Raw genomic sequence first — 55,519 nt, forward strand, 5'->3', positions numbered from 1 at the left:
ACCCTCCAGGTACGCGAACCGACGCTGCAGGTTCGCGTACCTGGAGGGTCGGCTCGCCATCCGACCGTCCAGGTACGCGAACCGACCCCCTGGGTACGCGAGCCGACCCTGCTGTCACGGGTGATGCCTGCTTACGCACGAAAGTTCGTGGCCGGGTGGGCGAGGCGCTGGGAGCATGGCGGGCATGTTCGAGGAGAAACGGGTTCCCGACCGGCAGGTCCGGGCCATGCAGACCGAGACGGCCGCGCGGGTCTACCTGTCCTGCTCGCCCGCCGTCGCCGACGCCGCGCTCGAGAAGCAGACCCTCGAGCCGGGCGGAGTCGTGGTGGTCACACCGTCGTTCCGGCTCGCGGCCCACGACAGTGACAACGGCCGCAAGCTCGGCCACGAGCGGGTGCTGGCCGTCGACCTCACCCGCGAAGGCTTCGAGCACGCCCTGGCGGGGGACGCCGAGTGGGTGCCGGAGCGAGATCTCGACCACACGCCGCTGAACTTCCAGGCCGTCCGGCTCGAAGCCGAACTCGGCGGCGAGTGGATCACCGACGTCACCGACGTCACTCCGGTCGTCCGGGACATCGCCGGGCTGCTCGCCACCGACCGGCTCCACCTGGCGGTCAAGCTCGTCCCCCACGAGCCGCCGTACCCGCTCGACGCGACGGCCTAAGGCAGCGTCCGCCAGTGCAGCGCGCCCAGGCCGGCCGCCTCGACGTCCGGCCGGGACGCCCACCGGACCGTGCCCGGGCGCACGTGGACTCCCGCCCCCACCAGCCAGTCCGGCTCGTCCGGCTCGACCCACTCCATCTCTTCGAAGTCGGCCGGCGTCGGCCAGACGGCCGAGCACGAATCACACCGCAGGACGACCGCGCCGGACTCCGTCACCAGCGGCCGCACCAGGCCCTGGTCCCAGAACGAAGGACATTCGACCAGCCACATGCGGCCAGTGGAACCGGCCGCGGTGAACGCCCGACGGCCGGCGGACGACGGCGGCCGGAAGAGCCCGGGAACGCTGTACCGGGTCCAGCGCTTAAGGTTCCCTTAGCACATCTTGATCGAGTCAGTGACCGATACCCTAGTGCGCCACGCCTCACACAGGCCGGTTCCATCACATCGCGGTCACCGAGGGGGTTAGCCTGGTAGGCGCATCAGCGGATTCAAGATCGAGATCGAGACGGATAGAGGCGAGCCCCAGCCGTGTCCAGCAGCAGCCCTGCGTCACAGTTCGGCCCCAACGAGTGGCTGGTCGAAGAGATGTACGACCAGTTCCTCGCCGACCCTTCTTCAGTCGATGCCGCCTGGCACGACTTCTTCGCGGACTTCAAGCCGACGCAGAGCGCGCAGGCCAAGGCGGACACCGCCCGGCAGCAGGCCGACGTCAAGCCCGCCACCAACGGCCAGGCCGCCCAGCCGTCGGCCAAGGCCGTGCAGAACGCGGAGTCGGCGGCCAAGCAGGCCGCGCCCGCCAAGCCGGCCCCCGCCAAGGCGCCGGCGAAGGCCGCACCGAAGCCGGCGGCCGCGAAGGCCGAGCCCAAGGCCGAGGCGAAGAAGGAAGAGCCGGAGTCGAAGCAGCTGCGCGGCGCCGCGGCGGCCATCGCCAAGAACATGGACGCCTCGCTGAGCGTCCCCACCGCGACCAGCGTGCGCGCGGTCCCGGCGAAGCTGATGGCGGACAACCGCATCGTCATCAACAACCACCTCAAGCGCACCCGCGGCGGCAAGATCTCCTTCACGCACCTCATCGGCTACGCGATGGTCCGGGCGCTGAAGGACTACCCGAACCTGAACCGGCACTACCAGCAGATCGACGGCAAGCCGTTCGCGATCACGCCGGAGCACGTCAACTTCGGGCTCGCCATCGACATGAAGGGCAAGGACGGGTCGCGCAACCTCGTCGTGGCCTCGGTCAAGTCCGTCGAGGACATGACGTTCCTGCAGTTCTGGCAGGCCTACGAGGACATCGTCAAGAAGGCCCGCAACAACAAGCTGACCGCCGACGACTTCGCCGGCACCACGATCTCGCTGACCAACCCGGGCGGCATCGGCACCAACCACTCGGTGCCGCGGCTGCAGGCCGGCCAGGGCGCCATCATCGGCGTCGGCGCCATGCAGTACCCGGCCGCCTTCGAGGGCACCAGCGAGAAGACCCTCGTCGACCTCGGCATCAGCAAGATCATGACGCTGACCTCGACCTATGACCACCGCATCATCCAGGGCGCGGAGTCGGGCGAGTTCCTCAAGCGCATCCACCAGCTGCTGCTCGGCGAGGACGGCTTCTACGACGACGTCTTCACCAGCCTGCGCCTGCCGTACGAGCCGATCCGCTGGGTCGCCGACATCCCGGACGGCCCGGTCGACAAGACCGCCCGCGTGATCGAGCTGATCGACGCGTTCCGGATGCGCGGCCACCTGATGGCCGACACCGACCCGCTGAACTACCGCCAGCGCAGCCACGCCGACCTGGACGTGCTGTCCCACGGCCTGACGCTCTGGGACCTCGACCGCGAGTTCCCGGTCGGCGGCTTCGCCGGCCAGGAGCGGATGAAGCTGCGCGACATCCTGGGCGTGCTGCGCAACTCCTACTGCCGCACGGTCGGCATCGAGTACACGCACATCCTCGACCCCGAGGAGCGCCGCTGGATCCAGGAGCGCGTCGAGATCCCGCACGAGAAGCCGGACCCCGCGGTCCAGAAGTACGTGCTCTCGAAGCTGAACGCCGCCGAGGCGTTCGAGACGTTCCTGCAGACCAAGTACGTCGGCCAGAAGCGCTTCTCGCTCGAGGGCGGCGAGACGGCGATCCCGCTGCTCGACACGCTGCTGGACAAGGCCGCCGAGCACGAGCTCGACGAGGTCGTCATCGGCATGCCGCACCGCGGCCGGCTGAACGTGCTGGCCAACATCGTCGGCAAGCCGATCAGCCAGATCTTCCAGGAGTTCGAGGGCAACCTCGACCCGGGCCAGGCGCACGGCTCCGGTGACGTGAAGTACCACCTCGGCGCCGAGGGCAAGTACTTCCGGATGTTCGGCGACGGCGAGACGAAGGTGTCGCTGACGGCGAACCCGTCGCACCTGGAGACCGTCGACCCGGTGCTCGAGGGCATCGTCCGCGCGAAGCAGGACCTCCTGGACAAGGGCGGCGAGGGCTACACCGTGCTGCCGGTCCTGATGCACGGCGACGCGGCCTTCGCGGGCCAGGGTGTCGTGGCCGAGACGCTGAACCTGGCGCTGCTGCGCGGCTACCGCACCGGTGGCACCGTGCACGTGATCGTCAACAACCAGGTCGGCTTCACGACCGCGCCGGAGCACTCGCGCTCCAGCCAGTACGCCACCGACGTCGCGAAGATGATCGGCTCGCCGATCTTCCACGTGAACGGCGACGACCCGGAAGCCGCGCACTGGGTGGCCAAGCTGGCCGTCGAGTACCGGCAGGCGTTCCACAAGGACGTCGTCATCGACCTGATCTGCTACCGCCGCCGCGGCCACAACGAGGGCGACGACCCCTCGATGACGCAGCCGGCGATGTACGACATCATCGACACCAAGCGCTCGACGCGGAAGACCTACACCGAGTCGCTGATCGGCCGCGGCGACATCTCCGTCGAGGAGGCCGAGGCCGCGCTGCGCGACTTCTCGAGCCAGCTGGAGCACGTCTTCAACGAGGTCCGCGAGCTGGAGAAGCACCCGGCGAAGGCCAGCCCGTCGGTCGAGGAGGAGCAGCAGGTCCCGGCCAAGGTGAAGACGTCGGTCCCGGACGAGGTCATCGAGCGCATCGGCGACGCGTTCGTCCAGGTCCCGGACGGCTTCACGCCGCACCCGCGCGTCAAGCCGGTGATGGAGCGCCGCCACAAGATGTCGCGCGAAGGCGACATCGACTGGGCGTTCGGCGAGCTGCTGGCGTTCGGGTCGCTGGCGATGGAGGGCCGGCTGGTCCGGCTGTCCGGCCAGGACTCGCGGCGCGGCACGTTCACCCAGCGGCACTCGGTGTTCATCGACCGCAAGACCGGCCAGGAGTACGCGCCGCTGCAGAACCTGGCCGACGGCCAGGGCCGCGTGATGATCTACGACTCGGCGCTGTCGGAGTACGCGGCCGTCGGCTTCGAGTACGGCTACTCGGTGGCGAACTCCGAGGCGCTGGTGATGTGGGAAGCGCAGTTCGGCGACTTCGTCAACGGCGCCCAGACGGTCATCGACGAGTACATCTCCTCGGGCGAGGCCAAGTGGGGCCAGCGTTCGGACGTCGTGCTGCTGCTGCCGCACGGCCACGAGGGCCAGGGCCCGGACCACACGTCCGGCCGCATCGAGCGCTTCCTCTCGCTGTGCGCGGAGGGTTCGATGACGGTGTCGGTCCCGTCCACCCCGGCGAACTACTTCCACCTGCTGCGCCGCCACGCCCTCGACGGCATCCAGCGCCCGCTGGTGGTCTTCACGCCGAAGTCGATGCTGCGCAACAAGGCGGCGACGTCGGCCGTCGCGGACTTCACCGGCGAAAGCCGCTTCATGTCCGTCATCGACGACGTCACACCGGACCCGTCGAAGATCCGCAAGGTGCTGCTGACCTCCGGGAAGCTGTACTGGGAGCTGGTGGCGGAGCGGACGAAGCGCGAGGCCGACGACGTCGCGATCGTCCGGATCGAGCAGTACTACCCGCTGCCGAAGAAGAAGCTGCTGGCGGCCCTGGAGCGCTACACGAACGCGACGCAGGTCGCGTGGGTCCAGGAGGAGCCCGAGAACCAGGGTGCGTGGCCGTTCTTCGGCCTGAACCTGCCCCGGAAGTTCCCGGAGGTCCTCTCGGGCCTGCAGGTCGTCTCCCGCCGCCCGATGGCGGCCCCGTCGGCGGGTTCGTCGAAGGTGCACGAGGTGGAGCAGAAGGCGCTGATCGCGAAGGCGTTCGACTGACCGCTTGACCACGCCGAAGGCCCCCGCGCTCCTGGTGCGGGGGCCTTCGCCGTCCTGGGCAAGGGTCTTCGCCGTTCCGGGCCAGAGGTCTTCGCCGTTCCGGAACTGTCGGCCCCCTCCGGTAGCGTGGGAACCGGGGGCGCAGCCCAAACCCGATTGCCCCGCCCACCGGTTCGCGGCAAGGTGGCGATCATGCTGATCCGCCGGGAGACCCCCGCCGACCGGGCCGCGATCCACGCCGTCCACAGCGCCGCCTTCCGGCGCGACGACAACGAACCCCCGGCCGAAGCACCCCTCGTGGACGAACTCCGCGCCGACGGCGACCTCGTCGACGCCCTCTCCCTCGTCGCCATCCGTGACGGCGAGGTCGTCGGACACGTCTGCTGCAGCCGCGCCCGCGTCGGCGAGGACTCCGCAGCCGCCGTCGGGCTCGGGCCGCTCGGGGTGCTGCCCGCGCACCAGCGCACTGGCGTCGGCTCCGCGCTGATGCACGCCGTCCTCGGCGCTGCCGATGCCCTCGGCCACGGCCTGGTCGTCCTGCTCGGCAATCCGGCCTACTACGAACGGTTCGGCTTCGCCCGAGCCGACACGCTCTCGATCACCGCACCGGACCCGGCGTGGGGCCCGCACTTCCAGGCGCGCACGCTCACCCGTCACGACCCGGCACAGGCGGGCGCGTTCCAGTACGCGCCGGCCTTCTCCCGCATCTGAACAGGAGCCTGGCATGTACGCACCGACCTCCTCCGTCGGCGTCCGGATCAACCGCGAGCAGCCGCCGGCCAAGCTCGTCGAGCTCGCGCGGCAGGCCGAAGACGCCGGTCTCGACGAAGTCTGGCTGGTCGAGGACTGCTTCTGGGCCGCGGGCATCGCCACCGTCGCGACCGCGCTGGCGGTGACCTCGACCATCAAGGTCGGCATCGGCGTCCTGCCGGCCGTCGCGCGCAACCCGGCGATCGCGGCGATGGAGCTGGCGGCCCTCGCGGAGCTGCACCCGGGCCGGCTGATCGGCGGCCTCGGGCACGGCGTCGCGTCGTGGATGCGCCAGCTCGGCGCCTACCCGGCGTCCCCGCTGGCGGCGCTGGACGAGACGCTGGTGGCGGTCCGCCGGCTCCTGGCGGGCGACCGCGTCTCGATGCGCGGCCGGCACGTCGAGCTGGACGAGGTCGAGCTGGTGTTCCCGCCGAAGACGGTGCCCCCGGTGCTGGCCGGGGTCCGCCGGCCGAAGTCCCTGGCCGTGGCGGGGGCCTCGGCGGACGGGACGGTCCTGGCCGAGCCGTCCCCGCCCGAGTTCGTCCGGACGGCGCTGGCCGGCATCGCGGCCACCGGCCCGCACGCCCTGGTGACGTACAACTGGCTGGCCCTCGGCGACCGCGAGCGGGCGCGTACGACCGTCGCGGAGTCGCTGAACCCGGGCTCGCGCGTGCAGGTGGAGGGCCTGCCGTTCGCCGCGGAGCTGCTGGCCCTGATGGATTCGACGTCCACTGTGGACGAACTGGCGGCCGGCCTGCACCCGGAGTGGATCGACCGCCTGGCCGTCTGCGGCGACCTGGACACCTGTGCGGCCGCGGTCCGGTCGCTGCACGACGCCGGCAGCGGCTCGGTGGTGCTGCTGCCCCTTCCGGAGGAGCCGCCGGAGCGGGGCATCGAGGACGCGGCCCGCGTCGCGGCGGCCGTGCGCGGCTGAGGGCCGGGCTGCTCGCTACCGCCGGGGTCGCCACCAGCGAGGCGATCCACGTCGCCGTCGCCGCGGCCGGGCTCGCCGCGCTCTTCGCCGCCGTGCCCGTCGCGTTCACCGTGGTGCGGATCGTCTGGGTCCGGCGGAAGAAGAACCAGCGCCGGATCGAGGTCGCCACCGGGGGCATCTTCATCGGCCTCGGCGTCCACCTCGCCGTGGATCGTTAACCGGTTGCCGCCCGTGGCGGTGTCTGCTTCACTGAAAACCGACCCGACCCCTGGAGTTGATCATGCGCCGAGCTTTCGTGTTCTTCCCGTTGGCCGAATCCGCCCACACCGAGGACATGAAGCTCGTTGCCGACACTCAACCTGGGAATTCTCGCGCACGTCGACGCCGGTAAAACCACCCTCACCGAGCGGCTGCTGCTCGCCGCCGGCGTGATCGACCGGCTGGGCCGCGTCGACGACGGCACCACGCAAACCGACACCCTCGCGCTCGAACGCGCCCGCGGGATCACCATCAAGTCCGCCGTCGTCTCGTTCGCGATCGGCGCCACCACCGTCAACCTCATCGACACCCCCGGCCACCCGGACTTCATCGCCGAGGTCGAACGGGTGCTGAGCGTGCTCGACGGCGCCGTGCTCGTCGTCTCGGCCGTCGAAGGCGTCCAAGCGCAGACCCGCGTGCTCGCCCGGGCCCTGGACCGGCTCGGCATCCCGGCGGTCGTCTTCGTCAACAAGACCGATCGCCGCGGCGCCGATCCCGGCCGCGTGCGGGCCGAGATCGCCCGCAAACTGCCACCCGCACCCGTGGTGCAGGGTTCGGCGCTCACCGGCGACGGCGTCGACGAGCTCCGCGCGGCCGTCGTGGACCTGCTGCCGAAGTCCGAAGAGGACACCGGCGGCCCGTTGTCCGGCACGGTGTTCAAAGTGGACAGCCGGAAAGCGGTGCTGGTCCGCGTGTTCTCCGGCACGCTGCGCGTCCGGCAGAAGCTCCCGGCCGGCAAGGTCACCGCGATCCACGTCTTCGAGCAGGGCAAGGCCGTCCGGCGCGACCGGGTCACCGCCGGCCGGATCGCCCGCGTCACCGGCCTCGACGCCCGGATCGGCGACGCGATCGGCGAGCCACCGGCGTCGGCCGGGCGGCAGTTCGCGCCGCCGACGCTCCGGACCGTCGTGACGACCGGCGGCGACAGGGGTGCGCTGCACGCGGCGCTGGCCCAGCTCGCCGAGCAGGACCCGCTCATCGGGCTGCGGGTCGACGGATCCGAAATCCTCCTTTCCCTGTACGGCGAAGTCCAGAAAGAGGTCATCCAGGCGACGCTCGCCGACGAATACGGTGTGGACGTCGAATTCGGTGAAACAACCACGATCCACGTCCAGCGCGTGACCGGCACCGGCGAAGCCGTCCGGCTGATCGGCCAGGACGCGGACCCGTTCCTCGCCACCGTCGGGCTCCGCGTCGAACCCGCCGACGGCGGCGTCACGTTCGGACTGGCCGTCGAGCCGGGCTCCATGCCGGCGGCGTTCTTCCGCGCCGTCGAAGAGACTGTCCGGGCGACGCTGGCAAGCTGGTCGGTACCGGCGTGCACGGTCACCATGACCCATTCCGGTTACTACGCAAGGCAAAGCCATTCCCACGGAACGTTCGACAAGAGCATGTCCAGCACCGCGGGCGACTTCCGCGACCTGACGCCGATCGTGCTCCGGGAGGCCCTCGACCGGGCCGGGACGGTGGAGTGCGAACCGATCCACCGGTTCACACTCGACGTCCCGGCCGACACGATCAGCGCCGTCACCCAGGCCGTCGCCCGCGTGCGCGGGATCCCGAAACAGACCACAATGGACGGACCGGAGGCCCGCGTCGAAGGCGACCTCCCGGCCGCCGAGGTGCACGGCATCCAGCGGCGCCTACCGGGACTCACCCGCGGCGAGGGCGTACTGGAGACGACGTTCGACCGGTACGAGCCTAGGACCTGAGGTGGTTGCGGGCGAGGAAGTCCTCGGCGATGTCGAGGGGATTGCGCTTCTGCTCGGTGAACTCGACGTTGAGCTGCGTGAGCTGCTCGGTGGTCAGCGCCGCCGACACGCGGTTCAGCGCCGCCACTTCGGCGGGCGACAGCGTCCCGCGGGCCACCAGCGGCACGATGTTCTGCGCCGGGAACATGTTCTTGTCGTCGGCCAGCGGCACGAACCCGTTCGCGGCGATCGTCGACGACGTGCTGAACAGGTCCGCCACCTGCACGTCCCCCGACTTCAGCGCGGCCACCGTCACCGGCCCGCCGGTGTCGGTCGTGCGGATCTCCTTGAACTCGCAGCCGTACAGCGCCTTGATCTTGTCCTTCCAGCGGCTGCTCCACTGCCCCGGCCCGCCGAACACCAGCTCGCGGCAGCGCGGGCCCAGGTCGGAGATCGTCTTCACCCCGCTGGACGCCAGTTGCGGGCCGACGACCAGCAGGTCCTTGTCCTCGGCGGGTGCCTGGTCGAGCACTTCGAACCCGGCGGGGAGCTTCTGCCGCAACTGCGTGAGGACGTCCTGCGGTTTCGTCGCCGTGGTCTCCTTGTCGAAGTACCGCAACAGGTTCCCGCTGTAGTCCGGCACCACCGACAGTGACTTGTCCTGCAGCGCCTTGACGACGACCTCGCGGCTGCCCACCGGCGGCCGCACGGTCACGTTCGAGGCACCGGCATCGCGAAGGGCACCCGCGTAGATCTGAGCCAGCAGCAGGCTTTCCCCGACGTCGGACGCGCCGATGATGATGTCGCCGGTCGCGCCGCCTTCGCCGCCGCCCGCGAGCGGATTGCCGCAGCCGGCCGCCAGTACCAGGACCACCAGCATGATCAGCCGCTTCACGCCGTCACCTTCTTCACGGCCGCCGCGAGCCGGACACCCCGCGGCACCAGAGCGCGGTTCAGCAACGCGAAGAGCAGATCGAGCACGATCGCCAGCGCTGTCGTCAGCAACGCGCCCGCGATGACCTCCGAATAGTCCAAAATGGCCAGTCCGTCGAGCAGGAACCGGCCCAGGCCACCGAGACCGACGTACGCGGCCACCGCGGCGGTCGCCACGAGCTGCAGCACGGCGTTGCGGATGCCGCCGAGCACGAGCGGCAGCGAGATCGGCACCTCGACCTGCCAGAGCCGCTGCCACCCGGTCATCCCGACGCCCTCGGCCGCGTCGACCACGCCGTGGTCGGTCGCCTGCAGCCCGGCGTAGGTGCCGGCCAGGATCGGCGGCACGGCCAGCACGACCAGCCCGATGATCGTCGAGGTGACGCTTTCGGTGAAGAGCAGGAACAGGAACGTGACGAGACCCAGCGTCGGCAGCGCGCGGATCACGTTGCCCGCGCCCACCAGCGCGACGCCGCCGCGCCCGGTGTGGCCGACGAACAGTCCCAAGGGGACGGCGATGACCAGCGCGATCACCAGCGACAACGCGGTGTAGCCCAGGTGTTCCAGCAGCCGCTGCGGGATGCCGTCCGGGCCGGACCAGTGCGCCGGGTCGCCGAACCAGCGGAAGAGATCGGTGATCATGCGGCGCCCACCCGTTCCCACGGCGTCAGGAGGTTCCGGATCCCCACCAGGACCAGGTCGACGACCAGCGCGAGCAGCAGCGTCAGCACGATGCCGACGACGATCGGCGAGAAGTACTCGCGCTGGAAGCCGTCGGTGAACAGCACGCCGAGGCCGCCGGTGCCGATCAGTGCGCCGACGCTGACCAGGCTGATGTTGCTGACCGACGCGACCCGCACGCCGGCCGCCAGCACCGGCACCGACAGCGGCAGTTCGACGGCGAAGAACCGGCGCAGCGGCTTGTAGCCGACGGCGGTCGCGGCGGCGATCACCGGCGGGGGCACCGCGTCGAGGGCGTCGAGCACCGGCCGGACCAGCAGCGCCGTCGTGTAGATCGTCAGCGCGACGACGACGTTGACGCTGTCCAGGATCTTCGACCCGATCAGGCCGGGGATGACGACGAACAGCGCGAGCGACGGGATGGTGTAGAGCAGGTTCGCCAGCACCATCAGCACCTGCCGGGCGGGCTGCCACCGGCTGCCGAGCCAGCCCGCCGCGATGGCCAGGACGATGCCGAGCACCAGCGGGAGCAGCGCCAGGTAGACGTGGTCGCCCAGGTCGCCGAGGATTTCGGCGCGGGTGTTCCCGCTGCTCAGGTACTGCCCGAGCTCGTCGAAGAAGCTCATGACGCCTGCGGGGTCGCCTCGATCACGTCCAGCACCTGCCGCGCGACCACGGCGCCGAGCACCCGGTGCTCCTCGTCGACGACCACGCCGAGACTGGCCGGCGACGAAAGAGCCGCGTCCAGCGCGCCGCGGATCGGCGTGCCGCGCACCCAGAGCGAACCGCCGGCCACGAGGTCGTCCTCGGCCAGCGGACCGTCCACTGTGGAGTTCGGCGGCAGCCAGCCGCGCGGGTGCCGGTCGGCGTTGACCGCGAGCCGCCAGCCGTCGCTCGCGGGCACCGCGGCACCGATCTCGACCAGCTCCAGCTCCTTGACCTCGACGCCTTCGGCGGAGAGGAACGACAGCCCGCGGTAGCCGCGGTCCCGGCCGACGAACGACGCGACGAAGTCGTCCACCGGGTGGCGCAGCACGTCGGCGGGTGTGCCGTACTGGGCGAGCTTGCCGCCGACGCGCATCACCGCGACCTTGTCGCCGAGCCGGACGGCCTCGTCGATGTCGTGGGTGACGAACACGATCGTCTTGCCCAGCTGCGACTGCAGCCGCAGCAGCTCGTTCTGCAGGTCCTCGCGCACGATCGGGTCGACGGCGGAGAACGGCTCGTCCATCAGCAGCACCGGCGAGTCCGCGGCGAGCGCGCGGGCGACGCCGACGCGCTGCTGCTGGCCGCCCGAAAGCTGGGCCGGGTACCGCTTGCCGAGCTCGAGGGGCAGGCCGATGATCTCCAGCAGCTCGGCGGCCCGCTTGCGCGCCTTCGCCTTGTCCCAGCCCGAAAGCAGCGGCACGGTGGCGATGTTGTCCAGCACCGTCCGATGTGGAAAGAGCCCGGCGTGCTGGATGACGTAGCCGATGCCGCGGCGCAGCAGCGCCGGGTCGCCCTCGGCGACGTCCTTGCCGTCGAGCAGCACCTGCCCGCCGGTGGGCTCGACCATCCGGTTGATCATCCGCAGCGACGTCGTCTTGCCGCAGCCGGACGGGCCGACGAACACGGTGATCGTGCCGTCCTCGACCGTCAGGTTCAGCTTGTCGACGGCGACCGTCCCATCCGGATACTGCTTGGTCACGTCGCGGAATTCGATGGTCACTGCCACTCCCCATGTCCCGGTCCGTCCGACCGTAGCCGAGTCCGCGGTGGTTGGCACGCTGTTCCGCAGGCTGGTGACTAGGCTCGTGGTCCGTGAACGCCCTCGACGACGTCCTCGCCGCGCACGGCGTCGGCGTCCGCCCGCTCTACCGCGTCATCGACCTGCTGCGCACCGGCGACCACGACCTCGGCGAGCTGGTCCGGCTGTCCACGGCGCCGCGACGCAGCGTGGAGGCCGTCCTCGCCGCCCTCGGCGACGACCTCGACCGCAGCGGCGACCGGCTGCGGATCGCCCCCGGCGTCGCGGCTTCGTACCTGCAGTACACCGCGCCGCGCTTCACCGACCCGCTGGACGAAGCCGTCGCGGGCCACGAGCTGCTGCCGAAGGTCGCCGAGTGGGTGGCCGAGGTGCCGTCGCCGCTGGCCGCGCTCGACCACGTGCAGGCCACACCGGAAACCGTGCTGCGCCGGGCCCTGTGGCTGGACGCGCAGTACGACCTCGCCTCGGCGCGGCTGCTGTTCCTCGGCGACCACGACCTGACGTCGCTGGCGGTGCGGGCGGTCTGCCCGGCGGCGTCGCTCACCGTCGTCGACCTGGACGAACGCGTGCTCGCCTACCTCGACGACCGCGGCGAGCGCGGCATCGCGACGGCCCACGCGGACCTGCGCGTCGGCCTGCCACCGGCGTTCGCGGGCCGGTTCGACCTGGTGTTCAGCGATCCGCCGTACACGCCCGAGGGCATGGGGCTGTTCGCGGCGCGCGGGGTGCAGGCGCTGCGGGAGCCGAGCGAGGGACGGCTGCTGCTGGCCTACGGCTACAGCCCGCGCCACCCGGCGCTCGGCGCGCAGGTGCAGCGGTCGCTGGCCACGCTCGGGCTGACGTTCCAGGCGATCCTGCCGGGCTTCAACCGCTACTTCGGCGCGCAGGCGATCGGCAGTTCGGCGGACCTGTACGTCTGCCAGCCGACGGCGAAGGCCAAGAAGATGCGTGGCGGCAAGGCGATCTACACGCACGGGCCGCAGTCGGTGGAGGCGGCGGGGACGAAACCGGCGCTGGTGGAGAAACTGAAGGAAATCGCCGGCGCCGGCGGGCTGGCGCTGGAGTCGCGGCCGGTGGACTGGTCGATCTCGGGCCCCGAGGGCGACGCCGTCGCCATGGACCTCTCGGGCGACCCGGGCCCGTGGCTGCTGCGGACGCTGCTGGGCACGAACGCCCGCCGCCTGGCCCTGCTGGTGCCCAACGCGCACCCGGACCTCGCGGACCAGGCGTCCCAGGAGGCCCTGGCGTCACTCGTCCGGGGGAAGTACGCGCTGCGCTACCTGCGGAGCACGCCGGCCAACCGGCACGCGGTGGTGGTGGCGGACGCGGTGGCGCACCAGGACGAGATCCTCACGCGCGCCCACGCCCGTCTGGCCAACGTCTCACTCGACGTCCCGGAAGACCTGGTGGACCTGCGCCTGGTCGACGTCCCCCGCCACCGGCTCCCCGAACTCCTGCACTCCTGAGCCTGCCGCGGCCCTCGTGAGTGAGAAACAGGGTTAGAACACTGTTTCTCACTCACGAGGGGCTGCGGCAGGGCAGTCAGGCGGTGACGCCGTCGGCTTCGGCGGCCTTCGCCACCGCGGCCGCGACCTCCGGGGCCACGCGCGGGTCGAGCGGCGACGGGACGATCCGGTCCGGGCCGAGGTCGTCCATCGCCACCGAGACGATCGCCTCGGCCGCGGCCAGCTTCATGTTCTCCGTGATCGCCCGCGCGCCCGAGTCGAGCGCGCCGCGGAAGACGCCCGGGAACGCCAGCACGTTGTTGATCTGGTTCGGGAAGTCGCTGCGCCCGGTGGCCACGATCGACGCGTACCGCGCGGCCACGTCCGGGTGCACCTCCGGGTCCGGGTTGGACAGTGCGAACACGATGCCGCCGCCCGCCATCCGGCCGAGCAGGGACTCGTCGATCGTCGCGCCGGACAGGCCGAGGAACACGTCGGCGCCCTCCAGCGCTTCCGCCAGGCCGCCCTTCAGGCCGGCCTTGTTCGTCGTCGCCGCCAGCCGCTCCTTGACCGGGTTCAGCCCCTCGCGGCCGGAGTGGATGATGCCGCGCGAGTCGAGGACCGTGACGTCGCCGATGCCCGCCTCCCGGAGGATCTTCGCGCAGGCCACACCGGCCGCACCCGCACCGGAGACGACGACCCGCTGGTCGGCGATCGCCCGGTCGAGGACCAGGTTGGCGCCGCGCAGCGCGGCCAGGGTCACGATCGCCGTGCCGTGCTGGTCGTCGTGCATGACCGGGCAGTCGAGCGCCTCCTTGAGCTTGTCCTCCAGCTCGAAGCACCGCGGCGCGGAGACGTCCTCCAGGTTGACCGCCCCGAACGACGGCCGCAGCCGCACCAGCGTCTCGACGATCTCGTCGACGTCGGTGGTGTCCAGCACCAGCGGGATCGAGTCGAGCCCGCCGAAGGTCTTGAAGAGCACCGACTTGCCCTCCATGACCGGCAGCGACGCGCTCGCGCCGATGTCACCGAGGCCGAGCACCGCCGTCCCGTCGCTGACCACGACGACCAGCCGGTCCGCCCACGTGTAGCGCTTGGCCTTGGCCGCGTCCTCGGCGATCGCGCGGCTCACCTTCGCCACCCCCGGGGTGTAGGCGATCGAAAGGTCACGCGGGCTGGAAATGGGGCGGGTGGCCGCCACCGAGAGCTTGCCGCCCTCGTGCCCGGTGAAGATCTCTTCGTCGGTGACCGGCGCGACAGTGCCGGTGGGGTCGGTCATGGGGTTTCCTGTCGTCGTTTCCGTCATTCGTCCAGTGGGAATGACGGAACTCGCGGTTCGGACGTGGGTCACTGGAATTTCTCCTGGGCATGCGAGCTGGGACCACGGGGAAACCGTGGGGGAATCCCGGCACGGCAGCCCAGCGCGGTAGCGCCGGCCTGTCGGCGAGGCGTCACGTCGGCCATCGGTGCCGTGGGTCTGGCGATGGCCGCGGACGCGGCGGTCCGGCCATTGTGACAGGTCCCCTGCCGCGAGTGACCCCTCGGTGCGGTTGATGTCACACCGGCGCCCTTTTCCCGGCAATTCCCAAGACGTCCGTCCGGTTTTGTAAGGCGCCCGATAAGGTGACGCCATGCAATTCCGCCGGCTGCGCGTCCCGGACGCCTACGAGTTCTCCCCCCGGGCGTTCCCCGACGACCGGGGCCTGTTCGTCGCCCCGTTCCAGGACGACGTGTTCCGCGCGGCGGCCGGCCACCCGCTGCGGCTCGGCCAGGCGAACCACAGCGTGTCGCGGCGCGGCACGATCCGCGGCATCCACTTCGCCGACACCCCGCCCGGCCAGGCCAAGTACATCTACTGCCCGCGCGGCTCGCTGCTCGACGTCGTCGTCGACCTCCGCGTCGGCTCGCCGACCTTCGGCCAGTGGGACACCGTCGTCCTCGACTCGCGCGAGTTCCGCGCCATGTACCTCGCGGAGGGCCTCGGGCACGGCTTCGTCGCCCTGGAGGACGACACCGTGATGTCGTACTTCTGCTCGGAGCCGTACAACCCCACCGGCGAGCACGGCATCACCCCGCTCGACCCGACGCTGGACCTGCCCTGGCCCACGGACATCGAGCAGGTCCTGTCCGACAAGGACCGGAACGCGCCGACCCTCGCCGAGGCCGTCGACCGGGGCCTGCTCCCGGTGTACGCGGACTGCGTCGCCTACTACGACAAGCTGCGCTCGGCGAACTGACCACCCCCCGGCCACCCGGCCGCTTGCACTTTTAGTAAGCGCGCATATAGTCTGCTCGCATGGCACTTTACGAGTACGAGCACAGCGAGACGTCCACCGCCCCCGCCGCCGCGATCTGGCCGCTCTGGGCCGACACTGGCCGCTGGCCGGAGTGGGACGCCGGCGTCCGGTCGGTCGTCATCGAAGGTCCCTTCGCCGTCGGCACCAGCGGCACGATGACGATGGACGGCATGCCGCCGATCCCGTTCACCCTGACCGAGGTCACCGAGGGCCGGAGCTTCACCGACGAGACCGTCCTGCCGGACGCGCACCTGCGGTTCGAGCACGAGCTGACCGACGTCGACGGCGGCACGCGGATCACCTACCGCGTCACCATCGACGGCCCGGACGGCTTCGGCCCGCAGGTGACCGAAGACACCCCGGACGCCATGCGCGCCCTCGCGAGGCTCGCTGAGGCAGGCTCGCGGGTATGACCGCCCCCGAGTCCCGCCTGCCGGGCCCCGAACGCAGCCCCGGCTTCCTGCTGTGGCGCGTGACGCTGGCCTGGCAGCGGGCGATGCGGGCCGCGCTGGCCCCGCACGACCTCACGCACGTCCAGTTCGTGCTGCTGACGACGACGTGGTGGCTCACCCGCGCGGGCGAGCCACCCACCCAGCGGCAGCTCGCCGACCAGGCCGGCACCGACACGATGATGACCAGCCAGGTCGTCCGCAAGCTCGCCGGCCGCGGGTTGCTGGCCCGCGCCGACGACCCGGCCGACGCCCGCGCGAAGCGCCTCGAAGTCACCCCGGCCGGCCTGGAGCTCGTCGGGAAGGCGCTGAAAGACGTCGAAGCCGCGGACGCCGAGTTCTTCGCCGCCACCGACGACGGTTTCGTCGACGCGCTGGCCCGGCTCGACCCCTGACGAATCCGGTGCTCCCCTGGGGGCGATCCCGGATGTCGCGGCGCCCCGGTGCGAGCAGGCTCACCGGTTGACCGGCACCGCCGGCCGACGCCGATCCGGGTACCTGGCGCTGCGAAGCCTTTGTCTCACAAGGGAATCTGACGATCGGCGAGCGCGAGATCCCGCTCGGCAAGATCGGCGCGGCGAACTGGACGTCTCCGCGACGCTGCGGCACCCGTTGCTGCGCAGGGGCTGCACCATCGGCGTGCTGCACACGGTCGTCCACGACGACCCGGCGGTGCCGCCGACGGTGCTCTCGAAAACCCCGCCGACCATGCACTTCGGCGTCGTGGACCCGGATCTCGCGCTGCCGGCCACGCAGGGCTGCGGCGTGCTCGGCCCGCTCGTCGACCGGCGGCTCGGCCTGCCGTCGCCGTCCGGGGCGAACGCGTTCCACCAGACGACGTACGTGCAGTACAAGCAGCTCTAACGCTTCTTCGGCGTCACCCAGATGGTGATCGTCCCGGTGACCACCGGTTTGCCGTTCGCGTCCGAAATGGTCACCGGGACGTCGAGGTCGAAGCCCTCGGCGCCGAACTCGGGCAGCTCGGGCAGCGACGCGACCGCGCGCAGGCCCGTCTCCGCCTTCGCGACGTACTGGACCGTCATGCCCTTCGGCAGCCAGCGGTGGCTGGTGGGGACGGTCGCCTCGGCGAGCATGCCCATCGCGATTTCGGCGAGGTTGCAGGCGGCGATGGCGTGGAACGTGCGGATGTGGTTGTAAACACCCCACCACTTCGGCGCCGTCACCTCGCAGTGCCCCGCGCGCAGCTCCCGCACCGAAGGCAGCACCGTGCGGAAGTACGGCACCCGTACGCACATCGCGGCGCTGAACAGCTGTTTCCCGCCCGGCTTCCCGGCCAGCTTGTGCCACATCGCGAACGTCGGCGTCAGGGCCATGGAAGTCTCCTCGAACTAAGCTACCGTTCAGTAGCTAAGCAGACGGCCAGCCGCCGTGCAAACCGCCGGATATATTCGGCGCCGTGACGAACCGTCTCTTCCTCCTCCGGCACGGGCAGACCGAATGGTCGCTGAACGGGCGGCACACCGGCCGCACGGACATCCCGCTGACGCCGGCGGGCGAAGGCCAGGCGCGCGCCGCCGGCGGCACCCTCCGCAGCCTCGTGGGCGGCCCTTCGCTGGTGCTGTCGAGCCCGCGGGCCCGGGCCCTGCGCACGGCCGCGCTGGCCGGGCTGCGCGTCGACGACGTCACCGAAGACCTCGCCGAGTGGGACTACGGCGACTACGAAGGCGTCACCACGCCGAAGATCCGCGAAACCGTGCCGGGCTGGACGGTGTGGACCCACCCGAGCCCCGGCGGCGAAAGCGCTTCGGACGTCTCCGCCCGCGCGGACCGCGTGCTGGACCGCGCCCGGCGTGACATCGAGGCCGGCGACGTGATCCTGGTGGGCCACGGCCACTTCAGCCGGGTCCTGGTTGCGCGCTGGCTCGGCCTGCCCGCCACCGCCGGCGTCCACTTCGGACTGGACGCGGCCGGCCTCGCGGTGCTCGGCGACGAGCGCGGCGAACCCCAGATCGAACACCTCAACCTGCTGCCCGCGGAGGACTGACGTGCCCGACGACCGCATCCGCCGCATCCGGCCCGACGACGTCGAGGCCGCCGTCCGGCTGGCCCACGACCTCGCGGAGTACGAGCGCGCGCCGGGCGAGTGCCACCTGACGCCGTCGCAGCTGCACGAGGCGCTGTTCGGCGAGGCGCCGAAGCTGTTCGGGCACGTGGCCGAAGTGGACGGCGAGGTCGTCGGCTTCGCGGTCTGGTTCCTCAACTTCTCGACCTGGCGCGGCGTGCACGGGATCTATCTGGAGGACCTCTACGTCCGGTCGTCCCACCGCGGCTCCGGGCTGGGCAAGGCGCTGCTGGCGGCGCTGGCGGCCGAATGCGTCGCGAACGGCTACGCCCGGCTCGAGTGGTCGGTGCTGGACTGGAACCCGGCGACGGAGTTCTACAAGGCCCTCGGCGCGGTCCCGATGGACGAGTGGACCGTCAACCGCCTCACCGACGCCCCCCTGAAGGCCCTGGCCGCCCAGGCCTGACCCTCGTGAGTGTTTAGGCGGGTTAGAACCCGCCTAAACACTCACGAGGCCGGGGCGGCTTAGTCCTCTTCGTGGCCTTCGCGCTCGGCGCGGCGGCCCGCCAGCCCGCCGCGTTCGGCGGCCTCCGTCTCGGTCTCTCCTTCGCGCAGGCCCAGCGCCCAGGCCCGGGACGGCCGCCGGAACAGCAGGGCCAGGGCGACGATGCCGAGCAGCGCGATCGGCACGCCCCACAGCGGCTCGCCGGAGGGGCCCAGCAGGTACCAGCCCAGGCCGATCACGATCAGCGCGATCACCACGCCGGGCGACCGCGCCCACGTCTGCCCCAGGACCAGCCCGGCCGACGCGGCCAGGAACGCCAGCGCGACCACGATGAACGTGCCGGACTCGACGAAGACGTTGTTGCCCGGCTGCGCGGGCGAGGCCAGCCCGTTCACCAGCACGACCACCCCGAACACCAGCAGGGCGAGCGACGGCACCGCGGTGACCGCGCCGGCCAGCCGGACCTCACGGGGAGCGGGCGAGAGCTTCACGGCGGCGGCCTTCCGGAGTCCTTTGCGCGAGCACAGGGTTTGCGACGACACAGTGGACTCCACCAGGGCGGGTCACCGTGCGTGAGCTCATCCGATCGTATGCCACCCGGTCGGCCGTTTTCGCGGGACCGCCCGGGCGTCGAAAATTCAGGTGTCGTCGATGAGCGGGCGGTCGGCCCGGGTGCACTTGTCACGGCGAGCGGACACTCGCGACTGAAGGAGGACCGCCCGGCACAGGGTCTCGAAGAGGCTGTTCCCCGGGGTTGCGCCCGTCACCATGCGGCGCCGGAAGGTTCTCGGGCCGCCGGAAGTCACTTACCCTGCGGTGGTGCGCGCAATCCTCGTGGTGAACCCCCAGGCGACCTCGACCACCGCCGGTGGCCGGGACGTGCTGGCGCACGCGCTGGCCAGCCAGGTGAAGCTCGACGTGGTCGAGACGGACTACCGCGGCCACGCGATGGCCGTCGCGCGCTCGGCCGCGCGGGACGGCATCGACCTGGTCGTGGCCCACGGCGGCGACGGCACGGTCAACGAGGTCGTCAACGGCCTCCTGGCCGACGCGGACGGCGACCCGGCCGACATCGGCCACATTCCCGCACTGGGCGTCGTGCCCGGCGGCTCGGCCAACGTGTTCGCCCGGGCCCTCGGCATCTCGGCGGACTCCTTCGAAGCCACCCACCAGCTGCTCAACGCCCTGGAGAACGACCGCTCGCGGCGCGTCGGGCTCGGCCTGGCCGACGGGCACTGGTTCACCTTCAACGCCGGCCTCGGCTGGGACGCCGACGTCGTCGGCCGGGTCGCCAAGCGCCGCGGCAAGCAGACCACGGCCGCCCTGTACATGCGGGCCGCCGTCCGCTCCTACTTCCGGCCGCCGCTGGGCCGGCCGCCCCTGACGATCCGCATCCCGGGCGAAGAACCCGCCGAAGCGTTGACCGCTTTCGTGTCGAACACCGATCCGTGGAGCTATTTGGGGCAGCGCGCGGTGCACCTCAATCCGGGTTGCTCGTTCGAGACGGGATTGGGTTTGTTCGCGCTGAACGGTCTGGGATTGCCCACCGTGTTCAAGCATGTACGCCAAGCTTTGGCTACGAAGAGCAACCAGCGCGGCCGGCGTCTCGTGCGTCACGATGACCTGCCGATGATCCGCATCGACGCAGCTGAACCGGTAAACTTCCAGGTGGACGGCGACCTCGTCGGCCAGCGGACCCGAGTGGAATTCTTCAGCGTCCCCAATGCACTCACAGTAATCGTGTGACGACGGGACTGCTGATCGCCTGCGGCAAAGTGAATCTGCCGTTCGTCGACGCAGAAGCTCCACTCAGCGCATCAGCCTTCCCTCCGGGCGGTCGTTTCGGAGAGAAACCGCAGGTCAGAGGGGTCGCTCGGCCGGGTGACCTGACTCACCGATCTCCAAGAAACCCTTGTCGAAAGCGGTGCTTCGTGAAAGCATTCACAAGCACCCAAAAACGACCGCCATGACGACTGTGGCGCGGCCCTCCCGCGTCATATGAAGGAGCTCACGAACATGGACTGGCGCCACGACGCGGCCTGCCGAGACGAGGACCCCGAGCTGTTCTTCCCGGTGGGAACCAGCGGTCCTGCTCTGTCGCAGGTTACGCAGGCGAAGGCCGTGTGCCACCGCTGCACCGTCGCTTCCGACTGCCTGGCCTGGGCTCTGGCCAGCGGCCAGGACGCGGGCGTGTGGGGCGGTATGAGCGAGGACGAGCGACGCGCGCTCAAGCGCCGCCGTACGCACATCGGCACGCGTACCAACGCCTGATTCTCCCCAAAGCAATACCGGTCAGACCCAAGCCGTGAAGGAAATTCACCCGGCGGGCATTCGTCGTGCCCACGCCGTCCTGGGGTGATACCTGCCCGGCTTGAGCTTAACAACCGAGGCGAAACCACCTGGCGACGGGTGCGCTGAAACCTCACCAGGACTTCAAGTCCTCCCGCAAGCGTTGAACGGCCCGGCACCACGCACCTGGTGCCGGGCCTTCAACGTGTCACCCCCCCCCCCGAATCACACGTAATGCCCCTCCAATCACACGCGATGCCCATCGCCGCACGCGAACCGACCCTCCAGGCACGCGAGTCGACCGCCTGAGTACGCGAGTCGACCGCCTGGGCACGCGAGTCGACCGTCCGGGTACAGCGCGAGGGCGTCAGAGCCGGCGCGACAGCGGGATGCGCAACGCCGCTTCCGTCCCCGACACCCGAGTCGACGACGTCTCCGCGCGCACCTTCCGCAGCGAGAGCGACCCCCGCAGCTCCGACTCCACCAGCGTCCGCACGATCTGCAGCCCCAGCCCGTCCGACCGCTCCAGCGAGAACCCCGACGGCAGCCCTCGCCCGTTGTCGCGGATCACGACGTCCAGCCAGCGGGCCGACCGCTCCACGATCAGCTCGACCTTGCCCGACCGGCCCGCCGGGAACGCGTGCTCGACCGCGTTCTGCACCAGCTCGGCCAGCACCATCACCAGCGGCGTCGCGATCTCCGCGACCACCACCCCGAACGAGCCCTTCCGCGACAGCCCGACCTGCGACTCCGCCGTCGCCACCTCGCCGACCATCGGCAGCACGTTGTCGAGCAGCTTGTCGAGGTCGACGCGCTCGTCCACCGAGATCGACAGCGCCTCGTGCACCAGCGCGATCGACGTCACCCGGCGGACCGACTCCGCCAGCGCCAGCCGCGCCTCCTCCGACGACGTCCGCCGGGACTGCAGCCGCAGCAGCGCCGCTACCGTCTGCAGGTTGTTCTTCACCCGGTGGTGGATCTCCCGGATCGTCGCGTCCTTCGACAGCAACGCCCGGTCCCGGCGCTTCACCTCGGTGACGTCGCGGACCAGCACCAGCGCGCCCGCCGCCTGGCCCGCCGGCCGCAGCGGCAGCGCGCGGAACAGCACCACCGCGCCGCGCCGCGAATCGGCCTCCGTGCGGCTCGACGGCTTCCCGTCGAGGGCCTCGATGATCCGGTGGGACACCTCGGTCGCGTCGAACGGGTCGCGGATCAGCGACCGCGTCAACGGCGCCAGGCGCGTCCCGACCAGGTCGGATTCGTGCCCCATCCGGTGGTACGCGGACAACCCGTTCGGGCTGGCGAACACCACCGTGCCGCTGGAGTCGAGGCGGATCAGGCCGTCGCCGACGCGCGGCGACGTGTGCGTGTCGGTCGCGTTGGTGCCGTTCGGCGGGAACGTGCCGTCGACGATCATCTGGCACAGGTCGCCGGCGCTGCCCAGGTACGCGATTTCCAACGGCGAGGGCACGCGCGGCGCGGCCAGGTTCGTCTCGCGGCTCATCACGGCGATGACCTGGTCGTGGAACCGCACCGGGATCGCCTCGCGCCGCATCGGCAGGTCGCGGTACCAGTGCGGGTCCTCTTCGCGGCAGATCCGCACCTCGCGCATGGCCTTGGCCAGCTGCGGGTGCTCGTCGACGGTGAACCGCGTGCCGACGACGTCCTCGGGATGCGCGGTGGGCGCCGTGGTCGGGCGCGCGTGCGCGACGCAGACGAAGTCACCGCCGTCCGGCTGCAGCTCCTCGGTCACCGGCACCCAGAGCAGGAAGTCCGCGAACGACAGGTCGGCCAGCAGCTGCCACTCGGCGACGACGGTCTGGAGGTGGTCCGCCGCCTCACCGGGGAGGCCGGTGTTGTCGGCGAGCAGTTCGGCGAGCGTGGACACGCACCCCATCCAACCAGAGCGGGACGTCATGACACACTTGAGAGGTTGACCAGCTTTGACGACGAGGAGTGAACATGTCGAAGCGCGCCCGCAAGCGTCGCAGCCGGAAGAAGAACGCCGCGAACCACGGCGGTAAGCCCAACTCCTGAGCCGGCGCCGGCACGCAAAAGGCCCCCACACGATCGTGCGGGGGCCTTTGTCGTGCTCGGACGCGTTATTCGGAGCGCTGCTCGAGGGTGATCTCGGTGCGTTCCACGGTGACCCCGCCCCGGGTGGCGACGGTCTGGCGGATCGACGCGCGCAGCCGGCTCTTCAGCTCGGCCGGGGCGTGGTCGCCGCCGCACTTGCGGGCCAGCAGCTGCTTGAGGTGCTCGTCGATGCCGTACTCCTCGAGGCACGGCGGGCAGTCGTCGATGTGGGCGCGCAGGGCGGCGTCCCGCTCGGGGCTGCATTCGCGGTCGAGCAGCAGGTAGATGTCGGCGAGCGCCTCTTCGCAGCGGACCTTGTCGGACGCGCCCTCGCACATGTCGCTCATCGCCCCGCCACCTCTTCCTTGGCCGCCCGGATGAAGCCGCGCTCCCGGGCGACGTCGGCGAGCAGGTCGCGCAGCTGGGCGCGGCCGCGGTGCAGGCGGGACATCACGGTGCCGATGGGCGTGTCCATGATCTCGGCGATCTCCTTGTACGCGAAGCCCTCGACGTCGGCCAGGTAGACGGCCAGCCGGAACTCCTCGGGCAGCTTCTGCAGGGCGGCCTTGACGTCGGTGTCGGGGAGGTTGTCCATCGCCTCGACCTCGGCCGACCGCAGCCCGCTGGAGGTGTGGCTCTCCGCCTTGGCGATCTGCCAGTCGGTGATCTCCTCGGTCGGCGCCTGCACGGGCTGCCGCTGCCGCTTGCGGTAGCCGTTGATGTAGGTGTTGGTCAGGATGCGGTACATCCAGGCCTTGAGGTTCGTGCCGGCCTTGAAGGACGCGAAGGCGGCATACGCCTTCAGGTAGGTCTCCTGGACCAGGTCCTCGGCATCGGCGGGGTTGCGGGTCATCCGCATCGCGGCCGAGTACAGCTGGTCGAGCAGCGGCATCGCGTCCCGCTCGAAACGCTCGGCGCGCTCGGCCTCGGTCGCTTCTTCCGGCGCTGAGTTCTGCGTGCTCGGCAAACCGTTCCCTTCCCGCTCGGCGTCGATGCGCGTGCGCGCATACGGCGGACCCGAGTTTACGCGGGGACCGGGCACGCCGCGGTTCGCCGGTGCCTCGGGACGGCGGCGGCTGCTGCGTGAGCGTGTGGTGGCGAGCGTTGGTGTCACGTCCCGTACAACCGATCGGGGGGATCGGGCATTCCCTACACTTCCGCCATGGCTGGCAAGGGCACCCCGGCGACGGCACTGTTGGCGAAGCAGAAAGTGGCGCACCACCTGCACGCGTACGACCATGACCCGCGCGCGGAGTCGTACGGGCTGGAGGCGGTGGAGGCGCTCGGGCTGGACCGCGCGCGGGTGTTCAAGACGCTGGTGGCGGAGGTGGACGGCCGGCTGGTGGTCGGGGTGGTGCCGGTCACGGGCCACCTGGACCTGAAGGCCCTGGCGGCCGCGGCGGGCGGCAAGAAGGCGAAGATGGCGGACCCGGCGGCGGCCCAGCGGGCGACGGGGTACGTGCTGGGCGGAATCTCGCCACTGGGCCACCGGAGCCGGCTACCGGTGGTGATCGACGCGTCGGCTTCGACGTTCGAGACGGTGTTCTGTTCGGCCGGCCGCCGGGGGCTGGAGGTCGAGGTGGCACCGGGCGACCTGATCCGGCTGACCGGGGCCGTGGTGGCTTCGATCGCGGCCTGACCTGCGGGTTCAGGCCAGCGGCCGCAGTACTCGCGAAAGCCACTCCGTCGCCGCCCGTGAAACCGACTCCAGGTCCGCTGACAGATTGTGGTCGCCGTCCACCACGACGATCTCGTGGTGCGGTCCCGCTGCCGGGCGGCCGAACGGGTCTCGTGACCCCTGTACCACCAGGACCGGGACCTCGACCGAGTCCAGCTCCGGCTGGCGCGTCTTCTCCGGCTTGCCCGGCGGGTGCTCCGGGAACGCCAGGCACAGCACCGCGACCGCTTGCCCGGCCGCGGCCGTCCGGCAGGCCACCCGGGCTCCCGACGAACGGCCGCCGAACACGAACGGGAGGCCGTCGAAGCGCTCCGACAGCTCGTCCGCCACCGTCAGCCAGGCCGTGTCCAGCTGGTTCGCCGGGGCCGGGGCGCGGCGGCCCGCCACCCGGTACGGCTGCTCCACCAGGGCCACGTGCACGCCCGCCGTCTGGGCCGCGCGGGTCACCTCCACCAGGTCCTTCGCGCCGAGGCCGCCGCCCGCGCCGTGGCCGAGCATCAGGACCGCCGTGCCCTCCTCGGCGCAGTGCAGGTAGACCCGCGCCGGGCCGTAGGCCGTCTCGACCGGGATCGCCGTCATGACTTCGGCATGTCGAACAGGACGCCTTCGTGCGCCGGGTCGACGCGCTCCAGCAGCTCGGGACCGTTGTTGCGGACGTTGTTCACCCGGGTCGAGATCGGCCGCAGCTCCAGCGACGCCACGATGTCGTCCGGCGTCGGGACCAGCAGGTCCGTGACGTCTTCGCGGTCCGGGTCCAGCCAGCCGTCCCAGTGCGAGCGCGGCACGATCAGCGGCATCCGGTGGTGGACGTCGGTGAGCTGGCCCGCCGCGTCGGTCGTGATGATCGAGAACGTGATCAGCGGCGAAGCGTTGTCGTCGTCCTTCGGCCGCCAGGTCTCCCAGATGCCGCCGAACGCGATCGACGAACCGTCGGGAGACGTCATGTAGAACGGCTCCTTCTCCTTTTCGGTGCGGCGCCATTCGAACCAGCCGTCGGCCGGCACCAGGCAGCGGCGCGAAACCAGCGCGCGGCGGAAGGCGGGCTTTTCCGCCGCCGTTTCGGCGCGGGTGTTGATCATCCGCGAGCCGACCGACGGGTCCTTGGCCCAGAACGGCACCAGGCCCCACTTCATCATCCGCAGCGAGCGCTCGGCGGGCTCGTCTTCGAGGACCTGACCGTCTTCGTCACGCGGGTGCCGCTGCACGACCGTGACCACGTTCTTCGTCGGCGCGACGTTGTGGTCGGCGCGCGCGTGCCCCTCGGTGAGGTCGATCGCGTCGAACTCCTCGATCAGCTTCGCCGGGTCCTTCGTGGCGGCGTAGCGGCCGCACATGAGCGCCTCCTCTTACCGGGTCGGGCCATCGTTACACGCTGGCCAGGGCCCTGGCGAGCGACGTGGGATCATTCGGGTGGGCACCGGCGCACGAGAGGACGAGGGTTTGGCGCGCAACGACTGGAGCAAGCTGGACGAGACCGACGTCCGCGTGCGTCCGGGCAAGGGCAGCCGGCCCCGCAGCAAGCGCCGTCCCGAGCACGCCGACGCCGTCACGGCCATGGTCGTCGGCAAGGACCGCGGCCGCTGGACCTGCGCGATCGACGCCGATCCCGGCCGGATCGTCACGGCGATGCGGGCCCGCGAGATGGGCCGGACGCCGGTGGTCGTCGGCGACCGGGTCGGCATCGTCGGGGACGTCTCCGGCAAGCCGGACACGCTCGCCCGGATCGTCCGGGTCGACGACCGCAGCAGTTCGCTGCTGCGCACGGCCGACGACACCGACCCGTACGAGCGGCTGGTCGTCGCCAACGCCGAGCGCCTGCTGATCGTCACCGCGCTGGCCGACCCGCCGCCGCGCACCGGCTTCATCGACCGCTGCATCGTCGCCTGCTACGCGGGCGGCGTCGAGCCGGTCCTGTGCCTGACAAAGGCCGACCTGGCCAGCCCGGACGAGCTCCTGGCGGGCTATGCGGGCCTCGACATCCCGGCCATCGTCACGCGCTTCGACGAGGAGCCCGAGGGCCTCGCCGACATGCTGAAGGACCGCGTGACGGCGCTGGTCGGGCACTCCGGCGTCGGCAAGTCCACCCTGGTCAACCGCCTGGTGCCGGACGCCGAACTGGCCACCGGCGTGGTGAGCGCGGTCGGCAAGGGGCGGCACACGTCCGTCGCGGCGGTGGCGCTGCCGCTGCCCGACGGCGGCTGGGTCATCGACACGCCGGGCGTGCGGTCGTTCGGGCTGGCCCACGTCACCGCGGACGACATCGTGGACGCCTTCGAGGAGTTCGCCGAAGCCGCCGAGGAGTGCCCGTCGGGCTGCGGGCACCTGGGCGCGCCCGAGGACCCGGACTGCGCGCTCGACGTCGTCGTCACCGAAGGCACGGCGAGCCCCGAGCGGCTCGCGTCGCTGCGGCGCCTGCTGGCCTCGCGCGGCGGACATGATGTGACCCGCACCACAGAATCCTGAGACAACCGGGAACCGCTGACGGGTCGTCACCGTCATAGCTGTAATTATTCGCCCGTTCGGGCGATATGCCGAGCGGACCCATCCGACTCTGAGGGGAATTCGATGCGCAAGACCACCCTGGTCGCCGCGAGCGCCGCCGTGCTGGCGCTGACGCTGACGGCGTGCAGCGGCACCGCCGGCACGGCCCAGCCGGCCGCCGCGGGCAGCCAGTCCCAGACCGACGGCGGCAGCAAGGGACTCGCCTCCCCGTTCACCGACGCGATCCAGCTGGCGTCGGCGTCCAAGCAGGGCACCGAGAAGTCCAAGTCGGCGAAGTTCACCATGGAAGGCGCGGCCGGCGGCCAGTCGATGACCGCGACCGGCGCGATGGCGTTCGACGGCGCGAACACGACGTTCTCCATGACGAGCACCGCGGCCGGCCAGACCACCGAGATGCGCATGGTCGACAAGGTCATGTACATCAAGCTGCCCGCCGAAGAGCAGAAGCAGATGGGCACCGACAAGGCGTGGGCCAAGATCTCGGCCGACGGCACGGACCCGGTCTCGCAGGCGCTGGGCGGCGCGCTGTCGCAGTCGGCGGAGCAGAGCGACCCGGGCAAGATGCTCGACCAGATCTCCAAGACCGGCCGGATCCTCTCGTCCGACCAGACCGAGCTGAACGGCGAGCAGGTCAACCACTACAAGGTGGAGCTCGACGTCGCGAAGGCCGTGGACCAGTTCACCGGCCAGGTGCCGGCCGCGGCGCGCGACAAGCTCACCGAAATGCTCAAGGGCAAGGACATCAAGATCCCGGCCGAGCTGTGGCTGAACAAGGACAACCTGCCGGTGCAGGTCACCATGGACCAGGGCCCGATGATGCAGGCGCTGGGCGCGCCGGCCGGCGACGCGAAGTTCACGATGAAGTACACCGACTGGGGCACCCAGGTCGACGTGACGGCCCCGCCGGCCGACCAGGTCGTCGACCTCGGCGAGCTGATGAAGAAGGCCGGTCGCTGACCGGACGACGTTGAGTAGCGGCGGCTCCCCCGAACGGGTTCGGGGGAGCCGCTGTGTTTTTGTTGTCGCCATGCGCAAAGCCGCCGTGGTGCTGCTGGCTGTCCTGCTCGCCGGCGCGTGTTCCGACCCGCCGCGACCACCGGCGTTCGACGACGCGCGGGCACTGGCCGACGCCGCCACGGCGGCCACGGCGAGCGGCGGCTCGGCGAAGTTCGGTACGGACGTCGCGGTCGGCTCGGTCCGGTCGAAGGGCCAGGGCCAGGCGCGGTTCGGCGCGGGCGGAACGGCCCAGGTGATGACGACGGACTTCCTCGGCGAGCCGATGGAGCTGCGGGCGGTGGCCGGCAAGCTGTACGCGAAGGTGCCGGAAGGCTCGCGAGACGAGGTCGGCGCGGGAAAGCCGTGGATCGTGGTGGCGGCGGACGGCACGGACCCGTTTTCCCAGGTCCTCGGCGCCACCCTCACCCAGCTGACCACGCAGAACGACCCGGCGCACACGCTGGGCGAGATCCGGACGGCGGGCACGATCGTCGCGGCGGAACGCGGCCGGCTGAACGGGGTGGCGGCGGAGCATTACCGCGTCGACCTCGACCTGGCCCGCCTGGGCACCGACCTGCCGGCGGGCCTGCCCGCGGACGCGGCGAGCGGCAAGTTCCCGGTGGAGCTGTGGCTCGATGACACGCACCGGCCGTTGCAGATCGTCCTGGACCTGTCGCCGATCCTGCCGGGAGCGGAAGCGCGCATCACCACGCGGTATTCGGACTGGGGCACGCCGGCCGACATCCAGCCGCCACCGGCGGGTGAAGTGGGGTAGTCACGTTCCCGCCCGCTGTCCCGTCCGGAGGGGATGCCTGCGGCGCACCGGTGATCGGAGACTTGTCCACAGGCAACTCCACCTGTGGACAACTCAGAGCAGCTCCAGCAGGAACGGCAGTTCCTGCGGCGCGTACCAGGCCAGCTCGTGGTCCTCGGCATCCCCCAGGGTGAACTCCGCGTCCGGATCCCCCAGGTCCGCCGCATCGATCACCGCCGCGGCCGCGGACACCGCTTCCGCCGCCTCCGGGGCGTCCACGTGGATCGCCGCCACCGCGGAAAACGGGATCGGGCCGCCGATGCGGACCACCGGGGCGTCCAGGTCCGGGCGCAACGTCACGCCCGCCACGTCCGCCGACACCACCACGCGGCGCGGCTCGCCCTTCTCCTCCGCCGCGATCAGGCGCAGGGAGGCCCGGGCCGCGTCCAGCAACGCCGCGTACTCCAGTTCCTCGTCCGAACCGCTCACGTACGCCTCTCGCAACGCCGGTGTCAGCGCGAACGCCGTGCCGCTGCGGGCGCGGAACTCCCCCGACGACTCGAGTTCGCGAAGCATCGCGATGGTCGCAGGCAGATAGACCCTCACCAGTGCGCACCCTTCAGTTCTTCCAAGGACTCTTCGATCATCCCGGCCACCAGGTCCACGTCGAACGCGGCCTTGCGGTCGCCGTTGAGTCCGAAGTAGACGCCGCCGTGGTAGGACGTCACCCCGATCGCCAGCGCCTGCGTGCGCATCAACGGCATCACCGGGAACATCTCGACCAGTCTGGCCTCTCCCGCGTACATCGGCACCTGCGGGCCCGGTGAATTCGTCACCATGACGTTGAAGATGCGCCCGGACAGCGACCCCGCCGCCCGTGCGCCGAGGGAGTGGAGCGTAGCCGGGGCGAACCCGCCCACCTTGAGCAGGCCGCGCGCCGCCACCGAACGGCCCGAATCGAGGTGCTCGGCCATGGCGTGGCCGATGTGCTGCAGCCGCAGGACCGGGTTCGGCTCGCCGACCGGCAGGTCCACCAGGTACGCCGCCACCTGGTTGCCGACCAGGCCCGGCGTCGAAAACTCCGCCGTCTCGGCGTCGCGCACCGCCAGCGGCACCAGCGCGCGGATCGTCGTGTTCGGCGTCAGCTGCTCCTCGCGCGACAGCAGCCACTCGCGCAGCGCGCCCGTGATGGCGGCGAGGACGACGTCGTTGACCGTGCCGCCGTGCGCCGCGCGGATCTTGCGGAAGTCCTCCAGCCGCGTGCGCACCACCGCGAACACGCGGCCGCCCGACACCCGGACGTTCAGCGGCCCCGGCGGTGCCGGGCTCACCAGCGTCCGCAGCGTCGAGGCCACCCCGCCGACCGTCTCGGCGAACTTGCCCGCCGCCGCGAACGCGTCGTTCGCCGCCGACCGGACGTTCTCCACCACCTCGCCCGGCCGCTGGACGCCTTCGCTGATCGCGTCCAGCACCAGCTGGGTGCGGCTCGGCTCGCGGCGCGGGGTCCAGATGTCCTCGAACGGCTCCGACTCGCCCGGCGTCGCGTCCAGGATGAGCTGGCCGAGGTCGATCGTGCCGACACCGTCCACAACGGACTGGTGGGTCTTCGTCACCAGCGCCACCCGGTCGCCGGCCAGGCCCTCGATGAAGTACGCCTCCCAGAGCGGCCGCTCCGGCGCCAGCCGCCGCGACATCAGCCGCGCGACCAGGTCGAACAGCTGCTCGTCGCTGCCCGGCTGGGGCAGCGCCGAGCGCCGGACGTGGTAGTTGAGGTCGAAGTCGACGTCGTCCACCCACACCGGCCGCGCCAGGTGACCGGGCACCTCGAGCACCCGCTGCCGGTACCGCGGCAGGTACGCCAGCCGCCCGCCGATCAGGTCGACCAGCTGCGCGTAGCCGAACCCGGACCGCGGCCGCTCGAAGATCGCCACCCCGCCGACGTGCATCGGCGTCGCGTGGTCCTCGACGTAGAGGAACGAGGCGTCCAGCGCGGAAAGGCGGTCGGGCATGAGCCGATCCTTACACAGTGCGAGACTGCCGGGTGTGGGTGATGAGTCGACTATCTCGCCGAAGGACCGCTTCCTGACCGTCTACGGCCGGAAGCCGGTGCTCGAGGCGCTGGCGGACGCCGGCCTGCGCGTGGACAAGGTGATCCTCGCCGACACCGCCCGCGGCCCCGGCGCGGCGGAGATCCAGCGCGCGGCGAAGGCCGCCGGCGTGCCGGTGCAGCGGGCCAGCGAGCACCGGGTCAAGGTGCTCGCCGGCAACGGCAAGCAGGACCAGGGCGTGCTCGCCGACGTCGTCGCGCCGCGGATGCGAGCGCTTTCCGCCGCGCTGGCCGACCGGCGGCCGCCGTCGCGGGTGCTGCTGCTGGACGGCATCACCACGCCGGCGAACGTCGGCATGATCCTGCGGACGGCGACCGCGGCCGGGCTGGACGGCGTGATCGTGCCCCGGCGCGGCGTCGCGGCGCTGGACCCGATGGTCGTCAAGGCGTCGGCCGGCGTGGCGTTCCGCGCGCCGGTGCTGCGCTGCGGGTCGGCGCGGGAAGCCGCGGAACTGCTCTCCGAAGCCGGCTACGGCGTGTACGCGCTGGGCGCGTCGGCTCGCACGACGGTGTTCGACGTCGACCTGCCGCAGCGCGCGGCGTTCGTGCTCGGCGGCGAGACGGCCGGGGTCGGGCCGGAGGTCGGCGAGCTCGTCACGGAGTGGCTGTCGATCCCGATGCCGGGTGACGCCGAGTCGCTGAACGTCTCGGCCGCCGCCGCGGTGCTGGCGTTCGAGCTGGTCCGCCGCGCGCGCTGACCCTCACCCGGCGGGGAACAGCACCGCGAGCTCCTCCAGCGTCTCCCCGACCGACCGGTGCTGCACCCCGACCATGCCCGCCTGGACGGCGCCGCGGATGTTCGTCGCGGAGTCGTCCACGAACGCGCAGCGCGCCGCGGGCAGGCCGAGCCGGTCGGCCGCGATCAGGTAGACCGCCGGGTCCGGCTTGGCCACGCCGACCTCGCCGGAAAACACCAGTGCGTCGAAATAGTCGAACATCGTGTTCTTGACCTCGTCCGACGCCCCGGGGGCGTTGGACAGGAGCGCGGTGCGGACGCCGCGCTCGCGGGCGGCCGCCAGATAGTCGTAGAACCGGCCTGCGTCGGGATCGGTGAGAACTCCGGCGAAATCGACCAATAGCCCTTTCAGCACCCGGCACACCATAGCCGGGGCGGCAACGCGGTGTCTCGCAGTGCGCAACAACGCCGCTCGGACTTACCGCATCGGCCGCCGGTAATCCACGTCTTCCCCGGTTCTGGCCCGGATCGAGCGATTCCGGTGTCCTTTTCGGCCTGTTCCCCCTCTAACCCGGTGCAGACGGCGAAATGCCGAGTCAGGGAGGGGAGGAAAATGATCGAGGAACATCGGTTGCGGACGCTGGCCGACTACGAAGTGCCACGCCTCGCAGAACAATCGGTGACCCCGTGGGAACACCGCCGCGGCGGCCGGTGGCCGGCGCCGCGGCAGCTCGACGCGGGTGAGGTGGGCCACCTGCTGAACATGCTGCTGGAGGCGTACGACGGCCGCCGCCCGGCGGCGCAGGTGCGGGCGCTGGTGGCGCCGGAGGTCTACGCGGGTCTCAGCGGGCCACGCCTGCCGAGGCCACGGCACCGGACGCAGACGATCCACACGTGCACGCCCGCGCCGGACGTGCTGGAGGCGTGCGCCCGCGTGGAGGCGGACGGCCGGTCGATCGCACTGGCGGCCCGCTTCACCCGCACGCCGACGGGCTGGCGCTGCGAGCGGTTCGCGCTGCTGCGGCCGCAGCAGGCGACCAACCCGAGCCGGCGGGCAGCGTGAAGCGGGTGTGCGGTGCTCGCTCACCGCCGACGATCCTGACCGGGAAGTGCGCCCGTCACCGCAGCGCGGGAACGCGCCGCATCGTCCACATCGGTGCGGCGCGGTTCTCTTCGGCGCCGGCGTGTCCTGAGCGGACGGGCGGGCGGTAGCACGTCCGGGTACGAAAACGGGGCGCGCGGACCAGCCGCGCGCCCCGTTCGTCGTCTGTCAGCGACGTGGGCCCTTCTTGCCCTTCTTCGCCGCGTCGCGCTGGGCGGCGCGACGGTCACGGCGGGTGCCACCGGCGCCGCCGGCCGCCGCGGGGCGATCTGCGCCCTCGACGTGGGACTCGACCTCGCCGCCCTCGCCCGGGCCGGACAGCATCATGCCCGACGGCTGACCGCCGCCGCCGAGGCCCTTGCCGCGCAGGGCGGCCGGGACCGACTCGGTGTCCGTCGTCGGCGGCTGCGGCGGGGCCGGACGCGCGTGGCGGCCCTCCGTCGCCTGGCCGTTGCCCGCCGGCACGCCCGTGGGAAGCGCCGAAGCGGCCTCGGCCGGCGGGGCCTCCGCGCGCTCGACCTGCAGGTTGAACAGGAAGCCGACGGCCTCCTCCTTCAGCGAGTCCAGCATCGCGCGGAACATGTCGAAGCCCTCGCGCTGGTACTCGATCAGCGGGTCGCGCTGCGCCAGCGCCCGCATGCCGATGCCCTGCTTGAGGTAGTCCATTTCGTACAGGTGCTCGCGCCACTTGCGGTCGAGGACGGTCAGCATCACCTGGTGCTCCAGGGTCCGCATGCCCTCCGGGCCGACGAGCGCGTTGATCTCCGCTTCGCGCTTGTCGTAGGCGTCGCGGGCGTCCTGGACCAGTGCGTCGCGCAGGGTGCTCTCGTCGAGGTCGCCGTCCTCCATGAGGTCGTCCCAGTCGAGGCTGACCGGGTACAGCTGCTTCAGCGCCGACCACAGCTTCTCGTGGTCCCAGTCCTCGGCGTAGCCGTTGGCCGTCGCGCCGTCCACATAGGCGTTGACGACGTCGACGAGCATGCCCTCGATCTGGTCGCGCAGGTTTTCGCCGGCCAGGACGCGGTGGCGCTCGGCGTAGATCACCTTGCGCTGCTCGTTCATGACCTCGTCGTACTTGAGGACGTCCTTGCGCTGCTCCATGTTGATCTGCTCGACCTGGGTCTGCGCGCTCTTGATGGCCTTGGAGACCATCTTGTGCTCGATCGGCACGTCGTCGGGCAGCCGCATGGTGGTCATGACGCGCTCGACCATCGTCGCGTTGAAGCGACGCATGAGCTCGTCACCGAGCGACAGGTAGAAGCGGGACTCGCCCGGGTCGCCCTGCCGGCCGGAGCGGCCGCGGAGCTGGTTGTCGATGCGGCGCGACTCGTGCCGCTCGGTGCCCAGGACGTACAGGCCACCGGCCTCGCGGACCTCTTCGCCCTCGGCCTTCGACTCGGCCTTGACCTGCTCGAGGACCTCGGGCCAGGCGGCCTCGTACTCCTCCGAGTGCTCGACCGGGTCCAGGCCGCGCTCGCGCAGCACCTGGTCGGCGATCAGGTCGGGGTTGCCGCCGAGCACGATGTCGGTACCGCGGCCGGCCATGTTCGTGGCGACCGTGACGGCGCCCTTCTGGCCCGCGCGCGCGACGATCAGGGCCTCGCGGTCGTGGTGCTTCGCGTTCAGCACCTCGTGCGGGACGCTCAGCTTCACCAGCAGCTTCGACAGGCGCTCGGACTTCTCGACGCTGGTCGTGCCGACCAGGACCGGCTGGCCCTTCTCGTGCCGCTCGGCGATGTCCTCGGCGACCGCCTCGTACTTCGCGTCTTCAGTCTTGTAGATCAGGTCCGCCTGGTCGACGCGGATCATCGGCCGGTTCGTCGGGATCGGCACCACACCCAGCTTGTAGGTCTGGTGGAATTCCGCGGCCTCGGTTTCGGCCGTACCGGTCATGCCGGACAGCTTCTCGTAGAGGCGGAAGTAGTTCTGCAGCGTGATCGTCGCGAGGGTCTGGTTCTCGGCCTTGATCTCGACCTTTTCCTTGGCCTCGATCGCCTGGTGCATGCCCTCGTTGTAGCGGCGGCCGTGCAGGATGCGCCCGGTGAACTCGTCGACGATCATGACTTCGCCGTTGCGGACGATGTAGTCCTTGTCGCGGTGGAAGAGCTCCTGGACCTTCAGCGCGTTGTTCAGGTACCCGACCAGCGGGGTGTTCGCGGCCTCGTACAGGTTGTCGATGCCGAGCTGGTCCTCGACGAACCGGACGCCCTTCTCGGTGACGGCCACCGTGCGCTTCCGGACGTCGACCTCGTAGTGGTACTTCGAGTTGATCAGGTTCGTCTTCTCGACCCGCTCGCGCGACCCCATGGTGGTGGTGTCGATGCCGTTCATCAGCGGGGCGAGCCGGGCGAACTCGACGTACCAGCGCGACGACTGGTCGGCCGGGCCGGAGATGATCAGCGGCGTCCGGGCCTCGTCGATGAGGATCGAGTCCACCTCGTCGACGACGGCGAAGTAGTGCCCGCGCTGCACGCAGTCGTCGAGGCTCCACGCCATGTTGTCGCGCAGGTAGTCGAAGCCGAACTCGTTGTTCGTGCCGTAGGTGATGTCGGCGTTGTACTGAGCGCGCCGCACGTCCGGCTGCTGCTCCGACAGGATGACGCCGACCTCGAGCCCGAGGAAGCGGTGGATGCGGCCCATCCACTCCGAGTCGCGCTTGGCCAGGTAGTCGTTCGTCGTGACGACGTGGACGCCCTTGCCGGGGATCGCGTTCAGGTAGGCCGGGAGGACGCAGGTGAGCGTCTTGCCTTCACCGGTCTTCATCTCGGCGACCTGGCCGAGGTGCAGGGCCGCGCCGCCCATCAGCTGGACGTCGAAGTGCCGCTGGCCGAGCACCCGCTTGGCCGCTTCCCGGACGACCGCGAAGGCCTCCGGCAGCAGCTCGTCGAGGGACTCGCCGTCGCTGTTCCGCTTGCGGAACTCCTCGGTCTTGGCCCGCAGCTCGGCGTCGGTCAGGTCCTTGACGTCGTCTTCGAGGGTGTTGATGTGATCGGCGATGTTGCGCAGCCGCTTCACCATCTTGCCCTCACCCGCGCGGAGCAGGCGGTTCAGCACCATCCGGTCGACCTCACTAGCTGAATATGAGCACGCCCAGGCCGGTCCCGGGCAGGTTCTCCCGCGGTGGCGGCCGTGTTCGGCGCCACCTTCCCACCCCCATCGTAGGGAACGGGGGCGCCCGTGTGCACACGCCGTACGTCCTGACATGCGGAGGGCCCGCACGCGAGCGCGTGCGGACCCTCCGGCAGACCTCCCTTCGGCTCGGCTCAGCCGAGCCGGATCACGCCGTAGTCGAAGCCTTTCCGCCGGTAGACCACGCTGGGCCGGCCCGCTTCGGAGTCGTTGAAGAGGTAGAAGTCGTGGCCGACCAGCTCCATCTCGTAGAGAGCCTGGTCCACCGTCATGGGTTCCGCGGTGTGCTGCTTCTCGCGAACGACGCGGCCGGGCTGGTGACCCAGGTCGTCGTCGGCCCAGCTCTGCTGCTGGGGCAGGTGGAATTCTTCGGCACTCGCGAAGCCGTTCGGCTGCGGCTCGGCTTCGGGTGCGTCCAACACCGCGGTACGCGCGGCGGGACTGGCTGCGGCCGGGGATCCACCACCCGGCAGTGCCGAGGTCGCCTCGGCGACCGATTCCGGGCGGCTGCGCCCGTAGTGAACGCGCCTCCGGTCGTGTGTCCTCCGCAGCCGGTTTTCGAGCTTCGTGACTGCGGAATCGAGCGCCGCGTAGAAGTCGGCAGCACACGCTTCGGCGCGTACGGCCGGGCCTCGCCCCTTTCCGGTGATTTCGACGCGCTGGCAGCTCTTGGCCTGGCGTCGGTTGGGTTCGTGGAACAGTTCCACGTCGTACCGGATGACTTTCCTGTCGTAGCGCTCGAGGCGGGCCAGCTTTTCGCTGACGAGTGCCCGATAGTGGTCGGGCACCTCCACGTTGCGGCCCTTAACGACGATGTCCATACACGACCTCCCTCGCTGAGATGACTGCGAGCTGTTGTGTTCACACACGGCGCCGGTATTGCGGGGACGGAAGCCCGGATCGCGGGCTGAGAAGGAACTCGGGAACGGTTCACGACGTCTCGTGCCGATGACCGAGCGCGGACTCAGCGCACCTCCGGCGCCAGGGACATGGGCTCGTCACCTCCCTGCCTGCGGGGATTGCTGATTGCGGAGCACGTTAGCTTCCTCACGCCCGTTACAACAGCCCCCGAGCCGGGGGATGTCAGGGGATGGGACTCCGTCACCCCGCGCAGTGATCGCGGGGCGGGCACCACAAAACACCCGCTGGTCGGACGCGCCGAGATCATCGCGCTTTCACACGGACGGCGCATCGCTGTGTGCTGGTGGACGCCGAGGGTGACAGCCCCGTCTCCCGCAGCCGCCACCCCGGTGGAGTGGTGTGGCGGCCGAGTGATCGTGATCGGCACCCTCATGCCCGGACAACGGGCGCCGGTCCGTTCGCGTTCCCGGTTGATGTCACTCGTGTAGGTGATGCGGGGTCACCCGGGCGCGCGGGTGGGGCCGGATTGTGCGCTCGACCTGGGCGGGGATCGGTCCGCGGGGAATTTCGTGAGGGTGGGTGCGGAACCGGTACCACGGCTTTCGTAGATCACCGGGAATGGCTTTCCGGGTGCCACCGGGCGACGGGCAACCGCGGCAGCGCAGCCGGGCTCGGCCGGAGCACGGCGGCCGGGTTCCGGGGCGGCCGTTCCATGATCGCCCGGCGTGCGGTTCGCCCGTCGAGGGGCCACAGTGGTCGGTATGGATCGCTCCTTCCCTCGCTTCGGGAAGCCCGCCCGGTTCAGCCGGCCGCGAGCAGGGTCAGGACGGCGGAGACCGTGAACCCCGCCGCCGCCAGCGCCCGGACGCAGGCGGCCGCCGTGGCTCCGGTGGTGACCACGTCGTCCAGCACCACGATCGGCACTCCCGGCGGCGGGCGGCCCGCCTCGCGGAACCGCATGTGCCCCGCGAGGTTCGCCGTGCGCTGCTCGCGGCTCAGGCCGACCGCGTCCCGGACGCCGCCGGTCAGCTCCAGGGCCGGGGCCACCGTCACCTCGATGCCCCGCGCCGCCAGGACGCTCGCCGCGGCCTCGGCCAGCCGCTCGACGTGGGGGCCTCCTCGCACCCGCGCCGCCGATCGGCGACTGGGCGCCGGGACCAGGCATATCGCCCGGGCCGGCTCGGGCCCTGCCCGAATCCCCGCCAACCGGCTGCTCGACACTCGGGGCGGCTCGGGCGCCGCCCGAAACCCCACCGCTCGGGGCGGCTCGGGCGCTGCCCGAAACTCCGCCGACCAGCTGCTCGACGCCCGGGGCGACTCGGGCGCTGCCCGAAACCCCACCGACCGGCCGCTCGACGCCCGGGGCGGCTCGGGCCCTGCCCGAAACCCCACCGACCGGCCGCTCGGCGCTCGGACCGCGGGCGCTGCCCGAACCTGCCCGGACGGCCGTCGACCGGCCGAAACCGCGACCCGCGCCGACGCAGCAACCCACCGGTTGCACCACGCCCGCAGCCGGATCGCGCGAGCCACCAGACCCCACCCGGACCGGAGGCCGGCCGAAGCCGGGACCGCAGGAACAGCCTCCCGCCCCGGACTCGACCGAGACCCATCAGCAGGGAGCCCACCCGCGCCCAGCGGCACCTCCACCAGGGCCTCCGCCAGCACCCTCCCCAACGACGCCGCCAGATCCCGGCGCCCCCGCTCCTTGTACGCGATCAGCAGCTTCCGCCCCACACCCCGGTACCGGCCCAGCGCGAACACCCGCACCAGCCCGGCCGTCGGCCCGCGAACCACCTCCCTGGCCGCGCCCCACACTTCCTCACACCGCGCACAACACGGCTCCCCGCGCGCTCCGCAAGCAGCACAGCGGGCCGGGATCAGCAGATCGAGCAGTTTCCTCAACACACGGACAGTGTCACGACCGGCACCGACAGTTTCGGCCGTCCCGCCGTCACCCACACGAGCGAAACATCAGCCCGGGTAGAACGGATCCGCGTCCTTCATAGTGTGGGCCTGCGGGCGCCACACCTCCCCCAGCACCGAAGCCGTCCAGAGGCCGTTCGCGTCCGCCACCACGATCGGACGGCTGGGGGCCGCCGTCACGCCGTGCACCGTCGGGGTCAGGTTGCTGCTGTTGAACGCGTCCATCCGCTGGCCGTCCACCGTCACCCGGACCACCGGCTGGGACGGGGACTTCGTCACCGCCACCAGGCCGTCCTGGGCGACCCAGTCCACGTCCACCACGTCCTCCAGCTCGTGCTGCTGGAGGTGGCGCGGCTCGCGCAGGGACACCGAATCGCCGTTGACGACCACCGAGGCGACCCACAGCTCGCCCTTGATCACCGCCGCCACGCGGGCGCCGTCGCGGGAGAACCGGAGCTCCGTCACGCCGCCCTGCTGGGTCAGGTCCGTGGCGTTGACCTGCAGGGCCGTCCAGTGGCCGTTCGGGTCGAGGACCATCCGGCAGACCGTCAGCTCGTCGACCACCGTCCACACCTCGCCCGTCGCCGGGCGCCACGTCGGGCGGGTCAGGGAGCTGCCGCCGAGCGTCGTCAACGCCAGGTCGTGGCCGAGGTCGCCGATGCGCAGGCGCACGCCGCCACCGCTGCGCTCCACCACGGCCAGGCGCTTGCCGTCGATCGACTGGGCCGCGTTCACCACGTCGTAGCCGCCGTTGCCCGCCGGGCCCGGCACCGGGGCGCCGTCGCCGAGGGACCGCACCCGGCCGCCCACCGTCATCAGGCCCAGCAGCTCCTGGCCGATCGACAGCGACGCGCCGTACGCCGGCAGCTCGTTCAGCCGCCAGTCCGGGTGGTTCGGCACGAGCGGGGCGCCGTCGGCGAGGATGCGGATCCGCGCCGACGTCACGTACTGCAGCGACAGTACGATCTGCGCCGCGATCAGGTTCCGGATGTCGTCCGGCACCCCGGTGAGGCCGGTCAGCGGCACCACCAGCGTCCCGTCGTCGAGGCTCTTGACGTTCGTGTCGATCTCGATCGGGTCGCCGAGCAGGTTCTTCACCGCGCCGGCCAGGCTCGTCGACGGCCCGCTGACCAGCAGGTCCATCACCCGCCCCGGCAGCCCGGACTGCGGTTTCGCGACCACGTACCGCCGGTCCGGGACGAACGTGTTCGACGACTCCGAGTAGAAGCTGATCGGGACCGGCGTGTAGTTCTCGCTGAAGTCGGACTCGGTCGCGTACAGGTCCGGCGGCGGGTCGACGATCCGCCACTGGCCGTTCGCCTGCTTGCGCACCTTCACCTGGAGCATCGCCGGGCTGTGGTCCGGCACGAACGCGCTGTTCTGGTCCAGCGAGCCGATATCGACCCCGCGCACGTTGACGACCTGGGTGTTCGGGTCGGGCGGCGGGTTCGTGTCGTAGACCGTGCCGAAGGTGTCCTGGATGATCGTCAGGCTGCGGCTCGGCCGCCAGCCCGCCCGGCCCTGTTCGTCCAGGTAGGCGCGGGCGGCGGCGTTGTTCTGCCCCGGCTTGAGCGTCGCCCCGACGAACGCGCGCACGAGCGACAGCGGGTCGATGCCCGGCGGCGGCTCCGGCACGACGTCACCGGAGCTCTGCCCCTGACGCTCGCCGGGCACCACCTGCGGCTGCGATTCCAGCGGCACGTTCGCGCAGCCGGCGAGCAACACGAAACACAGCACCGAAAGCAAAAGCCGTGACAACCGGGGCTTCGCCCCGGGCCGGGGGCTTCGCCACCCGGACCCCCGAAAAGCGCGTTGCATCACTGACCGATTCCCTCACGTTCCGCGAAGATCGCCTCGGGCGCCGGCGTGACGTCGATGATCCCGAGCGGCACCTCCGCCGCGAAGCGGTCCGGCGGCGGCAGGGTCAGCGGCGGGTCGCCGGCCGGCACCTCCTGGCTGCGCGGCAGCAGGAGCCGGAAGCAGGCGCCGTGGCCGGGCTCGCCCCACGCGTCGAGCTCGCCGCCGTGCAGGCGCGCGTCCTCCTGGCTGATCGCCAGGCCGAGGCCGGTGCCGCCGGTGCGGCGGTTGCGCGACGGGTCGGCACGCCAGAACCGGTTGAACACCAGGTCCGCCTCGCCCGGCCGCAGGCCGACGCCGTGGTCCCGGACCGTGATCGCGACGGCGGTCTCGTTCGCCCCGACCGTCAGCACCACCGGCTTGCCCTCGCTGTGGTCGACCGCGTTGGCCAGCAGGTTGCGCAGGATCCGCTCGACGCGCCGGGCGTCGACCTCGGCGATCACCTCGGCCTCGGGCAGCACCAGCTCGACCGAGCTGCCCGCGTTGCCGGCGATCACCCGCACCTGCTCGACCGCGCGGGTGGCGATCGGGCGGACGTCGATGAACTCCGCGGACAGGTCTTCGACACCGGCGTCGAGTCTGCTGATCTCCAGCAGGTCGCCGAGCAGCGCTTCGAACCGGTCGAGCTCGTCGACCAGCAGCTCGGTCGACCGCGCGAGGCCCGCCGGGAACTGCTCGCGGGACGCGTGCAGCACGTCCGCGGCCATCCGGACGGTGGTCAGCGGGGTGCGCAGCTCGTGGGAGACGTCGGAGGTGAACCGGCGCTGCAGGCCGCCGAAGTCTTCGAGCTGGCGGATCTGGCGCTGGATGCTCGCGGCCATCTCGTTGTAGGACACCGCCAGCTTCGCCAGGTCGTCCTCGCCGAGCACGGTGAGCCGCTGGTCGAGGTCGCCGCCGGCGAACTGCTCGGCCGCCGCGGCGGCCTGGCGGACCGGCCGGACCACCTGCCGCGTCACCAGGTTCGTGATGCCGGCCAGCAGGAGCAGCAGCACGAGCCCGCCGACGAGCAGCGTGTTCTGCACGGTCGAGACGGTGTTCTGCTCGGTCGTCAGCGGGAACAGCAGGTACAGCTGCAGCGGGCTGGCCACGGTGTTCAGCGGCGTGCCGACGATCAGGTACGTCGTGCGGCCGCCGCCGGAGTCGGTGACGGTGTGCTCGAGCCAGCTCGTCTGGTCGGCTTCGACGAACTGGCGCAGCCGCGGCGGCACGTTCTCGAACGGGCCCGCCGACGCCGGGTCGCCGGACTGGTTGCGGCCGCCGCTGGCGAGCACCGGGACGAACGTGCCCGCCGCCGAACCGGCCGCGTCCTGGCTGGTCGGCGTGATCGCGATCTTCTTCAGCGCGTTCTCGAGCCGGTTCGTCAGCGCCTCGTCGTTCTCGGAGCCGAGGCCGACCAGCTCACCGGCCGCGGTGTCCGCGGCCGCGCGGGTCTGCGCGATCGCCGCGTCGCGCTTGGTGTCGAGCAGCCGTTCGGTGATCTGGTTCTGCAGCACCATGCCGAGCACGAAGACCACGGCCGACGACAGCGCCAGCGTCGACACCGTCACGCGGAACTGCAGCGAGTGCTTCCACAGCTCGTTGAAGGCGACCGCCCGGCGGCGCGCGAAAACGACGACACGCCGGACCAGGCGTGCCGTCGAACGCGCGAGCGCGGGAAGCCGTCTGCCGGCCGCGAGAGTCATCGACCCGTCACGGCGGGCCGGCCTTGTACCCGACACCGCGAACGGTCAACACCACCTCGGGGTGCTCGGGGTCCTTCTCGACCTTCGACCGCAGGCGCTGGACGTGCACGTTCACCAGCCGGGTGTCGGCCGCGTGGCGGTAGCCCCACACCTGCTCCAGCAGCACCTCGCGGGTGAACACCTGACGCGGCTTGCGGGCCAGCGCCACCAGCAGGTCGAACTCCAGCGGGGTCAGCGGGATGGCCTTGCCCTCGCGGGTGACCTCGTGGCCCGGCACGTCGATCGCCAGGTCGCCGATGGTGAGCGACTCCGCGGGCTCGGCCTCGGTGCGGCGCATCCGGGCCCGGACCCGCGCGACCAGCTCCTTCGGCTTGAACGGCTTGACGACGTAGTCGTCCGCGCCGGACTCCAGGCCGAGGACGATGTCCACGGTGTCGCTCTTGGCGGTGAGCATGACGATCGGCACCCCGGACTCGCCGCGGATCGCCTTGCAGACGTCGATCCCGTTCATCCCGGGCAGCATCAGGTCGAGCAGGACGAGGTCCGGTTTCAGCTCACGCAGCGCGGGCAGCGCGCGCGAGCCGTCGGCGACCACCGCCGTGTCGAACCCCTCCCCACGGAGCACGATGGTGAGCATCTCCGCGAGTGCGGGGTCGTCGTCGACCACGAGAACACGTGCCTTCATGTCCACATATTCGCACTAGTTCCGGCGCCCGCACGCACGACCCGCGTGTTTGACCACCAGAAAGATCAAGATCGCGGCCCCGTCCTGCTCCATCCGGGTGCCGGTGGACGGTCCGTGAAGGCCGCGCCGCGAGGCTCGGAGTCTCCCCGGCGCGGCCTTCACGGACCTGCGAGGAAAGCTCAGGGAACGGCCGGGACGGGCGCGTCGACGTACACGACGCCGCCGGTCACGACCACGCGGTGCGTCCGCAGCGCCTTCTTCGCCGGCAGGCAGGTGGGCGCGCCGGAGCGCAGGTCGAACTGCGAGGCGTGCAGCGGGCATTCGACGAAGCAGCCTTCGAGCCAGCCGTCGGCGAGGGAGGCGTCCTGGTGCGTGCAGGTGTTGTCGACGGCGAAGAAGCCGTCCTCGGTGTGGAACACCGCGATCGGAGCGGGGCCGTCGAGGCGGACGGCCTCTCCGACGGGCAGGTCGGCGACGGCGCAGGCTCGGATCATCGGGGCCTCCGGAGAACGACTGACGGGATGCCGGGACGGTGCGTGAATGTTGCGCATAGCGAGACGCTCTGCCTCTTGCGCAACAATCCGGGTTCGACGGCCTCCCCGTCAAGAGATTCGCCCACTCAGCCGATAGGAACCCCACCCAGCGGATACTGTTGCGCTATGCGGAACCAGGACCCGGGCAACGCAACTCAGAGCCAGGTGCAGTCGGTCGACCGGGCCATCAGCGTGCTGGAGCTGCTCGCGCGCAACGGCGAAACCGGCATCACCGAGATCGCGGGCGAGCTGGGCGTCCACAAGTCGACGGCGTCGCGGCTGCTGAGCGTCCTGGAGACGAGAGGCCTGGTCGAGCAGCTCGGCGAACGCGGGAAGTACGCCATCGGGTTCGGCGTCGTCCGGCTGGCCGGCGCCGCGACCGGCCGGATGGACCTGGCGAAACTGGGCCGGACCAGCTGCCTGGCGCTGGCCGAGGAACTGGGCGAGACGGTGAACATCGCCATCGCCGACGACGGCGTGGCCATCAACATCAGCCAGGCCCGCGGCTCGGCCGCGATCACCACGCAGAACTGGACGGGCCAGCGCACGCCGCTGCACGCGACCTCCAGCGGCAAGGTCCTGCTGGCCTACATGGGCGAGACCGAGCGCAAGCGGGTGCTGAAGCGGAAGCTGGAGCAGTACACCCCGCGCACGACGGTCGAGCCGGAAGAGCTGCTGACCGAGCTGGACCGGGTCGTCGAGGACGGCTACGCGGCGTGTTACGAGGAACTCGAGCTCGGCATGCACGCCGTCGCGGTGCCGATCCACGGCCCGGGCGGGGACGTCGTCGCCGCGATGAGCGCTTCCGGGCCGTCGTACCGGCTTTCGAAGCAGCGCGTGAAGCAGATCGTGAAACCGATGACCGAGTCGGCGGACGAGCTTTCCGCGCAGCTGGGGTACTTCCGGGACTAGGGGTACAGCCGCGCCATTGCGCGGATCGTGCTTCCCATGTGCGCCACCAGTTCCGCGGGGGCCAGCACCTGCGCGTCCGCGCCGAGCCGCAGCAGTCCGGCGGCCGCGTGCGGCACGCTCTCCAACGGGATTTCCGCGCGCTGCCAGCCTTCGGCGTCCGCGGGCCCGAGCGTGCGGGTGGCGAGCCGGGCGGCTCGCGGGCCGAGGATGTCCGGCAGGGCAACGATTCCGGCCGGGGAGAGCCGCACGAGTGCCGTCTCGCCGGCGTCGCCGTCTTCGTACCGTTCGACGTGCGCGCGCCAGAACTCCGCCAGCTCGAACCCGGCCGGCCGGACGAAGTGCTCGTCGAGCGCACGGAGCTCCGCGATGTTGCCGACGCGGTAGGTCCGCGGCTGCGGTCCGGCGGCCACGAGATACCAGACTCCGGCCTTGAGGACCAGGCCCAGCGGGTGCAGCCGCCGCGTCACCACCCCCGGCGACGGCGACCAGCGGCGGTACCGGATCTCGACGACCCGGTCCTGCCACAGCGCTTCGGCGGCCGCGAGCAGCTGAGGCACGGGGTCACTTTCGCGGTACCAGCCGGGCGCGTCGAGGTGGAACCGCTGGCGGATCCGCACCGACGCGTCGCGGTACGGCGTCGGCAGCGCGGCCATCAGCTTGAGCTCGGCGGCGGCCACCTGGGCGCCCAGCCCGAGCTCGGCGGCCGGTTGCGGCAGGCCGGTGAGGAACAGCGACCCGGCCTCGCCCTCGGTCAGGCCGGTCAGCCGGGTCCGGTAGCCGTCCATCAGCTGGTAGCCGCCGTCCGGCCCGGTCTCGGCGTAGATCGGGACACCGGCGGCGGCGAGCGCTTCGACGTCGCGGTAGACGGTCCGCGAGGTCACGCCGAGCTCCGCCGCCAGCCGCGCGGCGCTCATCCGCCCGCGGTTCTGCAGCAGCAACAGCAGGGACACCAGCCGGCTCGCGCGCACCCGGCGGAGTCTGCCGCAGACCACTGACAGAAGGTGTCAGTGGTGGCGCCCCAGGATCGTCTTCATGAACGACTTCGACTTCTTCATCGGCTCGTGGACCGTGACGAACCGGCGGCTCGCCGAGCCCCTGACCGGCAGCGACGACTGGACGGTCTTCCCCGGCACGTCGACGTGCTGGTCCCTGTTCGAGGGCGGCGGCAACGCGGACGAGATCGCCTTCCCCACCCTCGGATTCCGCGGCTGCACCCTCCGGCTCTTCGACGTCGAGCGTGCGGAATGGTCGCTGTACTGGGCCAACAGCCGGACCGGGCGGCTGCAGCCGCCGGTCGCCGGCCGCTTCGAGGACGGCCGCGGCGACTTCTACGGCGACGACACCCACGAAGGCGCGCCGATCAAGGTGCACTACGCCTGGACGGGCGTGGAAACGGCGACCCCGCGCTGGGAGCAGGAGTTCTCCGCCGACGGCGGCCGGACCTGGGAGGCCAACTGGGTCATGGACTTCGCCCGCGCTTGACAATCACGTCGCGCACCACGCACGTTGTTGCCGAAGGCGCAACTGCGGAAGGGTGCCATGACGCACTACGACGTGATCGTCGTCGGGCTCGGCGGGATGGGCAGCGCCGCGGCGTACCGGCTCGCGCAGCGCGGGCGGCGGGTGCTCGGCATCGACCAGTTCGCGCCGGTGCACAACCGCGGGTCGAGCCACGGCGGTTCGCGGATCACCCGCCAGGCCTACCTCGAAGGCCCCGAGTACGTGCCGCTGCTGCTGCGGGCCCACGAACTGTGGGACGGCCTCGAGCGCGACAGCGGACGGCGGCTGTTCACCCGCTGCGGCGGCGTCATGGTCGGCACGGCGGATTCGCGCACGATCACCGGCAGCGCAGCTTCGGCCCGCGCCTTCGGCATCCCGCACGAACTGCTGGACGCGGTCGGGATCCGCCGCCGGTTCCCGACCATGGCGCCGTCGCCGGACGAAGTCGCGTTGTACGAGCCGGGCGCCGGGCTCGTGTCGCCCGAGGGCACCGTCGCCGCGCACCTGCAGCTGGCCGCGCGCTGCGGCGCCGAGCTGCACCACGAAGAGAAGGTGTTCACCTGGAGCACGATGGCCGGCGGGGTGCGCGTCGGGACGTCGCACAGCTACTACACGGCCGACCGCCTGGTGCTGTGCCCCGGTGCGTGGGCCGCCGAGCTGCTGCGCGACTTCGGCGTCGCCTTCACCGTCCGGCGGCAGGTGCAGTACTGGTTCGCGCCGTCGGGCGGGATCGCGCCGTTCCGGGACCACCCCGTCTACATCTGGGAAGCCGACGGCTACACGTTCTACGGCTTCCCGGCGCACAACGCGCCCGCGGACGGCGTGAAGGTCGCGTTCCACGGCGGCGGCCGGACGTGCACTCCCGACGGCATCGACCGGACCGTGTCGGGCGACGAGGTCCACGAGATCGCGTCGGTGCTGAAGCGGCACCTCCCGACGCTGCCCGGCGCGTTCCTCCGGGCGGCGACGTGCATGTACACCGACACGGCCGACGAAAGCTTCGTGCTCGCCCCGCACCCGGCCGAGGAACGGGTGGTGCTCGCGTGCGGGTTCTCCGGCCACGGCTTCAAGTTCGCCCCCGTGATCGGCGAAATCCTCGCGGACCTGGTGGTCGACGGCGCCACGCCGCACCCGATCGCGCAGTTCGACCCGGCGCGGCTACTCGCCTAGCAGCGACGTCGTCAGCGCTTCGAGGTCGACCCCGGCGACGCCGTCCAGGACGTGCCACGGCGCCAGCCAGCCGGCCGCGGCGAGTCCGTCGTAGACGGCCGCGCACCGCCGCTGCAGGCCGTCGTCGGTCTCGAAGGCGTCGCGCTCCCGGCCGGTTTCGGTCTCCGCACGGCGTTCGGCGCGCTCGGCCGCGACCGCCGGGGCGACGCGCAGGAGCAGGTGCGCGTCCGGGCGCGGCAGGCCGAAGCGGTCGATCTCCAGCTCCCACACCCACTTCACGACTTCGCCGGTGGCGTCCTGCCGCAGCCGCGCGGCCGCGTACGCGGCGTTGGAGGCGACGTACCGGTCGAGCAGGACGACGTCGTGCGCGTCCCGCAGCGCGCGGATCTCGTCCGCGGCGCCGCTGCGGTCCAGCGCGTAGAGCAGGGCCATGCCGTACACCGAGTCGGCAAGGTCGCCGTGTCCGCGGTGCAGCGCTTCGCGGACGAGGTCCGCGTGCACGCTCTTGCCGTAGCGCGGAAACGCCAGCGACGCGACACTCGCGCCCTTCGCGCCGAGCGCCGTCGTCAGCCCGTCCGCCAGCGTGCGCTTGCCCGCGCCGTCGAGCCCTTCGATGACCACCAGTCGACCCACGGGCGCCACCCTAACGGTGGTGGACCGGCGGGCTCGGTGGAAGGGGATCGACGCCGAGCCCGCCGGTTCGTCTAGGCGGGGTTCCGCCGCAGGTGGAGCACGTAGCCGGCGCCGCTGACCGCGAGCACGCCGACGAGGATCAGCAGCGGCACCCAGCCGGTGTCGTGGCCGGCCGGCGCCGGGCCGCCGTCGCCGCGGGGCATCACCTGGGACGTGGCGTCGAAGCCGCCGGCCTCGCCGTTGCGGGCGTAGTCCGAGCCGGGGAGCTTGTCGGCGTAACGGCCGGCGACGGTCCGCTGGTAGCCGGCGACCGCTTTGCCGTCGGCCAGCGACGTGACCTGACCGCCGACGACCGCGTACCAGGCGTCGATCTGCGGTTCGTGCAGCAGCTGGGCCCCCGCGGGCAGCTTCCGCGCGTACCCGCCTTCGACGTCGCCCGAGGCGATGTTGCCGATCTGCCAGGCGCCGTCCGCGCCGCGGACCGACCAGAGCGTCGCGGTCCGTCCGTCGGAGGCTCGCGCGGGAACCGCGAAGTACGCGAAGTCGCCCGGAGCCGCGTCGGGCTTGCCCGCGACGAAGTCCGGCGAAAGCTCGTACACGGGGAAGGCGTCCGGTGCGATCTCGACCGTCACCGGCCCCTTCGCGTCCGGGGCGGCCGCGAAGAACCGCGTCAAGGTGTCCTGGAAACCGGCGGCCGCGGTGTGCGCGGCCACGGCGTCGGCGCTGCTGATGCCGGCGGCCTGGGCCGCGCCTGACACCGGAGCCGTCATCAGCAGCGCCGCGCCGGTCAGCACGGCGAGCACGAGCGCCCGCCTGCTCATCGGGCGATCCCGGTGAGCGTGTGCGTCCAGGTGAACGACGAGTTGTGCGTGTAGTAGCCGTAGGTCGACCAGTTGTAGCGCTTGGCCGGGCCGGGGTCGCCCCAGAACACCCAGCCGCCGCGGGTGTCGTAGCCGTAGAGGACGTGGGCGTGGCCGCCGCCCGAGCGGTAGCCGACGCGGGTCTCGACCGGCCGGTCCGCCGCGGTCTGCGTCCGGACGTCGGCGTAGGAGATCCGCCGGTCCAGGTAGCGGCCCGGCGAAGTGAACCCGAGCTTCGCGAACGCGCGCTGCGGGTCGGCGAGGGTGCCGGGGAGGTTCGCGCAGTCCGCGCCGGCTTCACTGTGAGCGAGCTGACAGAACCGCGTCTGGCTGACGGCGAGGCCGTGGTAGGCGGCGATGGTGGCGCCCGAACTCGCCCAGCACCACTGGTTCTTCTGCTGGAGCTGCAGCGCGATCTGGTTCCGGTACGTCGGCGGCACTCCGGGCGCGGCTCCGGCGGTGACCGGCGCGACCAGGCACAACAGCAGGCTCAAAGCCAGTACGGCGTGAACCTGGCTCGACTTCACCAGCACGGACGGCCTCCTGCTCGAACGTGGGCGAACCAGCGGTGGTCACAACGGTGAACAACGCCGTCACAAGGAGCAAGAACGCCATCCGGCGGAACGGACCGTTCCGGGGCACAGCCGGAACGCGGAACAGTCACCTCAACGAGGCCAACCACCCTGAACGGGGGTCGGCACGTCCACCCTACGCTGCTAACGTGAACGTTCCGCGGTGTTCACGCCCAGCGCACACACTGGTCGGGTGAAGGGACGAGCGGTGGCACAAGACGGGAACCTCCCACTGATCATCGATGGCGCCCGCACGACCCGGGCATCGGTCGCCGAACTGCCCAAAGAGCTGACCGAGGCCCTCCGCACCGGCGAGTTCCACCACGCCCTGCGGCTCGCGATCGCCTACCGCGGGCTCTCCCTGGCCCGGCTGCGGGCCCACCTCGCGCTGCGCGGGGTCCAAATCGGACAGTCGACGCTGAGTTACTGGCAGCGCGGCCTGCGTCAGCCCGAGGTGCCGAAGGCGCTGCCGGCGGTCCGGGCGCTGGAATCGGTCCTCCAGCTGCCGGCGGACGCCCTGGTGGTGCTGATCGGCCCCCGCCTGGTCCGCCGCGGCCACCAGCCGGCGGCGTCGTTCCACGACCTGCGGTCCGGCGACATGGGGTCGATCGTCGAGGACCTGCTGGCCGAGCTGGGCGCGTACCCGTCGTCGAACCACTACAACGCGGACCTCGAGCTGCTGTCGGTCCACGACACGATCACGTTCGACGCGGAACACCGCCAGGTCAGCCTGCGCACGCGACTGGTGACACGCGCGCGCCGCCACGGTCCGGACCGGTACCTGACGGTGTACAACGGCGACCCGGGCTGCCGCATCGACGACGTCGAGCTGATCACGGACGAGGGCTGCCGGGTCGGGCGGATGCGTCGCAACCCGGACGCGGACACGATGGCGACGGAGCTGCTGTTCGACCGCAAGCTCGCCGAGGGCGACATCCACGTGTTCTGCTTCGAGGTCCGCGACGACTCGGGGTCGGCGTCGCCCGGGTACTACCGGATGCTGCGCGACCGGTGCGCGAGTTACCTGGTCCAGCTGCGGTTCGACCGGAACGCACTGCCGGCCCGCTGCACGCGGCAGGTCCGCGCGCGGGACGACGCGCTGCCGGTGGTCGCGGAGGAACTGGCCTGCGACATGGGCGGAGTGAGCAGCGCGTTCTTCAGCGACGCCGGACCGGGTTTGGCCGGGGTCGCCGTGGAGTGGAACTGACACCGTGATGCCCCGCCAATCACGCGAGATGCCCCGCTAGTCACGGGTGATGCCCGGTTGAGCACGGTCAGCTCGCGTACCTGGCCGGTCGGCTCGCGTACCTGGCGGGTCGGTTGGCGTACCTGGACGGTCGGTTGGCGTACCCGGACGGTCGGTTGGCGTACCTGGACAGTCGGCTCGCGTGATTGGGCGGGCATCTCGCGTGATTGGGCGGGCATCTCGCGTGACTGGGCGGGCATCTCACGTGATTGGCGGGGCATCTTGCGCTAGTGGCCGCGGTGTTTGGCGCGGGACTTCGCTTTTGCCAGGCTGCGGCGGTGGGTGGCTTCGGCCGCGGCGCGGCGTTTGCGGGCCGCCTTGTTCTCGGCCGCGTGCTGGGTGACCGTCTCGCGCAGGGCGCGTTGCGCGGCCGTGCCGATGCCCGAGTCGTCCTGTGCCTTCTTCGCCAGCTTCGCGAGGCGCTTGGCGTTGAGCCGGGCCGTCAGGCGCTGCGCGAGCGGGACGGGCGGAGCTTCGCGGGCCTGGTCGGCCAGCCGGACGAAGCCGCGGCCGGCGGCGAAGGCCGCCAGCTCGGCGTTGTTGGGCTCGGTTCCGAAGACGTGCCGTGCGGCCCGGACCAGGCCGTCTTCGTGGATTTCGTAGACGCCGACCCAGAACTGGCCGTCGTGGTACAGCGTGAACACCGCGCTCATCGGGAAACCTCCAGGCGTGACGGATCAGCCTGGCGTCACCGGTTTCCCGGAACGGGACAACGAGCCCTGCGCGGACCGCCCGGACTACCTACCGGGCCGTGAGGTTCGTGAAGCCAAGAACAGCCCCGAGCCTACGCGAAACGGCGGTCCGGGGCACGGAAAGGGCCGCCCCGAACACTTCCGGGACGGCCCTGACCGGCAAAAACCTCAGTACCGGTAGTGCTCCGGCTTGAACGGGCCCTCGACGTCCACGTCGATGTACTCGGCCTGCGCCTTCGTCAGCTTCGTCAGCTCGCCGCCGAGGGCGTCGAGGTGGATCTTCGCCACCTTTTCGTCCAGCTTCTTCGGCAGGCGGAAGACCTCGTTGTCGTACTCCTCGTGCTTGGTGAACAGCTCGACCTGCGCGATCACCTGGTTGGAGAAGCTGTTCGACATCACGAACGACGGGTGCCCGGTCGCGTTGCCCAGGTTCAGCAGGCGGCCCTCCGACAACACGATGATCGTGTTGCCGTTCGGGAACACCCACTCGTCGACCTGCGGCTTGATGTTCACGCGGCGGATGCCCGGGTAACGCGCCAGGCCGGCCATGTCGAGCTCGTTGTCGAAGTGGCCGATGTTGCCCAGGATCGCCTGGTGCTTCATCTTCGCCATGTGCTCGACCAGCACGACGTCCTTGTTGCCGGTCGTCGTGATGACGATGTCGGCCTCGGGCAGGGCGTTCTCCAGCGTGCGGACCTGGTAGCCGTCCATCGCCGCCTGGAGGGCGCAGATCGGGTCGATTTCCGTCACGATCACGCGCGCACCCTGGCCGCGCAGGGACTCCGCCGCGCCCTTGCCGACGTCGCCGTAGCCGCAGACCACCGCGACCTTGCCGCCGATCAGCACGTCCGTGCCGCGGTTGATGCCGTCGATCAGGCTGTGGCGGATGCCGTAGCGGTTGTCGAACTTCGACTTCGTCACCGCGTCGTTGACGTTGATCGCCGGGAAGAGCAGCTCGCCCGCCGCCGCCAGCTGGTAGAGGCGCAGGACGCCGGTCGTCGTCTCCTCGGTGACGCCGCGGATGCCCTCGCCGATCTTCGTCCACTTGCCCGTGTCCGCCGCCACCGAGGCGCGCAGCAGCTCGAGGAACACGCGGAACTCGTCCGAGGTGTTCTCGTCCGGGGTCGGCACGACACCCGTCTTCTCGAACTCGGTGCCCTTGTGCACCAGCATGGTGGCGTCACCGCCGTCGTCGAGGATCATGTTCGGGCCCTCGCCGTCCCAGGTGAGCATCCGCTCGGTGCACCACCAGTACTCCTCGAGCGACTCGCCCTTCCACGCGAAGACCGGGACGCCCTTGGGCTCCTGGGTCGTGCCGTGCGGGCCGACGACGACCGCCGCGGCCGCGTGGTCCTGCGTCGAGAAGATGTTGCAGGAGGCCCAGCGCACCTCCGCCCCCAGCGCCACCAGCGTCTCGATCAGCACCGCGGTCTGCACCGTCATGTGCAGCGAGCCGGAGACGCGCGCCCCGCGCAGCGGGTAGACCTCCGCGTATTCGCGGCGCAGCGCCATCAGTCCGGGCATCTCGTGCTCGGCGAGGCGGATCTCCTTGCGGCCGAATTCGGCGGCATCGAGGTCGGCGACGGCGAACTCGATGCCGTTGCGGGTCTCGTGCCGCTTGGCAACGCTTTCGGGGGTCATAGTGGCGATTCCTCCAAGACTCGATGACACACGAACACTACCGTTGTCCGCTCGACTGTCCCTAGAAGTGTTAGGAGGGCCTTACCGTGGCCATGCCCGGCCCCGACACCCGCGTCGTGGAAATCCGCGTCGCCGGCCTCGTGGGCACCAGCGGGGAGACGCTCCTCGACGCCGTTTCGACCGTCGACGTCGCCGGCGACGGGCTGGGCCGGGTGGTCCGCCCGGCGGACCGGCTGCGCCGCCCGGCGCCCGGGCCGGTGCTGCCGGCGCTGGGCCGGTCGATCCCGCGGACGCTCGAAGGCTACCTGTGGCACGGCATGACCTCCGGCGGCGCCGCGAAGGCCACCTGGGCGCTGCTGTTCCCGTTCTCCCTGGCCAACGTCGCCTTCTGGATGCTGCCGCCGGTCCCCGACCGCCGGCTCGCGCGCGTCCTCGGCGTCGTGTGCCGCGGCCTGCTGCGCGTCGGTGCCCTGCTGCTGACGATGCTGCTGATGGGCCAGCTCGCGGCGATCGCGCTCGACCTGTTCGCCGCGCAGTGCCTCGCGCCCGGCTCGGGCTGCCTGCCCGCGGTCCCCGACGCGGCCCGCTCGGTGCCCGCGAGGATCGCCGTCGGCGTGCTGCCGCTGCTCGCCGTGATCTTCGTCCTGCACCGGATTTCGAGCGCGACCTGGGCGGTGCACGCCGACGGCGACCTCACCGGCGGCCCGCTGCGGATGCGCGCGGACCCGGAGACGCCGGCGCTGCGCTGCCTGCACACCGTCGCGGCGCTGGCGTCGGTCGCGTTGCTGCTGCTCGGCGGCCCCTTCCGGGTGCCGGGTGACACCGTGGACCTCGTCACCTGGATCGTCACGCTCGCCGTGGTGCTCGCCACCGTCGTCGCGGCCGCGATCGGCGTCGACACCGGCCGGTTCGCCCGCCCCGGCGTGCTCGCGTTCGCGACCCTGCTCGTCGTCGTGGCCGCCGTCCGGCTCCGGCCGGGCACCGGCCCGCTGCCGGGCACCAACGGCGTCGTCGAGGGCCTCGGCGCGGCCCTGGTCGCCGTCACGGTGCTGTTCGCCCTGTTCCTCGCCCCGGCCGCCCTGCTGGCGCGGCCCGGCTGGAAGCACAAGCCGCAGCGGCTGCGGCCGTGGATGGGCGGCTGGGCGGCGGCGCCGGTGCTCGCGCTGGCCGGGCTGCTGGGCGGCGGCTTCGGCGCCGGCCTCGCCGAAGCCCTCCGACGCCTTTCCGGCGCCGGGCACCTGCGGGTGCCCGACACGTACCTGCTGGTCACGGTCCTGTGGGGCGCCGGGCTGGCGCTGGCCGCCGTGCTCGGCGTGCTGGGCTTCGCGGTCGCCGTCCCGATGCGGCGGCTGCGGCGCGGCGTCCCGGAGATCGTCGAGCTGATGGAGCACGACCGGCGGCAGGAGGCCCAGGCCGCGGCGGCGTGGGCGCGGTCGGCGTGGGAACGGCGGCACCTGCACCACCTGGCGCTCGCGGTGGCGTCGGCGATGTCCGCCGGCGGCGCGGCCCTGCTGGTGCTGCGGTTCGGGTTCGGGCTGGTCCCGGGCTGGTTCGGCCCGCTGTCCGCGATCGGCGTGGTCGCGCTCGGCGCGCTGGCCGCGGGCCTGCTGCGCGTCGTCTACACGGCCGCGCGCACCCCGCAGCGCAGCCGCCACCTCGGCGCGCTGGCCGACCTCGTGTGCTTCTGGCCGCGAGCGGCGCACCCGACGGTCCCGCCGTGCTACGCGCTCAAGGTCGTCCCCGAACTGGCCGCGCGGGCCCGCGAGCACCTCGCCGACCCCGGGACGCGCGTGGTCCTCTCCGGCTACAACCTCGGCAGCCTGCTCACGCTCATGGCCGCCGCGCGGCTGGCGGCCGAACTGCCGGAAGCCGACCTCGAACGCGTCGGCGTGCTCAGCGCCGGCTCCCCGCTGCAGTGGGGCTACCAGCGCGCGTTCCCGGCGTTGCTGCCGCAGGAAGCGCTGGAGCGGCTCTTCGCCGACCTCGACGGCCGGTGGCGCGCCCTCTGCCGCGGCACCGACATCTTCGGCGGCGGCGTGACGACCTGGCGGCACTCGGTCGCCGACCGGCGGCTGCACGGCGTCGGGTTCCTCCCCGGCGGCGGCCACGGCCCGGTGTCGGCGGCGGCCGACGGCAGCGGCGTCCTGATCCTCGGTGGCGACCACTGGCTGCCGGACCCGCTGCGCGGCCCGACCGGGCGGCACCGGTGGGCGCCGGGGGTGCTCAAGCACCAGGACTACGTCGTCGACGCCGAATGGGACCACGCCGTCGCGATGGCCGCCGGCCTCGGCAAGCCGTCCTGGGGCGAGCAGGGCTCGCTCTTCGGGGACTTCTCCCCGAAACGGTGAAGGCCCCTCGCGCGCGGAGCGAGGGGCCTTCACCGGGAACTAGCTCAGCTTCACTCGGAAGCCTTGCGGCGGAACTTCAGCAGCGCGAGCAGACCGCCACCGGCCACCAGCAGCAGGCCGGCGACCCAGATCAGCCAGCTGTTGTCGAAACCGGTGTTGGCCAGGCCGCCACCGGTGCCCGACTCGTTGCCCGCCGGGACGGCGGCCGGAGTGGTGGTGGAGCTGGTCGGCGCGACCGAGGTGTCCGAGGTCGCCGGGGCGCTCGGCTTGGTGGTCTCGGCCGGCTTCGTCGGCTTGGTCGGCGGAGCCGTGACGGTCTCGGTCGGCTTCGTGGTCTTCTTGCCGCACAGGAACCAGTGGTCGATCTTCGGCTGGCTGCGGTCGTAGTTGAACGGCGCGCGCAGGTCGTTCCACGGCGCGTTCGTGCCGAGCTGCTTCTTGCCCGGGGCGTAGTCGTTGAAGCCGTCGTTGCCACCGACCACGACGATGCGG

General features: G+C 71.4%; 54 protein-coding genes and 2 pseudogenes (1 of these 56 running past the window's edge). 26 read left to right on the top strand and 30 right to left on the bottom strand.

Going from position 1 to position 55,519, the window contains the following annotated elements:
• Positions 1-184: 184 nt before the first annotated feature.
• Entirely contained in the window at positions 185-664 is a 480-nt protein-coding gene (locus ABZW17_RS14210) for a DUF4291 family protein (RefSeq protein ID WP_354813238.1), read from the top strand.
• Here ABZW17_RS14210 and ABZW17_RS14215 read toward each other — a convergent pair.
• On the bottom strand, positions 661-933 hold the full coding sequence (locus ABZW17_RS14215) for a hypothetical protein (RefSeq protein ID WP_354813240.1): 273 nt from the start codon (positions 931-933) through the stop codon (positions 661-663). The genes ABZW17_RS14210 and ABZW17_RS14215 overlap by 4 nt on opposite strands.
• A gap of 258 nt (positions 934-1,191) precedes the next feature.
• Here ABZW17_RS14215 and ABZW17_RS14220 point away from each other — a divergent pair, with 258 nt between their 5' ends.
• The 5 genes from ABZW17_RS14220 (at position 1,192) to ABZW17_RS14240 (ending at position 8,544) form a co-directional block, all read left to right on the top strand.
• On the top strand, positions 1,192-4,890 hold the full coding sequence (locus tag ABZW17_RS14220) for a multifunctional oxoglutarate decarboxylase/oxoglutarate dehydrogenase thiamine pyrophosphate-binding subunit/dihydrolipoyllysine-residue succinyltransferase subunit (protein ID WP_354813242.1): 3,699 nt from the start codon (positions 1,192-1,194) through the stop codon (positions 4,888-4,890).
• Positions 4,891-5,082: 192 nt separating this feature from the next.
• On the top strand, positions 5,083-5,601 hold the full coding sequence (locus tag ABZW17_RS14225) for an N-acetyltransferase (protein WP_354813244.1): 519 nt from the start codon (positions 5,083-5,085) through the stop codon (positions 5,599-5,601).
• Positions 5,602-5,614: 13 nt separating this feature from the next.
• Positions 5,615-6,574, top strand: coding sequence for an LLM class flavin-dependent oxidoreductase (locus ABZW17_RS14230; RefSeq protein WP_354813246.1), 960 nt, complete (start codon positions 5,615-5,617; stop codon positions 6,572-6,574).
• A 92-nt stretch (positions 6,575-6,666) separates the two neighbouring features.
• Complete coding sequence (locus tag ABZW17_RS14235; protein ID WP_354813248.1) at positions 6,667-6,792, top strand: hypothetical protein; 126 nt, start codon at positions 6,667-6,669, stop codon at positions 6,790-6,792.
• A gap of 126 nt (positions 6,793-6,918) precedes the next feature.
• Complete coding sequence (locus ABZW17_RS14240) at positions 6,919-8,544, top strand: GTP-binding protein (protein ID WP_354813250.1); 1,626 nt, start codon at positions 6,919-6,921, stop codon at positions 8,542-8,544.
• Here ABZW17_RS14240 and ABZW17_RS14245 read toward each other — a convergent pair.
• From ABZW17_RS14245 to ABZW17_RS14260, 4 genes are read right to left on the bottom strand one after another with little or no spacing between them, the layout of a single operon-like run.
• Positions 8,534-9,418: an ABC transporter substrate-binding protein gene (locus tag ABZW17_RS14245; protein WP_354813252.1), complete on the bottom strand. Its 885-nt coding sequence runs from the start codon at positions 9,416-9,418 to the stop codon at positions 8,534-8,536. The genes ABZW17_RS14240 and ABZW17_RS14245 overlap by 11 nt on opposite strands.
• The gene (locus ABZW17_RS14250) at positions 9,415-10,098 is read right to left on the bottom strand and encodes an ABC transporter permease subunit (RefSeq protein WP_354813254.1); all 684 of its coding nucleotides are present in this window, start codon (positions 10,096-10,098) and stop codon (positions 9,415-9,417) included. Before ABZW17_RS14250 ends, ABZW17_RS14245 begins: the two co-directional genes overlap by 4 nt.
• The gene (locus tag ABZW17_RS14255) at positions 10,095-10,763 is read right to left on the bottom strand and encodes an ABC transporter permease subunit (protein WP_354813256.1); all 669 of its coding nucleotides are present in this window, start codon (positions 10,761-10,763) and stop codon (positions 10,095-10,097) included. Before ABZW17_RS14255 ends, ABZW17_RS14250 begins: the two co-directional genes overlap by 4 nt.
• Positions 10,760-11,845 carry an ATP-binding cassette domain-containing protein gene (locus ABZW17_RS14260; RefSeq protein WP_354813258.1) on the bottom strand — a complete coding sequence of 362 codons (1,086 nt, stop codon included), beginning with the start codon at positions 11,843-11,845 and terminating at the stop codon, positions 10,760-10,762. The genes ABZW17_RS14255 and ABZW17_RS14260 overlap by 4 nt, the downstream gene beginning before the upstream one ends.
• A 92-nt stretch (positions 11,846-11,937) precedes the next feature.
• Here ABZW17_RS14260 and ABZW17_RS14265 point away from each other — a divergent pair, with 92 nt between their 5' ends.
• Positions 11,938-13,350 carry a bis-aminopropyl spermidine synthase family protein gene (locus tag ABZW17_RS14265; protein WP_354813260.1) on the top strand — a complete coding sequence of 471 codons (1,413 nt, stop codon included), beginning with the start codon at positions 11,938-11,940 and terminating at the stop codon, positions 13,348-13,350.
• Positions 13,351-13,426: 76 nt separating this feature from the next.
• Here ABZW17_RS14265 and ABZW17_RS14270 read toward each other — a convergent pair whose 3' ends face one another.
• Complete coding sequence (locus ABZW17_RS14270) at positions 13,427-14,608, bottom strand: NADP-dependent malic enzyme (protein ID WP_354813262.1); 1,182 nt, start codon at positions 14,606-14,608, stop codon at positions 13,427-13,429.
• A 352-nt stretch (positions 14,609-14,960) separates the two neighbouring features.
• Between ABZW17_RS14270 and rfbC the strand changes: the two genes are divergently transcribed.
• The 4 genes and pseudogenes from rfbC to ABZW17_RS14290 form a co-directional block, all read left to right on the top strand.
• Positions 14,961-15,566, top strand: coding sequence for a dTDP-4-dehydrorhamnose 3,5-epimerase (gene rfbC, locus ABZW17_RS14275; RefSeq protein WP_354813264.1), 606 nt, complete (start codon positions 14,961-14,963; stop codon positions 15,564-15,566).
• A 59-nt stretch (positions 15,567-15,625) separates the two neighbouring features.
• Positions 15,626-16,039 (top strand): SRPBCC family protein, encoded by a 414-nt coding sequence (locus tag ABZW17_RS14280; protein WP_354813266.1) that lies wholly within the window; start codon positions 15,626-15,628, stop codon positions 16,037-16,039.
• Entirely contained in the window at positions 16,036-16,470 is a 435-nt protein-coding gene (locus ABZW17_RS14285; RefSeq protein ID WP_354813268.1) for a MarR family winged helix-turn-helix transcriptional regulator, read from the top strand. Before ABZW17_RS14280 ends, ABZW17_RS14285 begins: the two co-directional genes overlap by 4 nt.
• Before the next feature lie 71 nt (positions 16,471-16,541).
• Positions 16,542-16,939, top strand: a pseudogene (locus ABZW17_RS14290) (hypothetical protein); the annotation flags it as partial.
• On the opposite strand, the gene ABZW17_RS14295 reads toward ABZW17_RS14290, so the two are convergent.
• The gene (locus ABZW17_RS14295; RefSeq protein ID WP_354813270.1) at positions 16,936-17,409 is read right to left on the bottom strand and encodes a hotdog fold domain-containing protein; all 474 of its coding nucleotides are present in this window, start codon (positions 17,407-17,409) and stop codon (positions 16,936-16,938) included. The pseudogene ABZW17_RS14290 and the gene ABZW17_RS14295 sit on opposite strands and share 4 nt — an antisense overlap.
• A gap of 83 nt (positions 17,410-17,492) precedes the next feature.
• Here ABZW17_RS14295 and ABZW17_RS14300 point away from each other — a divergent pair, with 83 nt between their 5' ends.
• Complete coding sequence (locus ABZW17_RS14300) at positions 17,493-18,080, top strand: acid phosphatase (RefSeq protein ID WP_354813272.1); 588 nt, start codon at positions 17,493-17,495, stop codon at positions 18,078-18,080.
• A gap of 1 nt (position 18,081) precedes the next feature.
• Entirely contained in the window at positions 18,082-18,564 is a 483-nt protein-coding gene (locus tag ABZW17_RS14305; protein ID WP_354813274.1) for a GNAT family N-acetyltransferase, read from the top strand.
• A gap of 59 nt (positions 18,565-18,623) precedes the next feature.
• On the opposite strand, the gene ABZW17_RS14310 is transcribed toward ABZW17_RS14305, so the two are convergent.
• Complete coding sequence (locus ABZW17_RS14310) at positions 18,624-19,094, bottom strand: hypothetical protein (RefSeq protein WP_354813366.1); 471 nt, start codon at positions 19,092-19,094, stop codon at positions 18,624-18,626.
• 328 nt (positions 19,095-19,422) lie between these two features.
• On the opposite strand from ABZW17_RS14310, the gene ABZW17_RS14315 reads away from it, so the two are divergent.
• The gene (locus ABZW17_RS14315) at positions 19,423-20,349 is read left to right on the top strand and encodes a diacylglycerol kinase family protein (RefSeq protein ID WP_354813276.1); all 927 of its coding nucleotides are present in this window, start codon (positions 19,423-19,425) and stop codon (positions 20,347-20,349) included.
• A 270-nt stretch (positions 20,350-20,619) separates the two neighbouring features.
• A complete protein-coding gene (locus tag ABZW17_RS14320) occupies positions 20,620-20,874 on the top strand; it encodes a WhiB family transcriptional regulator (RefSeq protein ID WP_003059797.1) in 255 nt (84 codons plus the stop codon).
• Between the two features lie 385 nt (positions 20,875-21,259).
• Here ABZW17_RS14320 and ABZW17_RS14325 read toward each other — a convergent pair whose 3' ends face one another.
• The 3 genes from ABZW17_RS14325 to ABZW17_RS14335 form a co-directional block, all read right to left on the bottom strand.
• Positions 21,260-22,780 (bottom strand): histidine kinase N-terminal domain-containing protein, encoded by a 1,521-nt coding sequence (locus ABZW17_RS14325; protein WP_354813278.1) that lies wholly within the window; start codon positions 22,778-22,780, stop codon positions 21,260-21,262.
• A gap of 214 nt (positions 22,781-22,994) precedes the next feature.
• The gene (rsrA, locus tag ABZW17_RS14330) at positions 22,995-23,315 is read right to left on the bottom strand and encodes a mycothiol system anti-sigma-R factor (protein ID WP_354813280.1); all 321 of its coding nucleotides are present in this window, start codon (positions 23,313-23,315) and stop codon (positions 22,995-22,997) included.
• Positions 23,312-23,935: a sigma-70 family RNA polymerase sigma factor gene (locus ABZW17_RS14335; RefSeq protein WP_354813282.1), complete on the bottom strand. Its 624-nt coding sequence runs from the start codon at positions 23,933-23,935 to the stop codon at positions 23,312-23,314. The genes rsrA and ABZW17_RS14335 overlap by 4 nt, the downstream gene beginning before the upstream one ends.
• Positions 23,936-24,130: 195 nt before the next feature.
• Here ABZW17_RS14335 and ybaK point away from each other — a divergent pair, with 195 nt between their 5' ends.
• The gene (gene ybaK / locus ABZW17_RS14340) at positions 24,131-24,607 is read left to right on the top strand and encodes a Cys-tRNA(Pro) deacylase (RefSeq protein ID WP_354813284.1); all 477 of its coding nucleotides are present in this window, start codon (positions 24,131-24,133) and stop codon (positions 24,605-24,607) included.
• Between the two features lie 9 nt (positions 24,608-24,616).
• On the opposite strand, the gene ABZW17_RS14345 is transcribed toward ybaK, so the two are convergent.
• Together ABZW17_RS14345 and ABZW17_RS14350 are read right to left on the bottom strand one after the other, a co-directional pair.
• Entirely contained in the window at positions 24,617-25,225 is a 609-nt protein-coding gene (locus ABZW17_RS14345; RefSeq protein WP_354813286.1) for an alpha/beta family hydrolase, read from the bottom strand.
• The gene (locus ABZW17_RS14350) at positions 25,222-25,980 is read right to left on the bottom strand and encodes an SOS response-associated peptidase (RefSeq protein ID WP_354813288.1); all 759 of its coding nucleotides are present in this window, start codon (positions 25,978-25,980) and stop codon (positions 25,222-25,224) included. Before ABZW17_RS14350 ends, ABZW17_RS14345 begins: the two co-directional genes overlap by 4 nt.
• Positions 25,981-26,086: 106 nt before the next feature.
• Between ABZW17_RS14350 and rsgA the strand changes: the two genes are divergently transcribed.
• From rsgA to ABZW17_RS14365, 3 genes are all read left to right on the top strand, one after another.
• Entirely contained in the window at positions 26,087-27,109 is a 1,023-nt protein-coding gene (gene rsgA / locus ABZW17_RS14355) for a ribosome small subunit-dependent GTPase A (RefSeq protein WP_354813290.1), read from the top strand.
• A 102-nt stretch (positions 27,110-27,211) separates the two neighbouring features.
• Positions 27,212-28,105 (top strand): hypothetical protein, encoded by an 894-nt coding sequence (locus tag ABZW17_RS14360; protein ID WP_354813292.1) that lies wholly within the window; start codon positions 27,212-27,214, stop codon positions 28,103-28,105.
• Positions 28,106-28,175: 70 nt separating this feature from the next.
• Complete coding sequence (locus tag ABZW17_RS14365; protein WP_354813294.1) at positions 28,176-28,919, top strand: hypothetical protein; 744 nt, start codon at positions 28,176-28,178, stop codon at positions 28,917-28,919.
• A gap of 93 nt (positions 28,920-29,012) precedes the next feature.
• Here ABZW17_RS14365 and ABZW17_RS14370 read toward each other — a convergent pair whose 3' ends face one another.
• Both ABZW17_RS14370 and ABZW17_RS14375 read right to left on the bottom strand, forming a co-directional pair.
• Positions 29,013-29,504 carry a hypothetical protein gene (locus tag ABZW17_RS14370; protein WP_354813296.1) on the bottom strand — a complete coding sequence of 164 codons (492 nt, stop codon included), beginning with the start codon at positions 29,502-29,504 and terminating at the stop codon, positions 29,013-29,015.
• Positions 29,501-30,907: a wax ester/triacylglycerol synthase family O-acyltransferase gene (locus tag ABZW17_RS14375; RefSeq protein ID WP_354813298.1), complete on the bottom strand. Its 1,407-nt coding sequence runs from the start codon at positions 30,905-30,907 to the stop codon at positions 29,501-29,503. The genes ABZW17_RS14370 and ABZW17_RS14375 overlap by 4 nt, the downstream gene beginning before the upstream one ends.
• 34 nt (positions 30,908-30,941) lie before the next feature.
• On the opposite strand from ABZW17_RS14375, the gene ABZW17_RS14380 reads away from it, so the two are divergent.
• The gene (locus tag ABZW17_RS14380; RefSeq protein WP_354813300.1) at positions 30,942-31,703 is read left to right on the top strand and encodes an RNA methyltransferase; all 762 of its coding nucleotides are present in this window, start codon (positions 30,942-30,944) and stop codon (positions 31,701-31,703) included.
• Between the two features lie 3 nt (positions 31,704-31,706).
• On the opposite strand, the gene ABZW17_RS14385 is transcribed toward ABZW17_RS14380, so the two are convergent.
• Complete coding sequence (locus tag ABZW17_RS14385) at positions 31,707-32,081, bottom strand: HAD-IA family hydrolase (protein ID WP_354813368.1); 375 nt, start codon at positions 32,079-32,081, stop codon at positions 31,707-31,709.
• Between the two features lie 213 nt (positions 32,082-32,294).
• Here ABZW17_RS14385 and ABZW17_RS14390 point away from each other — a divergent pair, with 213 nt between their 5' ends.
• Positions 32,295-32,744: an Rv3235 family protein gene (locus tag ABZW17_RS14390; protein ID WP_354813302.1), complete on the top strand. Its 450-nt coding sequence runs from the start codon at positions 32,295-32,297 to the stop codon at positions 32,742-32,744.
• A gap of 207 nt (positions 32,745-32,951) precedes the next feature.
• On the opposite strand, the gene secA is transcribed toward ABZW17_RS14390, so the two are convergent.
• The 7 genes and pseudogenes from secA to ABZW17_RS14425 form a co-directional block, all read right to left on the bottom strand.
• Positions 32,952-35,840 carry a preprotein translocase subunit SecA gene (secA, locus tag ABZW17_RS14395; protein ID WP_354813304.1) on the bottom strand — a complete coding sequence of 963 codons (2,889 nt, stop codon included), beginning with the start codon at positions 35,838-35,840 and terminating at the stop codon, positions 32,952-32,954.
• Between the two features lie 206 nt (positions 35,841-36,046).
• On the bottom strand, positions 36,047-36,733 hold the full coding sequence (gene raiA, locus ABZW17_RS14400) for a ribosome-associated translation inhibitor RaiA (RefSeq protein WP_093948375.1): 687 nt from the start codon (positions 36,731-36,733) through the stop codon (positions 36,047-36,049).
• Between the two features lie 841 nt (positions 36,734-37,574).
• Positions 37,575-37,937, bottom strand: a pseudogene (locus tag ABZW17_RS14405) (ComF family protein); the annotation flags it as partial.
• 807 nt (positions 37,938-38,744) lie between these two features.
• On the bottom strand, positions 38,745-40,454 hold the full coding sequence (locus ABZW17_RS14410; protein WP_354813306.1) for an LpqB family beta-propeller domain-containing protein: 1,710 nt from the start codon (positions 40,452-40,454) through the stop codon (positions 38,745-38,747).
• 59 nt (positions 40,455-40,513) lie between these two features.
• Positions 40,514-42,235, bottom strand: a complete 1,722-nt coding sequence (gene mtrB, locus ABZW17_RS14415) for an MtrAB system histidine kinase MtrB (RefSeq protein ID WP_354813308.1) — start codon at positions 42,233-42,235, stop codon at positions 40,514-40,516.
• Between the two features lie 7 nt (positions 42,236-42,242).
• Entirely contained in the window at positions 42,243-42,920 is a 678-nt protein-coding gene (gene mtrA / locus ABZW17_RS14420; RefSeq protein ID WP_003085616.1) for an MtrAB system response regulator MtrA, read from the bottom strand.
• A gap of 179 nt (positions 42,921-43,099) precedes the next feature.
• Positions 43,100-43,414, bottom strand: coding sequence for a bifunctional 3-phenylpropionate/cinnamic acid dioxygenase ferredoxin subunit (locus ABZW17_RS14425; protein WP_354813310.1), 315 nt, complete (start codon positions 43,412-43,414; stop codon positions 43,100-43,102).
• Positions 43,415-43,579: 165 nt separating this feature from the next.
• On the opposite strand from ABZW17_RS14425, the gene ABZW17_RS14430 reads away from it, so the two are divergent.
• Positions 43,580-44,365 (top strand): IclR family transcriptional regulator, encoded by a 786-nt coding sequence (locus ABZW17_RS14430; protein WP_354813312.1) that lies wholly within the window; start codon positions 43,580-43,582, stop codon positions 44,363-44,365.
• Here ABZW17_RS14430 and ABZW17_RS14435 read toward each other — a convergent pair.
• Complete coding sequence (locus ABZW17_RS14435; RefSeq protein ID WP_354813314.1) at positions 44,362-45,333, bottom strand: WYL domain-containing protein; 972 nt, start codon at positions 45,331-45,333, stop codon at positions 44,362-44,364. The genes ABZW17_RS14430 and ABZW17_RS14435 overlap by 4 nt on opposite strands.
• A gap of 64 nt (positions 45,334-45,397) precedes the next feature.
• Between ABZW17_RS14435 and ABZW17_RS14440 the strand changes: the two genes are divergently transcribed.
• Both ABZW17_RS14440 and solA read left to right on the top strand, forming a co-directional pair.
• The gene (locus ABZW17_RS14440) at positions 45,398-45,847 is read left to right on the top strand and encodes a hypothetical protein (protein WP_354813316.1); all 450 of its coding nucleotides are present in this window, start codon (positions 45,398-45,400) and stop codon (positions 45,845-45,847) included.
• Positions 45,848-45,904: 57 nt separating this feature from the next.
• The gene (solA, locus tag ABZW17_RS14445) at positions 45,905-47,035 is read left to right on the top strand and encodes an N-methyl-L-tryptophan oxidase (RefSeq protein WP_354813318.1); all 1,131 of its coding nucleotides are present in this window, start codon (positions 45,905-45,907) and stop codon (positions 47,033-47,035) included.
• Here solA and ABZW17_RS14450 read toward each other — a convergent pair.
• From ABZW17_RS14450 to ABZW17_RS14460, 3 genes are all read right to left on the bottom strand, one after another.
• Positions 47,024-47,677, bottom strand: a complete 654-nt coding sequence (locus ABZW17_RS14450; protein WP_354813320.1) for a dTMP kinase — start codon at positions 47,675-47,677, stop codon at positions 47,024-47,026. The genes solA and ABZW17_RS14450 overlap by 12 nt on opposite strands.
• 62 nt (positions 47,678-47,739) lie before the next feature.
• The gene (locus tag ABZW17_RS14455; RefSeq protein WP_354813322.1) at positions 47,740-48,489 is read right to left on the bottom strand and encodes a hypothetical protein; all 750 of its coding nucleotides are present in this window, start codon (positions 48,487-48,489) and stop codon (positions 47,740-47,742) included.
• Positions 48,486-49,061, bottom strand: a complete 576-nt coding sequence (locus ABZW17_RS14460) for a papain-like cysteine protease family protein (RefSeq protein WP_354813324.1) — start codon at positions 49,059-49,061, stop codon at positions 48,486-48,488. Before ABZW17_RS14460 ends, ABZW17_RS14455 begins: the two co-directional genes overlap by 4 nt.
• 247 nt (positions 49,062-49,308) lie before the next feature.
• Here ABZW17_RS14460 and ABZW17_RS14465 point away from each other — a divergent pair, with 247 nt between their 5' ends.
• Positions 49,309-50,307, top strand: coding sequence for a hypothetical protein (locus ABZW17_RS14465; RefSeq protein ID WP_003085563.1), 999 nt, complete (start codon positions 49,309-49,311; stop codon positions 50,305-50,307).
• Between the two features lie 266 nt (positions 50,308-50,573).
• On the opposite strand, the gene ABZW17_RS14470 is transcribed toward ABZW17_RS14465, so the two are convergent.
• Both ABZW17_RS14470 and ahcY read right to left on the bottom strand, forming a co-directional pair.
• Complete coding sequence (locus ABZW17_RS14470) at positions 50,574-50,999, bottom strand: YjdF family protein (protein ID WP_354813326.1); 426 nt, start codon at positions 50,997-50,999, stop codon at positions 50,574-50,576.
• A gap of 207 nt (positions 51,000-51,206) precedes the next feature.
• Entirely contained in the window at positions 51,207-52,679 is a 1,473-nt protein-coding gene (ahcY, locus tag ABZW17_RS14475) for an adenosylhomocysteinase (protein ID WP_354813328.1), read from the bottom strand.
• A 92-nt stretch (positions 52,680-52,771) separates the two neighbouring features.
• Between ahcY and ABZW17_RS14480 the strand changes: the two genes are divergently transcribed.
• The gene (locus tag ABZW17_RS14480) at positions 52,772-55,027 is read left to right on the top strand and encodes a hypothetical protein (protein ID WP_354813330.1); all 2,256 of its coding nucleotides are present in this window, start codon (positions 52,772-52,774) and stop codon (positions 55,025-55,027) included.
• Positions 55,028-55,077: 50 nt separating this feature from the next.
• Here ABZW17_RS14480 and ABZW17_RS14485 read toward each other — a convergent pair whose 3' ends face one another.
• Positions 55,078-55,519, bottom strand: the 3' portion of a protein-coding gene (locus tag ABZW17_RS14485) for an LPXTG cell wall anchor domain-containing protein (protein ID WP_354813332.1). 242 nt of this gene lie beyond the right edge of the window; only the last 442 of its 684 coding nucleotides appear in the window; the start codon falls outside the window, past its right edge; the stop codon is at positions 55,078-55,080.

The sequence above is a fragment of the Amycolatopsis sp. NPDC004625 genome (assembly GCF_040609695.1).
Lineage (GTDB): Bacteria > Actinomycetota > Actinomycetes > Mycobacteriales > Pseudonocardiaceae > Amycolatopsis.

What these genes read in the sequence shown, in the direction of transcription:
- ABZW17_RS14440 (WP_354813316.1), top strand. Translation starts at nt 45,398, where the DNA reads ATGAACGACTTCGACTTCTTCATCGGCTCGTGGACCGTGACGAACCGG.
- raiA (WP_093948375.1), bottom strand. Translation starts at nt 36,733, where the DNA reads ATGGACATCGTCGTTAAGGGCCGCAACGTGGAGGTGCCCGACCACTAT.
- secA (WP_354813304.1), bottom strand. Translation starts at nt 35,840, where the DNA reads ATGGTGCTGAACCGCCTGCTCCGCGCGGGTGAGGGCAAGATGGTGAAG.
- ABZW17_RS14210 (WP_354813238.1), top strand. Translation starts at nt 185, where the DNA reads ATGTTCGAGGAGAAACGGGTTCCCGACCGGCAGGTCCGGGCCATGCAG.
- ABZW17_RS14250 (WP_354813254.1), bottom strand. Translation starts at nt 10,098, where the DNA reads ATGATCACCGATCTCTTCCGCTGGTTCGGCGACCCGGCGCACTGGTCC.
- ABZW17_RS14375 (WP_354813298.1), bottom strand. Translation starts at nt 30,907, where the DNA reads ATGCCCGACCGCCTTTCCGCGCTGGACGCCTCGTTCCTCTACGTCGAG.
- ABZW17_RS14295 (WP_354813270.1), bottom strand. Translation starts at nt 17,409, where the DNA reads ATGGCCCTGACGCCGACGTTCGCGATGTGGCACAAGCTGGCCGGGAAG.
- ABZW17_RS14280 (WP_354813266.1), top strand. Translation starts at nt 15,626, where the DNA reads ATGGCACTTTACGAGTACGAGCACAGCGAGACGTCCACCGCCCCCGCC.
- ABZW17_RS14360 (WP_354813292.1), top strand. Translation starts at nt 27,212, where the DNA reads ATGCGCAAGACCACCCTGGTCGCCGCGAGCGCCGCCGTGCTGGCGCTG.
- ABZW17_RS14225 (WP_354813244.1), top strand. Translation starts at nt 5,083, where the DNA reads ATGCTGATCCGCCGGGAGACCCCCGCCGACCGGGCCGCGATCCACGCC.
- ybaK (WP_354813284.1), top strand. Translation starts at nt 24,131, where the DNA reads ATGGCTGGCAAGGGCACCCCGGCGACGGCACTGTTGGCGAAGCAGAAA.
- rfbC (WP_354813264.1), top strand. Translation starts at nt 14,961, where the DNA reads ATGCAATTCCGCCGGCTGCGCGTCCCGGACGCCTACGAGTTCTCCCCC.
- ABZW17_RS14455 (WP_354813322.1), bottom strand. Translation starts at nt 48,489, where the DNA reads ATGAGCAGGCGGGCGCTCGTGCTCGCCGTGCTGACCGGCGCGGCGCTG.
- ABZW17_RS14320 (WP_003059797.1), top strand. Translation starts at nt 20,620, where the DNA reads ATGGACTGGCGCCACGACGCGGCCTGCCGAGACGAGGACCCCGAGCTG.
- ahcY (WP_354813328.1), bottom strand. Translation starts at nt 52,679, where the DNA reads ATGACCCCCGAAAGCGTTGCCAAGCGGCACGAGACCCGCAACGGCATC.
- ABZW17_RS14430 (WP_354813312.1), top strand. Translation starts at nt 43,580, where the DNA reads ATGCGGAACCAGGACCCGGGCAACGCAACTCAGAGCCAGGTGCAGTCG.
- ABZW17_RS14480 (WP_354813330.1), top strand. Translation starts at nt 52,772, where the DNA reads ATGCCCGGCCCCGACACCCGCGTCGTGGAAATCCGCGTCGCCGGCCTC.
- mtrB (WP_354813308.1), bottom strand. Translation starts at nt 42,235, where the DNA reads ATGACTCTCGCGGCCGGCAGACGGCTTCCCGCGCTCGCGCGTTCGACG.
- ABZW17_RS14270 (WP_354813262.1), bottom strand. Translation starts at nt 14,608, where the DNA reads ATGACCGACCCCACCGGCACTGTCGCGCCGGTCACCGACGAAGAGATC.
- ABZW17_RS14350 (WP_354813288.1), bottom strand. Translation starts at nt 25,980, where the DNA reads ATGTGCGGCCGCTACGCCGCCACGAAGGACCCGGCGAAGCTGATCGAG.
- ABZW17_RS14365 (WP_354813294.1), top strand. Translation starts at nt 28,176, where the DNA reads ATGCGCAAAGCCGCCGTGGTGCTGCTGGCTGTCCTGCTCGCCGGCGCG.
- ABZW17_RS14230 (WP_354813246.1), top strand. Translation starts at nt 5,615, where the DNA reads ATGTACGCACCGACCTCCTCCGTCGGCGTCCGGATCAACCGCGAGCAG.
- ABZW17_RS14425 (WP_354813310.1), bottom strand. Translation starts at nt 43,414, where the DNA reads ATGATCCGAGCCTGCGCCGTCGCCGACCTGCCCGTCGGAGAGGCCGTC.
- ABZW17_RS14285 (WP_354813268.1), top strand. Translation starts at nt 16,036, where the DNA reads ATGACCGCCCCCGAGTCCCGCCTGCCGGGCCCCGAACGCAGCCCCGGC.
- ABZW17_RS14470 (WP_354813326.1), bottom strand. Translation starts at nt 50,999, where the DNA reads ATGAGCGCGGTGTTCACGCTGTACCACGACGGCCAGTTCTGGGTCGGC.
- rsrA (WP_354813280.1), bottom strand. Translation starts at nt 23,315, where the DNA reads ATGAGCGACATGTGCGAGGGCGCGTCCGACAAGGTCCGCTGCGAAGAG.
- ABZW17_RS14390 (WP_354813302.1), top strand. Translation starts at nt 32,295, where the DNA reads ATGATCGAGGAACATCGGTTGCGGACGCTGGCCGACTACGAAGTGCCA.
- ABZW17_RS14255 (WP_354813256.1), bottom strand. Translation starts at nt 10,763, where the DNA reads ATGAGCTTCTTCGACGAGCTCGGGCAGTACCTGAGCAGCGGGAACACC.
- ABZW17_RS14345 (WP_354813286.1), bottom strand. Translation starts at nt 25,225, where the DNA reads ATGACGGCGATCCCGGTCGAGACGGCCTACGGCCCGGCGCGGGTCTAC.
- solA (WP_354813318.1), top strand. Translation starts at nt 45,905, where the DNA reads ATGACGCACTACGACGTGATCGTCGTCGGGCTCGGCGGGATGGGCAGC.
- mtrA (WP_003085616.1), bottom strand. Translation starts at nt 42,920, where the DNA reads ATGAAGGCACGTGTTCTCGTGGTCGACGACGACCCCGCACTCGCGGAG.
- ABZW17_RS14215 (WP_354813240.1), bottom strand. Translation starts at nt 933, where the DNA reads ATGTGGCTGGTCGAATGTCCTTCGTTCTGGGACCAGGGCCTGGTGCGG.